At 67.6% G+C, this 43,544-nt stretch carries 35 protein-coding genes and 2 tRNA genes (1 of these 37 only partly in view); 15 read left to right on the forward strand and 22 right to left on the reverse strand.

Annotated features, from left to right (window positions below; genetic code table 11):
* The 7 genes in view from dpdK to dpdE are tightly spaced (at most 5 nt apart) and all read right to left on the reverse strand, a layout consistent with a single transcriptional unit that may run on beyond the window.
* Positions 1-450 carry the 5' portion of a phospholipase D-like domain-containing protein DpdK gene (gene dpdK / locus ACFRFC_RS09105; protein ID WP_382689812.1) on the reverse strand. 72 nt of this gene lie to the left of the window's left edge, so the window shows 450 of its 522 coding nt (coding positions 1-450); its start codon is at positions 448-450; the stop codon falls past the left edge of the window.
* Positions 447-4,955 carry a protein DpdJ gene (gene dpdJ, locus ACFRFC_RS09110; protein WP_382689814.1) on the reverse strand — a complete coding sequence of 1,503 codons (4,509 nt, stop codon included), beginning with the start codon at positions 4,953-4,955 and terminating at the stop codon, positions 447-449. The genes dpdK and dpdJ overlap by 4 nt, the downstream gene beginning before the upstream one ends.
* The gene (locus ACFRFC_RS09115) at positions 4,952-5,632 is read right to left on the reverse strand and encodes a hypothetical protein (protein WP_382689816.1); all 681 of its coding nucleotides are present in this window, start codon (positions 5,630-5,632) and stop codon (positions 4,952-4,954) included. Before ACFRFC_RS09115 ends, dpdJ begins: the two co-directional genes overlap by 4 nt.
* Positions 5,633-5,637: 5 nt before the next feature.
* Positions 5,638-8,709 (reverse strand): protein DpdH, encoded by a 3,072-nt coding sequence (dpdH, locus tag ACFRFC_RS09120; RefSeq protein ID WP_382689818.1) that lies wholly within the window; start codon positions 8,707-8,709, stop codon positions 5,638-5,640.
* A complete protein-coding gene (dpdG, locus tag ACFRFC_RS09125; RefSeq protein ID WP_382689820.1) occupies positions 8,702-9,613 on the reverse strand; it encodes a protein DpdG in 912 nt (303 codons plus the stop codon). Before dpdG ends, dpdH begins: the two co-directional genes overlap by 8 nt.
* Positions 9,613-12,216, reverse strand: a complete 2,604-nt coding sequence (gene dpdF, locus ACFRFC_RS09130) for a protein DpdF (protein WP_382689823.1) — start codon at positions 12,214-12,216, stop codon at positions 9,613-9,615. Before dpdF ends, dpdG begins: the two co-directional genes overlap by 1 nt.
* Complete coding sequence (gene dpdE / locus ACFRFC_RS09135; protein ID WP_382689825.1) at positions 12,209-15,490, reverse strand: protein DpdE; 3,282 nt, start codon at positions 15,488-15,490, stop codon at positions 12,209-12,211. The genes dpdF and dpdE overlap by 8 nt, the downstream gene beginning before the upstream one ends.
* Positions 15,491-15,874: 384 nt before the next feature.
* Here dpdE and ACFRFC_RS09140 point away from each other — a divergent pair, with 384 nt between their 5' ends.
* Complete coding sequence (locus tag ACFRFC_RS09140) at positions 15,875-16,549, forward strand: VUT family protein (protein ID WP_383112600.1); 675 nt, start codon at positions 15,875-15,877, stop codon at positions 16,547-16,549.
* 283 nt (positions 16,550-16,832) lie between these two features.
* Here the strand turns inward: ACFRFC_RS09140 and ACFRFC_RS09145 are convergent.
* From ACFRFC_RS09145 to galU, 8 genes are all read right to left on the reverse strand, one after another.
* Positions 16,833-18,085 (reverse strand): IS3 family transposase gene (locus ACFRFC_RS09145; protein ID WP_382689829.1). Its coding sequence is split into 2 segments (ribosomal slippage): positions 16,833-17,803 and positions 17,803-18,085, totalling 1,254 coding nucleotides; the frame shifts between segments, so codons are not numbered across the junction.
* Positions 18,086-18,547: 462 nt separating this feature from the next.
* A tRNA-Ala gene (locus ACFRFC_RS09150) sits at positions 18,548-18,621 on the reverse strand.
* 115 nt (positions 18,622-18,736) lie between these two features.
* A complete protein-coding gene (gene glpR / locus ACFRFC_RS09155; protein WP_382689831.1) occupies positions 18,737-20,035 on the reverse strand; it encodes a gephyrin-like molybdotransferase receptor GlpR in 1,299 nt (432 codons plus the stop codon).
* A 185-nt stretch (positions 20,036-20,220) separates the two neighbouring features.
* A complete protein-coding gene (locus ACFRFC_RS09160; RefSeq protein ID WP_382689871.1) occupies positions 20,221-20,967 on the reverse strand; it encodes a GNAT family N-acetyltransferase in 747 nt (248 codons plus the stop codon).
* Positions 20,964-21,539, reverse strand: a complete 576-nt coding sequence (locus ACFRFC_RS09165) for a molybdenum cofactor biosynthesis protein B (protein ID WP_382689873.1) — start codon at positions 21,537-21,539, stop codon at positions 20,964-20,966. The genes ACFRFC_RS09160 and ACFRFC_RS09165 overlap by 4 nt, the downstream gene beginning before the upstream one ends.
* The gene (moaC, locus tag ACFRFC_RS09170; RefSeq protein ID WP_382689833.1) at positions 21,524-22,003 is read right to left on the reverse strand and encodes a cyclic pyranopterin monophosphate synthase MoaC; all 480 of its coding nucleotides are present in this window, start codon (positions 22,001-22,003) and stop codon (positions 21,524-21,526) included. Before moaC ends, ACFRFC_RS09165 begins: the two co-directional genes overlap by 16 nt.
* 84 nt (positions 22,004-22,087) lie before the next feature.
* Positions 22,088-23,410 (reverse strand): gephyrin-like molybdotransferase Glp, encoded by a 1,323-nt coding sequence (gene glp, locus ACFRFC_RS09175; protein WP_382689834.1) that lies wholly within the window; start codon positions 23,408-23,410, stop codon positions 22,088-22,090.
* 4 nt (positions 23,411-23,414) lie between these two features.
* A complete protein-coding gene (gene galU, locus ACFRFC_RS09180) occupies positions 23,415-24,317 on the reverse strand; it encodes a UTP--glucose-1-phosphate uridylyltransferase GalU (protein WP_382689836.1) in 903 nt (300 codons plus the stop codon).
* A 93-nt stretch (positions 24,318-24,410) separates the two neighbouring features.
* Between galU and ACFRFC_RS09185 the strand changes: the two genes are divergently transcribed.
* Positions 24,411-25,031 (forward strand): 5-formyltetrahydrofolate cyclo-ligase, encoded by a 621-nt coding sequence (locus ACFRFC_RS09185; protein WP_382689838.1) that lies wholly within the window; start codon positions 24,411-24,413, stop codon positions 25,029-25,031.
* 90 nt (positions 25,032-25,121) lie between these two features.
* On the opposite strand, the gene ACFRFC_RS09190 is transcribed toward ACFRFC_RS09185, so the two are convergent.
* Positions 25,122-27,971, reverse strand: a complete 2,850-nt coding sequence (locus tag ACFRFC_RS09190) for a penicillin acylase family protein (RefSeq protein ID WP_382689840.1) — start codon at positions 27,969-27,971, stop codon at positions 25,122-25,124.
* A gap of 241 nt (positions 27,972-28,212) precedes the next feature.
* Between ACFRFC_RS09190 and ACFRFC_RS09195 the strand changes: the two genes are divergently transcribed.
* From ACFRFC_RS09195 to mscL, 6 genes are all read left to right on the forward strand, one after another.
* Positions 28,213-29,754 (forward strand): potassium/proton antiporter, encoded by a 1,542-nt coding sequence (locus tag ACFRFC_RS09195; protein ID WP_382689842.1) that lies wholly within the window; start codon positions 28,213-28,215, stop codon positions 29,752-29,754.
* 428 nt (positions 29,755-30,182) lie between these two features.
* Positions 30,183-31,472: an MFS transporter gene (locus tag ACFRFC_RS09200; RefSeq protein ID WP_382689844.1), complete on the forward strand. Its 1,290-nt coding sequence runs from the start codon at positions 30,183-30,185 to the stop codon at positions 31,470-31,472.
* A gap of 67 nt (positions 31,473-31,539) precedes the next feature.
* Positions 31,540-31,887, forward strand: a complete 348-nt coding sequence (locus ACFRFC_RS09205; RefSeq protein WP_382689846.1) for an FmdB family zinc ribbon protein — start codon at positions 31,540-31,542, stop codon at positions 31,885-31,887.
* Between the two features lie 213 nt (positions 31,888-32,100).
* Positions 32,101-32,961 (forward strand): S-methyl-5'-thioadenosine phosphorylase, encoded by an 861-nt coding sequence (locus ACFRFC_RS09210; RefSeq protein ID WP_382689848.1) that lies wholly within the window; start codon positions 32,101-32,103, stop codon positions 32,959-32,961.
* Positions 32,962-33,308: 347 nt separating this feature from the next.
* Positions 33,309-33,791, forward strand: a complete 483-nt coding sequence (locus ACFRFC_RS09215; RefSeq protein WP_382689850.1) for a hypothetical protein — start codon at positions 33,309-33,311, stop codon at positions 33,789-33,791.
* 147 nt (positions 33,792-33,938) lie between these two features.
* Positions 33,939-34,415: a large conductance mechanosensitive channel protein MscL gene (gene mscL, locus ACFRFC_RS09220; RefSeq protein ID WP_382689852.1), complete on the forward strand. Its 477-nt coding sequence runs from the start codon at positions 33,939-33,941 to the stop codon at positions 34,413-34,415.
* Between the two features lie 10 nt (positions 34,416-34,425).
* On the opposite strand, the gene ACFRFC_RS09225 is transcribed toward mscL, so the two are convergent.
* Complete coding sequence (locus tag ACFRFC_RS09225) at positions 34,426-34,602, reverse strand: hypothetical protein (RefSeq protein WP_382689854.1); 177 nt, start codon at positions 34,600-34,602, stop codon at positions 34,426-34,428.
* A gap of 115 nt (positions 34,603-34,717) precedes the next feature.
* Here ACFRFC_RS09225 and ACFRFC_RS09230 point away from each other — a divergent pair, with 115 nt between their 5' ends.
* From ACFRFC_RS09230 to ACFRFC_RS09245, 4 genes are all read left to right on the forward strand, one after another.
* Positions 34,718-35,986, forward strand: coding sequence for a low temperature requirement protein A (locus tag ACFRFC_RS09230; protein ID WP_382689856.1), 1,269 nt, complete (start codon positions 34,718-34,720; stop codon positions 35,984-35,986).
* Between the two features lie 72 nt (positions 35,987-36,058).
* Positions 36,059-37,099 (forward strand): P1 family peptidase, encoded by a 1,041-nt coding sequence (locus ACFRFC_RS09235; protein ID WP_382689858.1) that lies wholly within the window; start codon positions 36,059-36,061, stop codon positions 37,097-37,099.
* A 269-nt stretch (positions 37,100-37,368) separates the two neighbouring features.
* Positions 37,369-38,583: an Ig-like domain-containing protein gene (locus ACFRFC_RS09240; RefSeq protein WP_382693689.1), complete on the forward strand. Its 1,215-nt coding sequence runs from the start codon at positions 37,369-37,371 to the stop codon at positions 38,581-38,583.
* A 177-nt stretch (positions 38,584-38,760) separates the two neighbouring features.
* A complete protein-coding gene (locus ACFRFC_RS09245; protein WP_382693687.1) occupies positions 38,761-39,507 on the forward strand; it encodes a DUF6227 family protein in 747 nt (248 codons plus the stop codon).
* Between the two features lie 117 nt (positions 39,508-39,624).
* Here ACFRFC_RS09245 and ACFRFC_RS09250 read toward each other — a convergent pair whose 3' ends face one another.
* From ACFRFC_RS09250 to ACFRFC_RS09270, 5 genes are all read right to left on the reverse strand, one after another.
* Positions 39,625-39,891 carry a hypothetical protein gene (locus tag ACFRFC_RS09250; RefSeq protein WP_382693685.1) on the reverse strand — a complete coding sequence of 89 codons (267 nt, stop codon included), beginning with the start codon at positions 39,889-39,891 and terminating at the stop codon, positions 39,625-39,627.
* Positions 39,892-39,964: 73 nt separating this feature from the next.
* On the reverse strand, positions 39,965-40,954 hold the full coding sequence (locus ACFRFC_RS09255) for an endonuclease/exonuclease/phosphatase family protein (RefSeq protein WP_382693683.1): 990 nt from the start codon (positions 40,952-40,954) through the stop codon (positions 39,965-39,967).
* Positions 40,955-41,137: 183 nt separating this feature from the next.
* Positions 41,138-41,221: transfer RNA gene (locus ACFRFC_RS09260), tRNA-OTHER, on the reverse strand.
* On the reverse strand, positions 41,212-41,484 hold the full coding sequence (locus ACFRFC_RS09265) for a hypothetical protein (protein WP_382693681.1): 273 nt from the start codon (positions 41,482-41,484) through the stop codon (positions 41,212-41,214). The genes ACFRFC_RS09260 and ACFRFC_RS09265 overlap by 10 nt, the downstream gene beginning before the upstream one ends.
* Positions 41,485-41,649: 165 nt before the next feature.
* Entirely contained in the window at positions 41,650-42,186 is a 537-nt protein-coding gene (locus ACFRFC_RS09270) for a hypothetical protein (protein ID WP_382693679.1), read from the reverse strand.
* 148 nt (positions 42,187-42,334) lie between these two features.
* Here ACFRFC_RS09270 and ACFRFC_RS09275 point away from each other — a divergent pair, with 148 nt between their 5' ends.
* The 3 genes from ACFRFC_RS09275 to ACFRFC_RS09285 form a co-directional block, all read left to right on the forward strand.
* Positions 42,335-43,186, forward strand: coding sequence for a helix-turn-helix domain-containing protein (locus ACFRFC_RS09275; RefSeq protein WP_383112601.1), 852 nt, complete (start codon positions 42,335-42,337; stop codon positions 43,184-43,186).
* Positions 43,183-43,410 (forward strand): DUF397 domain-containing protein, encoded by a 228-nt coding sequence (locus ACFRFC_RS09280; RefSeq protein ID WP_382693676.1) that lies wholly within the window; start codon positions 43,183-43,185, stop codon positions 43,408-43,410. The genes ACFRFC_RS09275 and ACFRFC_RS09280 overlap by 4 nt, the downstream gene beginning before the upstream one ends.
* Positions 43,411-43,429: 19 nt before the next feature.
* On the forward strand, positions 43,430-43,544 hold a 115-nt coding region (locus ACFRFC_RS09285), incomplete at its 3' end, for a DUF397 domain-containing protein (protein ID WP_383112605.1).

Genomic DNA, 43,544 nt, shown 5'->3' on the forward strand with positions numbered 1-43,544 from the left:
AGTGATCATCTCGTCGTTCTGGGCCATGCCTCGGATCGTGAAGTTCATCGATCCGCTCAGCATCCAGTCATTCCCGCACAGCGTCTTCTCGTGGATATCCGGGTCGCGGACAGTGTGAAGCTTCCTGCCTGATGCAGCCTTCGTCAGGCGGCGCAGGAAGTCCTCGTTGTGGGGATCATCGCGGGTCACAACGTGTACCTGTGCGCCACCATGGGCGATGCGAGCCAAGGCGTCTGAGAGTCGGCAACCCGCCGGAGGAGTATCTCCAAAGAGTGCGTCGTAGGCACCGTGGCTGTTGTCGAGGACCTGGACGTCGGTGATCCATGCGGACACCAACCACAGGTGGTCGCTGGGTGCAATGAACTCTGCGATCAGCGCCGCGGACAGCATGGTGTCAACGCGAATTGCGGTGTGCTGCCCAATGCGGAGGGCTCGTTCCTGGGATTTCACTGGGCTGCCTCCCGCAATTCGACCCTGACTCGAATCTCGTTCTGGTGGCGGAGCACACCGCAGACTTCTCCGTAGACACGCAGCACATCCCGGTCGATCGGCGTGACCGGAACCTGCTTCAAGGCCTGAGCCATCAAGGTTGCGTCTCCCGCCGGACAGACCAGTTCGACAGCCGAGGTTGCGGTCAGTTGTTGTCGGTAAGCGGCACCCCAGGTGGGCTTGGTTATGGCGATCACCGGTACACGGTCATCGTGCGCGGCTTGGACCAACAGACGCTCAAGGACGGGGTCGTCAGCGTATGGCTGGTAGTGCTTCAAGTCTTGAGTGCGGGCCTGGTGGCCGCGAGGCCACAGAAGACTGAAGACCTGGTCTGCCGTCAGAGACCGCGCGCCTTCCAACTGAAGCTTTCCGGATCCCACAGCGTATGCGATTACGCGAGCGTCGACCTCGACCCGGAGGCGTTGCTCCAACTGCGTCCATGCGTCAACAAGGACGAGAGCGGTGACGTCAGTATCGGGCCCCGACCCCGGGCGTAGAAGCCGCGTGGACAGTGCTGCAACGGCTGCATGCCGTGGCGGGCCGTCGAGCCGTGCCCAGGCCTCGCGAAGGACGTCCAGAGCATCCTCGGCCTCTTTGGCGGAACTGCCAGCCCTGAGCGTCGCCATTGCCTGGGCGGCCGTTCCGCTGGGTTCGTCGATGACGTGCTGGAGGAACCGGGTCAGTGTGGCGTCGACATACTCGTATTCGCTCGGCGCGAGGCTGCTCGTCACAAGCCCCCAGAATTGCCGGGGGTCCTTCGAGTAGAAGTCGACCAGTTGCTCGACGATCCCCAATCCGCCCACGGACGTTTCGCTCAGCCACACCTCGGTGAGCGATCCCTCTCCCTCACCGGGAAGTGTGTCAACGATGAGATCGCCGTCCTGTGCGTTCGGGCACGCGCGTTGAGCAGCAGCAAGGATCGCGGCTGCCATCGTGTCGCGGTACGTGCGCTGGGCCAGTGGGCTCGTCTCGACCGAAATGTCCTCCGCCACGAGCAACTCTGCTGCCCTGTCCAGGGCTGTGATAACGGTGCTGTTGCCGACGAGCTTGATCAACTCTGACACGAGTCGATCACCGTCGACCTCCTGCTCAGTCACGTCGGAGTCGCGATAGAGCACTTGGAAGATCTTGGAGAGATCCTGAGTCCAGGCGCCGTTCTTCAGCAGCGCACGGACGTCAGCGTTCGTGTGGTTCCCGTCGAGTCCGGCCAGAGTGAACGCGGTCAGATAGATCTGGGCCAGGCGCTCCCTCTGGAAGGTGTCGGAGATCTCGGCCAAGTCCGGATCATCCTGAACCGTGTGCAAGAAAGCCAGAGAGCGCCACTGAGGCATAGCGAGGTACTCCCTGACAGCTGGATCGTCGAGGTTGAGCGGCTTGAGCGCGAAGCGGATGGCATCGACACCCAAAGCGAATCCGAGTGCGGCTGGTCGTCCCCGAAGTTCGTACCGAATAGTGCGGGCTTGACTGTTCTGGCGTTCCCGCCGGACGTTGCACTCCGCGCCGAACGTCATGCGGCGCACTCGTACAGGGTTGCCGGCGGCGTGGGTTGCAAAGTTGACCGTGTCAAGGCGACGTTGCCAGGGGGACGGCTTCGGCACGGTGCCTTCGCTGAGGGGTGCGTCGTCCTCCACCACAATCTGGGTGCCCCACTGCGGCTGGCCGTGGGACTGGTCCACGATGTCGGGATCGGGTTGGGAAAGCACCAGGCTCAAGGGGCGGACGACTTCGAGGTCGGCACCATCGTGTCCATGAGGCTGCCAGGTGCCTTCCAGCCTGCCCTCGGTGACGATTTCCCTCAGGTTGAGCACATTGCTGTCCTCGTCGGGGATGGCGAGCCACGTGCGGTGAGCGTCGTCCAGGTACCCGAAGCGCCGGCTGACCCGTCCCGGCACGGCTTCCGTCAATGCCTTACCGATGGGCATGTGTTCGACGGAACCATCCCCGTTGTCGAAGGGGAGTTCCAGATCGACCTCGGGAAGGTTCAGCGGCTCGAACAGCGTCCGAGTGATGAACTCGGGGAGCATGGCCTTCTCGCCCATGCCGGGGTCATTTACAAGAGGTTCCCAACGGGAGCGAAGCCGGCGAAGAGCCGTGGGCACGACAGCCAGGAGGAGGGAGCGAGGCTGTTCCCACAACACGGCCTGTGCCTCATCAACGCTGATCTTCAACGCCTTGACGAGGTGCCGTGCAAACTCATCCTGGACGCGCTCCTCGGTCAGCAACTGGTCCAGGATCTTGATCAGCCCGATGCGCTCTTTCTCGTAATCGGACAAGGTCTTTTCGTCATCGGGGGTTGTCAGGAGCTTCCGCACGTCGCCGCGCCCGACCTGGACACGCATCCTGCGCCCGGCCCAGTCAAGAAGAGCCTGTGCTCCCTGGATCTTGAGGACGTACCGGTTCTTGAGCGGCAGGGTCGTGGCAGCGACCTCTGGGGCAAAGAGCGTTTCGTAGCCCTGGTAGGCCAGGCGATCGCGACCGTAATCCGACAAGGTCACGATGGTCAGCGGTCGAGTGCCGCGCTCTCGGCCGGCGCGGCCTCGACGCTGAATGAATGAAGCGGCATTCCGCGGTGCCTTGTGCTGAAGGACGAGACCGACCCGCGGGTCGTTGAAGCCCACCTCCAACGACGCTGTAGCGATGGTGAGGTTCGCATTGCGGTTCACTCCGGCGTCCTGCGATGAGGTCCGCCCGATGATCAAGGGGTGCATGCGGAGATCTGGGTCGAGTTCATGACCGATCCGCTCGACGAGCTCCCAGTTCTGTCCCTCAAGGTAGCGAGGCCCAGGCTCCGCACGCGCACGCGACCGCAACCCGGCGAGCACGTCACCTCGGCGATTGTTGCGCCGCCCGCGGTGGTCTTGGTCGCCCTCGGCGTCGCGAAGGTATTTGTAGAAGCGGTTGGTGACGTCCAGGGCATCGGTGAATAGGAACCCGGTCGAGCCGTAGAGGAATGCATCGTCACTACTGTCGAGTACGCGACCCCAAAGCATTGCAGTCTGGATCGACGTGGACAGGAGACTGGCTCCCGAGACCGGGTCGCCCCGCAGCGCGAGCGCGTACTCGCGGCCCTCCCGCACCATGCTGGCATCTTCGGGTGCAATGGGGTCAACGTCGCTCTCGCGCAGGCCGACCAACTGTGCGAAGAACTGGTTCGCGTCGCGCAGTGTGGCGCTGAGGCCCACGAACGTTACGGGTTTGACTACTGCGTCCCTCCATCTGCGCAGGAGGTAGGCGACCTGCGCACCGTGGACTCCCGAGTACGTGTGTACCTCATCGAGGAGCATCAGGGACGGCACGCTTCCTCCGCGCCAGCCCAGGAGGCTGTCGAGATAGCCGTCGGCGCTGCACTTGTTCAGCATCTCCGTGGTAGTGAACAGCAGGTGCGGCGGGTTCCTCTTCAAGGACTCGCGGGTCAAGGCGAGTTGGCCATCCGGGATCTCGTCCCCGCAGCGGCGGCATTTGAGGCGTTCGATGCGTTCAGCGCGGTCCTTGTCGGACCAAATCAAATCGCCGTCTTCGCACGTCGGGCTAGGGCAGGGTAGGAAGGGGCACACGGCGCCGTCCCCTACACGTGCCCAACGGCCGGAGCCTCGTCCGGGCTGAAGTCGCCAGTCGTCTCCGTGATTCGGGGTGCCTCCGTAGAGTGCGCCGATACGCAGAGGCCTCTTCCCCTGGCTGACGAGCGCGCTCTGAACGCTGCGAGCATTGACGATGGCATCGCGCAACTGGTCCCGCAGCAGCTCAGTTCGCGGATACAGCGCCAGAGTGTGGATCCTGCTCTGAACCTTGTTGGTGGCGTGCTCCGCTATAGCTGCGAAGGCGGGCAGGTAGAAGGACAGCGTCTTGCCGCTACCGGTGCCGGCGCTGACGATGATTCCCTTGGAGCGGTTCTTGCTCTGGAGCGAGGCGAAGACAGCTTGCGTTGCCTCCAATTGGAAACGGGCGAGGTTCTTGCCGCCCAGTTGGCCCTGGGCAACACGGTCTTGGAGCTCGCCCCAACCGGGAAGGGTGCGCAACGCCTTGAGGGCCTGGGAGCCCGGAATGTCCCGATCAGGGTAACGGCGATAGCGAACGTGTAGGCGGTAGTCAGCAATGAGTCGCTTGCCTTGCCGCCACCATCCGTTGGGGATGTCGTCTGCCCAGTCTCCGCGTGGCCGGAAGAGTTGGCGCAGCCCGGCGGTCAAGCGCAGAGCTTCAGCAAAGCGAGTGCGGTAACGGATCGATCCGTCAGCAGGCCAGGGCACTTTGAAGAGCAGCGCGCGGCCCTGCATCCCGCGGAGTATCTCGAGAGCTGATAGGCCTGGCGGGTCGTCGCATTCGTCGAGGTACTGCTCGATGCAGTTGAGGACGTCTTCCTTTGAGAGCGCGCCTTCCGTCACGCCCCACATGAGGAGGGGCAACTCAAGACCTTCAAGTTGGTTCAGAAGTTCGTTGGCGAACTTCTGGCCTATTGAACTCTGGTTCACGAACCCTTCCTCTTCAGGGTGATGTGGGCGTCCATCCGGCATTGACGAAGGAGCGTGATCTCCTCGTCTGTGACATCGCTGAGCGTCAGGCCAGACTGCGCGCGAAGCCGATTCAGCAGGCCGACGAGTGCTTCCGGCGGATCTTGAGTAGCTTGAAGAAGTTCCGCCAGTCCGGCGTACGTGGTTGCGAATGTGGTGATGGCCTCTTTAAAAGCCTTGCCTCTGGAGATTCGCTCCAGTTCGAGTTGCCACTTAGAGGCCTGCTTCTCTGCTTCGACTTCGATGAGCATCGAGATTCGCGCTAGGGGCAGTTCCGAGAGGAGTTGCGTCGTCCAGGCAGACCAAGCCGCTTGATTCTCTTCCGCGAGGCGATCAGATACTTCCTGTGTCTTCTTCTTCGCGGTGCTGAACGCCGGGTTGGTGGGAAGTCCGCTGGCTCCCAAATTCCGTTCAAATCCAGCTCTGCCGTCATCGATGCCAGACAAGTCGATGTCGAGTCCGACGCTGCGAGACTGTAGAGCATGTGTGACGGCCAGTTGTGAGCGAAGTTGGTTGAGTTGAGAGCGGAGTTCCAGCAGCCACCTTGATACACGAGTCGCCTGCCGCTGCGAGTCCTCACCGTCCGCGATGCGTGAAGCGTGATCCTCAACCAGCTTTGCCTTCTCGTATACAGACATATGAGTCATGCTTGATCAGCCCCTCCGCTTGCCAGGGAACGCCATTCAGTAATGAGTTCCTGCACGTCCTCAGCTGCGCTCTTTGCAGTCGAGGAACTCGCCCGCATCTCAGCACCCTTCAGGGCCTCATCTAGCCACTCGTCAGCGACACAAAGCAGGTTCCGAATCACTTCGATGGAAGCCCCTCGGTCCTGGGCGGCCGTGCGGATACGTGCAATCCCCCGCGACGCCTCGGGGCGATCGTCGTCGAAGCACCTGCCCAGGTCATCCTCCAGAGCGGAGACCGTGGACCAGTCCGCAGCACCTGCCTGCTGAAGGAGAGCGTCGAGTTCACCTGCTCGTTGGGCGGACAGCGACAGACTGACCTCTCTTGCTCTATCAACGGCAGTTCTGATGCTGGCCAGAGTATGGTTCCCCGGGGTGCTGCGGGGTTGCCGCATTCTGATGTCGCCCAGCCAGTCCTTGAGCAACGTGACTTGCCCTTCGATCAGCGCGGACCATGATGCGAATGGTTTGACTGCGGGCTTCACCCACTCGGGGACGCTGCCCGCTGGCGCTTCCCACGTCCAGGTGGCTGTTGCCTTCTCCAGCAGAGGAAGTGCCCGGGCTGCATCGATCATGCCCACGGCTCCCCTGCTGCCCTGCGAAATGCCGATTCCGGTACGGATACGTTTCACCAGGGCGCTGCGCGCCGACAGGTGCTGGCTGAAGGCCGCGGTCCACCGGTCAGGCCTCGACATGACGCCGGTACCTTTCCAAGCGTCGCCGTCGTCTACCGCTGCCGCTAGGAGTTCCTCGATGCTCATCTCTGGCCAGCAGCGGCCAGCAAGAACTGCTCCCAGTACCGATGCCCGTAGGCCGAGGACAAGGTCGTCGTCCGTGACCTCCAAATTGCTTTGAACTCGGGATGCCAGCGCACCGGCGTGCCGCTCTGCGAGGGTCGCGAGCCTGCGGATGTCCTCACCGCGCACCTGGTCCAGCCCGTTCTGCACACGGATCAAGCTCTGGAAGAACCTGCTGTTCGTCGCACTCCGCTTGAACTGAATCGGCGCGCTATCAGCACCTGTGATGCCTGCAACCGCAGAGCCTTCAATGCTTACGACGGTGGCTTTGTTCGGCCAGCCCTTCTCCTTCACGTTGCTCTGCGCCTGCATGAGCGGTGCGTTCCAACGGTACCGCTCGGCTACTGCCGTGGCGATGACTGTGCGGATGGCTCGGGCGTGGTCCTGCTTGAGGTCGTCGCCGCGGGTCACCCACTCCTCGATGTTCTGAAGGCTCCGCTGAACGGACTGGGGATAGGTCTTGTCTTCCGTCTTGGCAGTGCCTGGCGTGGCGGTGTGCTGGGGGGAAGGTTCAGCCTCGCGTCGCGGCTGCTGCTGAGGGGCTTGGACTCCGGTAGCCATGGGGTTGAGGGCGAAGGCCTCCAACACCGTGGGATCGATTTCGATGCCCTGAGCACCCGCGTCGGCCCAGAACTCAAGGATCACCTGTCGCCGTGGGCCGGCCACCCGATCATTTTTGTCGATGAACGATCGCACGGCTGTATCGAGCGTGGGGTCGATGTCAGCCGTAGGGAAGCTTTCAGAGAGGGCCTCATCGGGAAACTCCCCGCGACGCAGTGAACCAGCGTGCTCGATGAGAACTGGCCGTACCACACTCCCCAGTACAGTTCGGGGAACGAACCTCCATGGTTCATCCTTCGAAGCGGTGGAGTGGACCATTCGAGTCAGAGCTGAGCGGTTGAAGGGGTAGAGCCCATATCCATCCGCTGATGCTCCGAACGCGTCGTGGCAACGGGGCTGCAGGGAGCATGTGTCACATGCGTTCGGGGGGTCGCCACCGCCTACCTGTTCCAGTTGATCCTTGCCGATGCGAGCTGCGTTGAGGTAGCGGCCAACGAATGCAGCGATGGCGTCTTCACCGGTGTCTTCTTCACTGAACGGAACATCGAGGTCATACGCGTAGCCCAGGTTTGCTTGTACACGGGTGAGCGCGGTCTCTGGCAAGTCACGGAAGTAACCAGTCGTGACCGCCATGAGGGTGCGGATGGGGGCAAGTCGTGTGGACCCCTCACGGTGGGCGGCTTCGACGACGGCGTCCAGCAGGTCCTTCTGCACACCCTGAATGAGGGCAAAGTCTTCGATGAGGAGAATGATCTCTTTGCCCTGTCGGTGGTACTCCTCACGGACAAGGGTCATGGCCTCTAGCAAGCGGCCCATACCTAGGTTGAAGCTGCGATTGATCGCAGTCTCCAGGTGCTCGTTCAGGAGGTCGATCGCGATCTCCTGGAGTTCGGCCTTGGAGCTGAGAACCTGCACCCACTTCTTGGCGAGCGCCGAAGCCTTGCTGACGTTCGTGATGTCTAGCGGGAGATCATCAACTGTGAACTTCGGAGGCCGATCTTTATCTCCCTTTGTACGGTCTCGCAGGAGGTAAGTGGCCAGTTGTGGAACGAACTTCTCGGGCTGAAGCATGAACTCACTGACGTGCGGATCGTCGAGGAGTGCCCCGAGTCCATGAGGGCCGTAGAGTTGTCGCGCTGGCCCCGAGACGCCGCTGCCGGTCTCGGCTACGAGGGTCTCGTTAAGGGAATGGATCAGTCGCCGGGCGAGCACTGCTGCGTCAATGTCAGCGGTGAATTTGTCGATCTCGGCCTTGAGTTGCTTCAGTTCGTCACTGTCCGCCTTGGCGATCAGGCTTTGGACCACTGCCTTCAGGCTTGTCCTGTGCTTCTCAAGGTAGATGACCTCGCGATCACGAGGCCTGTCGTCGACCAATTCGAGGTGCTCACGGACCCATCTGACGAGGTGAGACTTCCCTGACCCCGACTCGCCCACGATTGGCATGAGCAGGGCGCCGCTGCTGGACTGGTGATTCAGGAAGTCGTGAAGGACCTTCCGCTCGTCAACCGTCTGTCCCTCAAGCACGAGTTGCCGGCCGTCGAGCCGTGCGCGTTGGATGCGCAACGGTGCATGAGTGGCCCGAAAGACGGCAGGGGAAGGGGAGATCGCCTCCACGCTGATGGTGTTGGCGGCTGTTGTGGGATCCCAGCAGACCTTTCCGCGAAAGTCAGGCACTCGGGGCCTCCTGGATCGTGATGTCGCTTACGTAGCGCGGACTCGACGGCTGCTCTGGATCGGTCACCTGCAACACCAATGCGGCATCGGAATCGAGTTCTAGGCGCAGCCAGCCCTCGTCGTTACCGCGGAGCAATGCAAAGGAGAGGGCAGGGCTCGCCACGCGGTCACCGGGGTTGGGGAGGTGGAGTGTCAGGGAGTATTGGCCGCCGGCGAGCACCGGCAAACGCTCGCGCACGCTTCGGACGGCTGTCACGGCATTAGCCTGTTGGCCCGGCTCCCACAGGGACTGCATGACATGTCTGACTGCGGCGGTGCAGTCAGGGACCAGTCGACTGCCGGGTCCGCCGGATAGAAGTGGCCGTGCTGCGAGCCCTAGCGCGGAGGCCCAGTCGCAGAAGGGTCGCCATCGTTCGGCGTTTACGACTGCCGGTCCCGCCTCGGGCTTGAGCGGGGTTTCCTTCATGAGGTCCTGGGCCTGGTCCCAGTCCACGGCAGGGCGCATGGGATCTAGCGTGAGGAGCCAGGCCAGGGCACGCGTGAGGTCTCGGGATTCCCTCTGCTCATCGTTGTCCCCCAAACCACTGTTGCGCTCAGGTGCGAAGACCGCAGTGCGCAGCGCAGCCGCGAAGGCGTTCCAATCTCGGCCGTCGAGTTGCTCAGCGGGTCCCATGAGCGTCAGCTCACCGGTGGATTCGTCGACGTGGAGTAGCCCGAGTTCCTTCAGCGTCTTGACAGCCTTGTTGAACATCTCCGACGCGTCCTTGTCACCGGACGCGAGGGTCGGTGGACTCAGCAGAGCGCGTGCGCCGTCGAGTGTTACCGGCCCCTTCGAGTGGGCGAGTAGACGGACGACTGCCCACATGGGGTCGGGGCGCGAAGCGTCCACGTTGATCAGGGCCATCAGAACGACTCCAACGCGGTCTGTACGGAGAAACTTTGAGGATGAAGGGCGACGAAGGCCAGGCCAGGGCGAGTCGGATCAGGCGTGCTTCGCGGATGGATCAAGTAGGTCACGTCTGGTGAGTCCAGTCGCGACCTGAGCACCCGATCCATTGGTAACGGATCACCGTCCAGTACCCAGATGACGGGGCCTTCGTAGAAGCGGAGTAGATCGGCGTCGATGTCGTAGATGATCGGGCGCGGTGCCACATCCTCCTGAAGAGCTTCAGCTAGAGATGGAGTGACCCCTGGCCCGCCAATCACATTCATGCCACGCAGGGCCAGCATCTCCAGCAGTCGAGGCACCTTGACCTGGCGGTCGGTCTCGTTCCTCCACCACAAACTGAGGCAGGACGCGCTGCCTCGCATGCTTCGGAGTGGATCGTGGCTGGTTCGACTGGGGGCTGGAACCAGCGGATGAGGGTCTCCGGCCAGCTTGTAGAAGCCGTTCTCCTGGGGAAGCCCGGTTGTTCTGCAACTGGGGCAGCCGCGGCAATTCACGCCCGTCAGCAGTGGAGCACCGCCTTGCTGGACGCGGTAGTAGGTGCTGAGAACCTCGCCTGTGCATCGATCACCGCCTAGCAGGGTGCGGAGATCGGCTAGGGCGTGTCGCTGCGCGGTGATTGATCGCCGGCGCTCTGCTTCGAACCGAGTCCGGAAGTGCTCCTCGTCATTGGTCTGAGTGTCTTCGAGCGTGACGTCCACATGTGTGGAAGCCACCGCGTAGAAGAGGTCGAGGCGTTCCTGGAACGCTGCGCGTGGTTCGCCATCGTGTCGCTGTGGCGGTTCAGGAACGTGGAGACCGAGGAGCCCGGCGCGCAGCATGAGGTTCAAGGTGCGGATGTTCCAGTCACGGTTGGCCTCTGAGGTGTCGTGGACGTTGTCCGGGATGGAGTCAAGGTTGACAAGGTAGTGACGCTGACGTGCGTATGTTTTGTCCCTGAGCGTCCACATCCACCGCCATCTGGACCAGGCTTTGTCTGCACCAATGATTGCTTGCCGATTGATGCCCTCGGCGACGGGCTCATCCCGGGGGGCGGATGCTAGGTAGGCCACGGACGGACGCCCGTCCCGGCCTGTGCGCCCTACCTCCTGGTAGTAGCGGTCGACGGTTTCGGGCAGGCAGGCGTGCACCACACTGCGGACGTCGGGTAGGTCTACACCCAGGCCGAAGGCTGAGGTCCCTACGACGATGTCGTATCGGGTAGGGATAGGGCCCGAAGCGGAACGGCCGCTCCAGCCTTCCATCGCGCTCCGGCGTTCGTCAGGGCTCGAATAGCCAGCGACGTCAGCTACTCGTGCAAAGCCGGCTGCGCGTAGGCGGTCGAGCCACGCCTTGGCGTCTTTTCGTTCTGTCACGTACAGAGCTAGTGGTTTCGGAAGACGATCGATGGCGCGAAGGATCGCCTCGGTGCGCTGCTCCTCATCGGTGAAGGCTTCGATGTAGTAGCTGGGTTCGTGGCGCACCTGAGCGCCCCAAACGATCTCGGCTCGTTGGGGGGCTGCGAACAGTTTCTCGAGGGTGGCTACCTGCTGTTCGGTGAGTGTGGCGCTCATGCAGACCGTCACAGGTGCACGTCCGGGTGGTGCTGCGCTCAGCCAGGTCCGACGGTGGACGGACATGGTTTGGAAATCAGGTCGAAATCCTTCGCCCCATTGCTCGACGAGGTGGGCCTCATCGATGACGAAGTAATGAAGGTGGCCTGCCTCAGCGGCATCTTCCAGCGCAGACTTAAGTCCAGAAACGAGCGATTCAGGGTTCGTGAAGACTAGCCGCTGTTTACCGGTCCGGATATCTTCTCGCATTTGTTGCTTGAGGTTCTCGTCGAGGCCGCCGATGTAGGCGTAGCGGCCGGAGGGACTTCGCCGTCCGCGGCTGTTCAGCAACTCCTGGGCACGACGTTCCATGTCCAACGCGAGCACGACAGTCGGCACTACGACCAAGGCGACGCCGGTACGGTTACTTGCAAGTAGAGCCGGAGCCTGTACGAGGGCGGTCTTGCCATGGCCAGTGGGCAAACAAGCGATGACAGTACTGCCAGGCTCTGCGAGTGCCACGGCGCGCGCAGCTTGCCGCTGCCCGATCGACTTGTACTGGGCGTAACCGCTGCCGAGACTACGGACCCAAAAGGGGTCAGCTGGACACGGCTCCAACTCGAGGTGTGTTTGTAGGCTTTCCCCGAGGTGGATCTGCTCCAAGTCGTACGTGGCTGCTTCGTCAGCCTTCTGATCTTTCCTGCCAGGATGCCACGGCCGGGCTGTGACCAAGACGCGACGGCCGTCCGGGAGCGCATGGCAGTGCATCTGTTCCCAATGTTCTCGCGTGGGAAGCGGTGCGCCAGAGGGAACAGAGAAACCAAAGGCGTTTCCGCTGGCCTGAGCTTCCAGAAGGATCTGCCGTGTCAATGCTGCCGCGTCACGCCACGAGGCCGACTGTTCAGCCAGTCCGTCTAGGGCATCCTTGAGCCGTCGCAATGTGCCGCTGCATTCCGGCTCTTCCGGCGTCGGGATAATGAACGGCCAGGTGTCAAAGAGTTGCTGTGCTCCAATCCAACTGTCACGCACTTACCTGTGCCCCCTTTCGCTCAACACGGAGAACGCAGGTTGCAGACATGAGTCGTACGCTTGGCTGCGTGAGGCCGTCGATGAGCAAGCCGACGGTCTTCACGTCTGCCAGTTGGCTTTCGTCCTCACGCAGGAGGCGACCGGCAGCCCTGCGTGCCTCTGCCTGCACCCGAGTCACGGCGAGTCGCCGGCGACCTCGCGTCTGGGCCTCGGCGCAGAGTGCCTTCAGGTCAGTGACGCGGAAGAGTTCGTCGCGTGCGACCTTCTCGGCGGTCTCAGCAGCATGGCGGAACTCCGACCAGCCGCCGAAGGCGTCAATGAGAACACGAATCCGCTGGCCACTCAGGTTTTGGCACTCTTTGCCGTAGGACTCGTTCAGCCAGTTGAGCGTCGAGGCCAGCGTAAGCGCCTCGGTGCTTCCAGCCCGCACCCACACCCTCCGCGTGAACGGCGGAAGGAGGAGATCAGCCTGGCGCTGCAACGCCCTTTTCACCTCGTGGCGGTTGGGCATCGCCTCTGCCGCCGCAGAGACGTCGGCCTCAACCAGGAAGTCGAAGCCGAAGTAGGGCTCCGGGTCACCCGTGTGACTGCGGTCCTCGCGCTGGTAGGCAGTGGCCTGGCCACGTTCGTCGATACTGCTCAACGCGGCGAGCGCGTCGATGAAGGGGTTGCCTATGCGGAACAACCTTGTACCGGGATCACGCAGGGCCCTGGACCGGTTGAACGTCCCCTGGGCCAGAGCAGGATTCAGCGGCCCGGTCTGCGCCATATAGAGCCGAGGCGGCACCTGCGGTAGTGACCCTACGAGGTCGAAGACGCTCTTGCCTGCTGTGCGCTCGTAGTGGCGGATGTTGATACCGCCAGATCCTGCGCTCGTGTACCGGAAGACGCCGTGCTGGATCTGTTTCCACTCCAGTTCTAGCCCCCTGAGCATCTTGACCATGCCGTCTCGGCCATCGACATCGAGGTGGATGGCTTCGAGCATGTCCATCTTCTCGATCTGTTGGCGGGCTTCCCGGAGTTGGTCTTGAACTCGTTGCAGGGAGGACGCGAGCCCGGACGGGCCATCTCGTAGGGCGTCGCTCCAGACGGCGTCGCGGCCTTCTGCGATGGCATCCTGCAGTGTCGACACTGACTTCGAGAAGACGTCGTAGCCGTCACACAACAGGTTCAGCCACGCCGTACCAAGGGCTTCGTCCTCGGCGCTTGCGCTAACCACGTACTGGCTGGCTTCATCGAGTTGGCCGCCGGACTCGCCACTGGGATAGCGATCAACCCGTCCGATCCGCTGTTCGAGCTGGTTGGGGTCCCACGGCAGGCGCATGTGAACGACGGCATTCGCGATCTGAAGGTTCAGCCCGTCTTCGGCAGTGTGGTCGGCGACAAGGACGGAGGTTCCTGGCGCTGTACGCCACTTCGTCACTGCGTCCTCGGAAGCCGCCGCTCCGGATTGTGCGGTGTGCTCCACCACGCAGGCGTTACGCGACAACCGCCGCAGGCGCGCCGCAAGGTGGTGCGCCAGGAGGCCTGGGCCGCAGAAGACGACGATGCGTCCACCGCGATTCAGGGTTGGGACGAGGGCGTTGACCGTCGTCTTCAACGGCTGGTCGCCCTCTGCCTCGTCGAGATACCTCTCCAACTCGCGGAGTGCTTCCACCTCTGCAGGGATGAGAGTGGGCGCGGTGAGCATGATCTGCTCCTGGACACTGAGCCCGGCTCGTTTCGCTGCCTCGGCATCTCCCCGGACCCGCCAGCGCAGCGCGTCGACGAAGTCGTCGAAGGGCCCGCCCGTCCTTGACATGAGTACACCAAGGATGCGGGCGTACGCGGTGGTCTGATCTTCAAGCCCGGCATCGAGCAGGGAACTTGAGACGCCAATGCGCCACTCTGTAAGGGCGGTTTCGACCGCGTCAGAGGTGGACGGCAGGGTGATGACGTCCGAGAGCTTTCGCCCGCGGACAGCGTAGGGTTCGCCTTCTTCGGAATCGTCCTCCGGCTTCTCCACCTGGTCGCGCCGGTGCCGGATCACCCGGCGGTGGAGGCGGTACGTCTCGCTGATGTGGCCCCGCATCTCCTCCACACGTAGGGCGAGTTCATCGGGTTCTACGCCATTGCGGATGTCATCGTCCTCAGTGAGACATTCGACGACCCGATTTGCGAGTTGCTCAAATCGGGGGTCATTGGGCAGGATCCGCCGAATGTCGTCGAGCGTGGACCTCAGTAGAAAGGTGAAGGTGGCATCCAGGGCGTAGACACCGTCGGCCAACTCGGCCCGTAGGGCGTAGCGGTGCTCGAAAGCATCGCGGTCGTCCCAGCTGTAGAGGTCGCGGTCGAGCAGGTGCAGCAGGCCGAGGTGAGTGGTGTAGTGCGAAGTCACGGGGGTCGCGGACAGGAGCAGAAGCTTCGGTGCGGAGTGAGCCAGGGCGGCTAGTTCCCGGTAGGGCGAGAGGCCCTCGTCGGCGTTCTGCACCAGTGCATGGGCTTCGTCCACGACGACAAGTGCACTGTCGTGGTACGCGGACCACTTCTCCGGAGTCTCGTGGGACGTGATCACAATCCGGGCTGATGGAAAGTCGTCGACGAAGAACTTGTTGCGGAGCTCCTTGTCCCACTGGCGCCGCAGTGGCTCGGGGGCAACGACCGCTACTCGTGCCTGCGGATCGTCCAGGAGGGTCTGCCGGATGACGAACCCAGCCTCGATGGTCTTCCCGAGCCCTACTTCATCTGCGATGAGGTATCGCTGCACTGGATCAGTGAGCACCATCATTGCCGCGCGGATCTGGTGTGGAAAGACCTCGGCAGCCGAGGACAGCAGCGAGGCCATGTTGGCGCAAGCAGCCCTTTGGGCAACGAGGTCACGCAGGAAGGGAAGCCGAGCATCGCGGAAGAACCCCGACTCGCTACCACCGCTCGTAAGGACTTGGAGGGGGCTGTGAACGGGGCGGTCCCAGCGCACGCGGAGATCGCGCTCGCTCGCACGCTCGTTCCACTTCTTGTTGGGGACCTGGATGAAGTATTCCGGGAGATACTCCCCCCTGACCCGTCCAGCGAGCCAATCTCCGGTGCTCGGTTCGCACCAGTAGACCCGCGTTTCAGCTTCGAGCTTGGCCCGCCAGCAGCTCTTCGCCGATACACGCTGAGAGTGGACGACCTCCTCGGCTACTGATTCGAAGAAGTCGACGCGCAGCATCTCGCCGTCGATGGCGCCAACCCGGCCGATACCCGGAGCCCCCGTGAACTCGACGAGGTGTCCAACCGCGAAGCCCGAAGACATCCTTCTGCTCGCCCCCCACCTGCTGACTTAGCAACTGGCACGAGCTTAAGCGCATCCACTGACAACACAGTCGACAGAATAGTTCGCAAATTCGCATGTATTTTCGATACCGGATGGTAGGTACCCCCACAGCGCCCCCCTTCGATCTCCCCAAACCTGCCCAATCTCGGCAAAATGGATCTATCGGATTGGTTCGCTGAGTCGCGCGATACGGCTGAAACAGCCTCTTGCTCAGAGGCGGCACCGTCGCTTCGGAATTGAGCGGCAGCAGCGAACATCGAGCGACAGCCACGGGATGCCCATCGCTTGACCTGCGAGTGCACGCTCAAGGGGCACTCGATGGTGCGCCGGGACGTGGCCGACTCATGCTGCGCTGCTCGACATATGCCGCTGGCAGTGAACTCAATCCCGGCCAGAGTCTCCGGCGTCGGGGGCGGTGTCGATGTCAGTGGCCTGAGTTGTACTGTCTGGGCGTTCGCCTCGCCGTCCGTCCGCGGCGTGGTATCGGCGCAGCAACCACATCTCCGAAACAGAAAGAAGAACGTGAACGTCCCCGCCCCTGCCGGTATCGCGACCCTCGTCGCCTACGTCGCCACCATCCCGGCGGCCAACCTCGCCGTCACTCACTTCGGAGCCATCCCCGTTGGCTTCGACTACGCCGCCCCCGCCGGGGTCTACATGGTCGGTCTCGCCCTGGTCCTTCGTGACCTTGCGCGTGAATCTGCCGGCCGCGGCGCGGTGCTCGCGGCCATAGCCGTCGGCACCGTTCTGTCGTATTTCCTCGCTGACCCCGCACTCGCTGCCGCTTCGGCCGCCGCCTTCGCCGTCGCTGAGACCATGGACTTCGCCGTCTACGAGCCTCTCCGGAAGCGCGGGTTGGTCATCGCAATGCTCGCCTCGAACGCAGTTGGCCTGCTCGTGGACAGCCTCCTCTTCCTCAAGCTGGCCTTCGGATCGTTCGAGTACCTGCCCGGGCAGATCCTCGGCAAGTCATGGATGACCCTCGCCGCGCTCGCCGTTCTGGCCCTACGCCGACGTCGTAAGCACGTGACCGTGTGAGCTGCCCTTCTCCCCGTTACTAGCGCGAGCCAGGATGCGCTGCACCTGCGTCCTTCGCCTGGGATGAGACACCCGGCTTCCTGAAGCATTCGGATGCCGGTCGGGACTGCTGCAGGGTTGGGTGACATCTTGACCTGCCCCACCATTTGGGCTCCAGCCTCGGTGACTAACCTCGCGCTTTCATGAGGCATGCTGTCCGGCAGATGATCAGGCAAACAGAAAGCGCATCTGACCAGCGAGAATGAGGATTGCTGAGTGAACCGCCCCGGGTTCGGTGGAGATCTCAGTTGGTGGTCGTGACCTGGGGTTTCGTGGTTGTCAGGTAGTAGCTGGTCTCGTACTCGACAGGCGGGACGTGGCCTGTCTCACCGTGCAGTCGGCGGTGGCGGTACCAGTCGACCCACTCGGCGGCTGCCAGCTCGACCTGGGAGAGCCCCTTCCAGGGCCGCCGCGGCTTGACCAACCCGGTTTTGAACAGGCCGATCGTGCTCTCCATCAGGGCGTTGTCGTACGCGTCGCCGACGGAGCCGATCGATGGCGCGATGCCGGCCGTGTCCAGATGTTCAGCCGGCTTGAAACTGGTGTACTGACTGCCCGCGTCGCTGTGATGTATCAACTCGCCTCGAACATAGGGGCGTTCATCGCGGTCGCGCTGCCACAGCGCCATCTCCAGAGTGTCCAGGACGAGCTGGGTCTCCTTCGACGTCGCGGCGGACCAGCCGACGATGCGGCGGGAGAAGGTGTCCACGACGAAGGCGACGTAGACCACCCCGGCCCAGGTCGCCACGTGCGTGAAATCCGCGACCCGGCAGCGGTTCGGCGCCGTGGCGACGAAGTCGCGGTCCACCCGGTCCGGTGCCCTCTCGGCCTGCTGGTCCGGGACCGTGGTGATGGCCTTCTTGCCGCGGACGGCGCCGGCGATGCCCGGCTCGCGCATCAGCCGCTCGACGGTGCAGCGGGCCACCGCGTGACCCTGCCGGTTCAGCTCCCGCCAGATCTTCCTCGCCCCGCAGACACGGTAGTTGTCGGTGTGGACCTGCCGGATCAGCTCCTTGAGCTCCGTGTCCCGTACGGTACGGGCGGACGGGGCGTCCAGGCGCTTCTTGTGGGCGTAGTAGGCAGAAGGGGCGATCTTGCAGTCGTGCTCGGTGAGCGTCCTGCAGATCGGCTCGACGCCGCCGAAGCGGTCCCGGTGCTCGTCGATGAAGGCTACGAGCGTGTGTGTGGCCGGTCGAGCCCGGCCGCGAAGAAACCCGCCGCCGCCTTCAGGATCTCGTTCGCCCGCTTCAGCTCTGCGTTCTCCTTCTTCAACGCCTTGAGCTGGGCGGACTCCTCCGTCGTCGTCCCCGGCCGCGAACCCGCGTCGATCTCGTGCTGCTTCACCCAGTTCCGCAGCGTCTCGCGGGAACCGATGTCCAGCTTCTCAGCGACGGACTGCAGGGCGGCCGTCTCGGTCGGATGATCGCCGCGGACCTCAGCGAACATGCGCACCGCGCGACGGCGCAGCTCAAGCGGGTAGCGGGAAGGTCGTGCCATGACTCAACCCTTACATGAAATTGAGCCTCTACTTCACCCGGGGCGGTTCACCTGAGGAGCATCGAGTCCTTCCTCCGCACACGGCACCTCTGGAAGCCAGAGCGCTACACGATCGGCACCATCCCCGAGACACCTGACCCGTACAGGGCGACGACCAGACCGAACGAGAGCGACGTCACCACACCGCCGCCGGAATCTCCGAGAACGTAGACGGCGAATCGGGGCGAACGAAGCCACACAACCGCGCCGTGGGACCACCAGCACTCCGGTCCCGCGGCCGCTTCGGCATGTCCGCGTACCCATCGCACGCTCCACTCGACGCATCCACGGCACCGCCCGGGGCTTCCCGAAGCGGCATCCGTGCCGAACCAAGCCTCAAAACCAAGAAATCCCGTCCAGCTCTGTGAGCTGGACGGGATCTCGTGATCCGTTGACGAGCTGACTCTCGTGAACGGCTTGCGGTGGACCTGTGGGGATTTGAACCCCAGACCCCCTCGATGCGAACGAGGTGCGCTACCAGACTGCGCCACAGGCCCTTGCAACGAGTGAAACCTTAGCACCCCGATCGGCGTGCCCGGAAATCCGTTGCGGGGGTCCGGGCGGGGCCTGGCGGAGGCCCCGGGACGGGTCCGGCAGAGGCAGCCGGAAGGGTCACTCGTTGGCCGCGCGCGGCCGGTCGCCGTCCTCGTACTGGTCGAACAGGGGGGTGCGGCCGCGCTCGCGGGCCCGCCGGGCGGACGCGGCGCGGCGGCGGGCGTCGCCGCGGTCGTCGCCGTCCGTGCGGTCATCGGCCGGGTCATCGGCCGGGTCATCGGCCGGTGGGGCCGGTTCCTCGGGCTGCTCCTCGGTGGCGGGCCGCGACTCCTGCTCGCGGGCGACGGAGCTGGAGCGGGCCGAGCTCCACGCGTCCGGGGCGCCGAGGTCGACGTCCGGAGTCGCCCGTGGCGCGACCGGGGCGGTCACATAGGTGGGCAGCGGCACCGGGACCGGATCCCAGCTGCCGCCGTGCCCGGGCAGCCGCTGGCGCTCGCGCTGCTGGTCGACCCACTCGGCGTGGTCGGTCTGCTCCACCAGCGCCCGCCGGTCCGCGGCGAGCGCCGACAGACCCGGGTCCGTCTCGGGCTCGGGTCCTTCCTCCGGCTCGTCGCTGTCGGCGACGGCGGTGGAGGCCGCCCGGCGGGGCTGGCGGGTACGCTCCCGCAGCCGCTGCGCGGCGACCTCGGCGCGGCGCCGGTCCATCTGGTATGCGAACCGGCGGCGCTCCTGGGAGCGCAGATACGCGATGTATCCGCTGAGCAGTACGGCGGGCACACCGGGCGCCCAGAGGAACGCGAGCCCGCCGACGGCCGCGACGATCGCGCCGAGCGTGAAGGCGAGGAAGAGCACCATCGTGGTACGGCGTCGGCGCGCGAGCACCTTCGTACGCCGGGCGCGCGCGGCAGCCGCTTCCGAGCCGGGCGTGCGCCGTGCACGCGGGGCGCGCTTGACCGCCTGGGCCGACGCCTGACCACCCGACGCCGGGGCCTGTGCCTGTACCTGTACCGGTGCCTTCACCTGGGCCGGTGCCTGTTCCGGTACCTGGACCGATGCCTGGGGCTGCCGTGCCTGGGCAGCGGCCCGCGCGGGGGCGGGCCTGCGCGCCGCCCTGGGCGCCGGCTTCGGCGCGGGTGCCTGCGGGGGTGCCGGAGGCATGGCGAAGGCCCGGACGTCCACCGAGTTGGTGAGGACGTCCGGGACGGATCCGGGCTCCCCCTCGTCGGTGCGCGCCCGCAGGTCCTTGGCGTACCGGCGCTCCATCCCCGCCCGTCCGGACAGCAGCCGGATGGCGGTGCTGAAGCGTTCCGTCGGACGGGCCTCGTTCAGCTCGTCCTGCCTACGGAGCCACATAGGCACCAAGTAGGCGGCCCAGGCCCCGACAATGACTGCGTAGATGAGGCCGCTGCTGCTCACGCCTCACACGGTAGAGGGGTTTGCGTGGGGCCATCCGCCAATTGGGCCGGTGTGTCGCACGATCCGGCTGATATTTCGAACTTTTTTTGTGATCGATGCGATCAGCAGACCGCACAGGTCGTGAATTTAATGCCTCGGCGCGATCCCTGGCCGATCAATATCGAACATATATTCAATTTCCGGGGTTACGGTGGATTCCCCCGCGTGTTCTGGCGGTCGTCCGGGGTGTTCTGCCGGTCGTCGGGGGTGGTGTTCCGCCGGTCGTCGGAGGTGGTGTTCCGCCGGTCCCCTGGCTCGCTCTGCTGGTCTCGCGTGGCGCTCTGCTCATGGGCGTGCCGCCAGCGCGCGAGCAGCCCTTCCGGTACTTCCTCCGCGGTGAGCGCGAAGACGAGATGGTCGCGCCAGGCGCCGTCGATGTGGAGATAACGCGGCCGGATCCCCTCCTCCCGGAATCCGAGTTTCTCCACCACCCGGCGGCTCGGGGCGTTCTCGGGCCGAATGCAGACCTCGATGCGGTGCAGCCCGATCGTGCGGAAACAGTGGTCGGTGACCAGCGCCACGGACGTCGGCATCACGCCCCGTCCGGCCACCGCCTGGTCGACCCAGTAGCCGACGTGGCCTGAGCACATCGAGCCCCAGGTGATGCCCGCGACCGTCAACTGCCCCACCAGGCGCCCCTGGTACTCGATGACGAACGGCAGCATCCGCCCGGCGTTCGCCTCGGAGCGCAGATGGCGGACCATCTGGCGGTAGGTGGGCCGGTGCGCGAGCGGCCCACCCGGCGCGGGCGGCGGGATGGTCGCCTCCCAGGGGCGCAGCCAGTCGCGGTTACGCCGGTTCACCTCGCGCCAGGCCCGCTGGTCGCGCAGCTTTATCGGCCGGAGGACGATGTCGCCGTCGACCAGTTCCACCGGCCATGACGGGCTGTTCAGCGGGCACCCCCGGGGCGTCTGGAGCCGTCGCCGGCCGGCGGGCGGTCAGCGGCGGCCGTGGGGTGGTCCCCGCCGCGGATCTGGTCGACGGCGTGCTTCAGCAGTGGTGCCAGGACGGCCAGTCCGTCCTTCACCCCGCCGCTGGAGCCCGGCAGGTTCACGATCAGCGTGCCGCCCGCCACCCCGGCGAGCCCGCGCGAGAGCGCCGCCGTCGGCACCTTGTCGCGCCCGTACGCGCGGATCGCCTCCGCGATGCCCGGCACCTCGTGGTCGAGCACCGCGCGGGTGGCCTCCGGGGTGCGGTCGGTCGGCGAGATGCCCGTGCCGCCGGTGGTGACGATGACGTCGTACCCGGCCGCCACGCCCGCCCGCAGGGCCTCCCGCACGGGATCGCCGTCCGGCACCACCCGCGGGCCGTCGACGGTGAAGCCGAGGCCGGTCAGGGCCTCGGCGATCAGCGGGCCGCCCCGGTCCGCGTAGACCCCGGCGGCGGCCCGGCTGGAGGCGGTGACGACCAGCGCGGCGTACGGCGGGCCGCCTGCCGGGTCCCCGGCGCTCACGGCCGGCTCCAGTCGCCCGACGTGCCGCCCGTCTTCTCCTCCACCCGTACGTCCGTGATGACCGCTCCCTTGTCGACCGCCTTGACCATGTCGATCACGGTGAGCGCGGCGACGGAGACCGCGGTGAGGGCCTCCATCTCGACGCCCGTGCGGTCCGTGGTCTTCACCGTGGCGGTGATCTCCACGGCGTCGTCCGCGACCGACAGGTCCAGTTTCACACCTGAGAGCGCAAGGGGGTGGCACAGCGGGATCAGGTCGGGGGTGCGTTTGGCGCCCATGATGCCCGCGATCCGGGCGGTGGCGAGGGCGTCGCCCTTGGGCATGCCCTCGCCGCGCAGCAGCTCGACCACGCGGGGCGAGACGAGGACCCGCCCGCTCGCGCGGGCCGTGCGCGCCGTCACGTTCTTGTCCGAGACGTCGACCATGCGGGCGGCGCCCGCTTCGTCGATGTGCGTGAGTCGGTCCTGCGTGCTCATGGTGTGTCGCGCTCCCGGTCCGGGCCACCGCGCTGGGGCGCACGGGCCTGTTGTGCGCGACACGGTACCCCCACGGCGGGGCGGTCAGCCGAGCAGGACCACCTCGACCTCGGCGCCCGGCTCGACGCTCCCGGTGTCCTCGGGGACGACGATCAGCGCGTCCGCGTGGGCGAGGGCGGCGACCAGATGCGACCCGGCCCCGCCGACCGGCGTCACGGTCCCGTCCGCGTAGGTGGCCCGCAGGAACTGTCTGCGTCCCTTGGGCGAGGTCAGCGCCTTGCTCGCGGTGAGCGTCGCGCGCGTGCGCGGGCGGTGGACGTCCTGAAGGCCCATGAGGGCGCGGATCGCGGGCCGCACGAACAGTTCGAAGGAGACGTACGACGACACCGGGTTGCCGGGGAGCGCGAGCAGCGGGGTGTGGTCGGGGCCGATGGAGCCGAAGCCCTGGGGCTTGCCGGGCTGCATGGCGAGCTTGCGGAAGTCGATGCCGCTGCCCGCCTGGTCCTCGTCGCCGACGTGGGAGAGGGCCTCCTTGACGACGTCGTAGGCGCCGACGCTCACCCCGCCCGTGGTGACCATGAGGTCGGCGCGCACGAGCTGGTCCTCGATGGTGGTGCGCAGGGTCTCGGCGTCGTCGGCGACCGCGCCCACGCGGTAGGCGATGGCTCCGGCGTCGCGGGCGGCGGCGGTCAGGGCGAAGCTGTTGGAGTCGTAGATCTGGCCGCTGCCGAGTTTCTCGTCGGGCTGGACGAGTTCGCTGCCGGTGGACATGACCACCACGCGCGGGCGCGGGCGCACCCGTACCGTGCCGCGGCCGATCGCGGCGAGCAGCCCGATCTGGGGCGGGCCGAGCACGGTGCCGGCCTCCAGCGCGCGGTCGCCGGCCTTCACATCGCTGCCCTTCGCGCGCACGTGCGCGCGCTCCGCCGCCGGGCGGTGGACGTGCACCTGTCCCGTAGCGCCCTCGGGGGCGAGGCTGCGGGCGCGCATCGAGACGGCCGGGCCCTCGCCCAGGCCGCCGTCGGTCCACTCGACGGGGACGACGGTCTCGGCGCCGGGCGGCAGCGGGGCGCCGGTCATGATGCGGGCGGCCTGGCCGGGACCGACCCTGATCAGGTCGGCCTGGCCCGCCGCGACGTCCCCGACGACCTCCAGGACGGCCGGGTACTCCTCGCTCGCGCCCGCGACATCGGCGACCCTGACCGCGTACCCGTCCATCGAGCTGTTGTCGAAGGGCGGGAGCGACAACGGCACCGTGATGTCGTCGACCAGGACGCAGCCCTGGGCGTCGAGCAGCTGGAGTTCGATGGGTTCGAGCGGGCGGACGGTCGCGAGGATGTCCTCCAGGTGTTCGTCCACCGACCACAGGTGGTCCGGGCCGGCGGGGCGGGGCGCGGCGGTGCTCAAGTGGCTACATCTCCTCGGTGACGTAACTGCGGAGCCAGGTCCGGAAGTCCGGTCCCAGGTCTTCACGTTCGCACGCGAGTCTGACAATGGCACGCAGGTAGTCGCCCCGGTCGCCGGTGTCATAGCGGCGGCCGTCGAAGACGACGCCGTGCACCGGGCCGCCGATCTTCTCGTCCTGGGTGAGCTGCTGGAGGGCGTCGGTGAGCTGGATCTCGCCGCCGCGGCCGGGCTCGGTCCGGCGCAGTATGTCGAAGACGTGCGGGTCCAGGACATAGCGGCCGATGATGGCGTAGTTCGAGGGGGCGTCCGCCGCGCTGGGCTTCTCCACCAGGTCGTGGATCTTGACGACATCGCCCTCGGCGGTGGGGTCGACGGCCGCGCAGCCGTAGAGGTGGATCTGTTCGGGGGCGACCTCCATGAGGGCGACGACGCTGCCGCCGTGCCGCTCCTGGATGTCGATCATGCGCTTGAGGAGGGGGTCGCGCGGGTCGATGAGGTCGTCGCCGAGCAGGACGGCGAAGGGTTCGTTCCCGACGTGCGGCGCGGCGCACAGGACGGCGTGCCCGAGGCCCTTGGGGTCGCCCTGGCGCACGTAGTGCATGGTGGCGAGGTCGCTGGACTCCTGGACCTTGGCGAGGCGGGCGGCGTCGCCCTTCTTCCCGAGGGCCGACTCGAGTTCGTAGTTGCGGTCGAAGTGGTCCTCAAGGGGGCGCTTGTTGCGGCCCGTGACCATGAGGACGTCGTCGAGACCGGCGGAGACGGCCTCCTCGACCACGTACTGGATCGCCGGCTTGTCCACGACCGGCAGCATCTCCTTGGGAGTGGCCTTGGTGGCCGGCAGGAACCGGGTGCCCAGACCTGCTGCGGGAATGACAGCCTTGCTGATCCTGGGGTGCGACTGAGTCATGGCCGCAACCCTATCCGGTGCCTTTGTGAAGAATCTGGGGCTCCGGTTAATTTGCTCTCATACGAACGTAATTATTGCGATACAGGAGCAGGAGTGAATCACTTCGAACGTACGGCTGACAGTGACAAACAAAAGTTGCGCCGACAGCTCCTCACGGTAAGACGCGGGTTGCCGGAAGATGTCGTACGGGAGGCGGGGCGCGCGCTGGCCGGACACGCGCTCGGACTGCCCGAGCTGGCGCGGGCGCGCACGGTGGCCGCGTACGTCTCCGTGGGCGGCGAGCCCGGCACCATCGCCCTGCTGGACGCCCTGTGCGCGCGGGGCGCGCGGGTCCTGCTCCCCGCGCTGCTGCCGGACAACGACCTGGACTGGGGCGCCTACACGGGCGAGGGCTCCCTCACCCGGATCCGGCACGGCGGGAAGATGACGCTCTTCGAGCCCGCCGGCGACCGTCTCGGCCCGGACGCCGTCACCGACGCCGACGTGGTGCTGCTGCCCGGCCTCGCGGTCGACACGCGCGGGATGCGCCTGGGGCGCGGCGGAGGATCGTACGACCGTGTCCTCGCGCGGCTGGAGCGGGCGGGCGCCGATCCCGCGCGCGTGGTGCTGCTGTACGACACGGAGGTCCTGGAGCGGGTTCCGGCGCAGGAGCACGACCGCGCGGTGCATGCCGTGGTGACGCCGACGGGGGTGCGCCGCTTCACCAGTGGCTGAGAGACACGGGAAGGGCCCTGCACGCGCGCGTGTCGCGTGCGGGGCCCTTCCTGTGTTCGCGGGTCCGGGCGTCGGACCGTCAGGCGCGGGTCATGGGTTCAGGGTCAGCGTGTCGCTGGTGCTGTCCTCGACCGCCTGTTCGGTGAACGCCCAGTCCAGCAGCTCGCCGTCCGCCCACTCGTCGGTCTGGTCGGTGTAGTGGGCGCTGTAGGCGTGCCCGGAGGCACCCGTGAGGTTGATCCACTTCGACTTGTCGAGGTCGTCGAGGTTGACCACCATGCGCATCGACGGCACCCAGACGACGCCGTAGCCGCCCGCCGCGTTCCAGCCGGTCGCGTTGACCGTGCCCTCGCCGCCGCCGAGGTTCCAGGGGCCGCGGTTCAGGGCGTACTGGAGGAAGCTCGGGCCCTCGGTGCCCAGCGTCTGGTTCTCCAGGAACAGCCGGTGCAGCCGGCCCCAGCTCCAGGTGTCGATGTCCTTGCCGAGCTTGGAGGTCAGCTCCCAGCGCGCGTCGATCATGGCGCGCTCGAACAGCTCGTCACGGTTGTCGGCGGCGGGGCGGCCGTTGCCCGACTCGGGCGTGGTCCACCAGTCGCTGTCCGGCTCGTCCATGAGGTTGCGGACCACCTCGAACCAGCGGTCGCCGCCGTCGGGCTGCGCCTGGTCGGCGGCGCGCTCGCCGCACTCCAGCACCTTGGTGTCGTCGTCGACCGGCCCGGTGTTCTCGACCGGGTCGACCCACAGGCACTGGTCCTCGACCCGCAGCTCCTTGGGCAGCTTGTTGCCGAAGGCCAGCTTCAGGATGTTGCGCCAGACGGAGTTGAAGTAGGCCGCCGCCGCGGAATCGGCGTCCTGGGTGTAGTCCCAGCCCTCCAGCAGCTTCTGCGCCTCGCGCACGTCCTTGTCGTCGACGTCGAGCTTCAGCAGCTCCGGCACCAGCAGCCGGGCGATCTCGCTGCTGTTGTCGAGCTGCATCTGGCGCATGTCCTCGGTGGAGACCTTGCCGCCGTCCTTGATCTTCGACTCGATCAGGTCGGTGATCCGCTGGCTGCGGGTGCCGTAGCCCCAGTCCGTGGTGAGGGTGTACGGGTAGTCGTCCTCGTCCACCACGGCCTGGTTCGCGGTGACGATGTAGCCGCGCTCCGGGTCGTACTCGTTGGGCAGCTCGTCCTGCTCGATGTAGCCGGTCCACTGGTAGTCGGGGTCCCAGCCCGGCTGCGGGATCGAGCCGTCGGCGCCCTCCGCGCGGGTGGGGATCTTGCCCGGCAGCGTGTAGCCGATGTGGTTGTCGGTGTCCGCGTAGACCAGGTTCTGCGAGGGCACCTCGAACAGGGCCGCCGCCGCGCGGAAGTCCTCCCAGTCGGTCGCCTTGTTCATCTCGAAGACGGCGTCCATGGAGGTGCCGGGGTCGAGCGCGGTCCAGCGCAGGGCGACGCCGTAGCCGTCGGCACGGTCGGGGGCCGCGTTGTCGACGGTGGCCTCCTGGCCGACGTCGACGAGTTCGTCCGCGCGGTCGGACAGCAGGGGGCCGTTGTTGGTCTCGCGGACCACGATCGTCTTGGACTCGCCGCCGGCGACCTTGATGGTCTCCTCGCGCGTGGTGAACGGCTTGACCTTGCCGTCGTAGAGGTAGCCGTCGCCGGTGAGCTTCTCCAGGTAGAGGTCGGTGACGTCGACGCCGGAGTTGGTCATGCCCCAGGAGATGTCCTGGTTGTGGCCGATGACCACGCCGGGCATGCCCGCGAAGGTGTAGCCGCTGACGTCGTACTGGCAGGTCTCGGAGAGCTCGCGGCAGTGCAGGCCCATCTGGTACCAGACCGAGGGCAGCGACGCCGACAGGTGCGGGTCGTTGGCCAGCAGCGGCTTTCCGGTGATGGTGTGCTCGCCGCCGACGACCCACGAGTTGGAGCCGATGCCGTCGCCGTTCACCCCGACGGCCTCGGGGACGTTCTCAAGGAGGTCGTAGAGGCCGGAGAGCTGCGTCTGGAGGGCCGAGGCGTCGGTGGCGGTGGCGGATGCCGTCCCGGTGCCGTCCGAAGCCTCTGAGACGGCGTCAGCGGCCGTGCCCATACCGGTCGTGCCGTCCGTGCCGGTCGTGTCGCTCGTATCGCTCGTGCCGTCCGCCGTCGTCCCGTCGGTGCTCGTGTCGCCGCCGCCGTCGAACGTCTCGGTCAGCTCGTCGTACTGGCCGTCCTGGACGATCGCCTGATTGCGGTCGTAGGGGTACTCGGGATACAGGTCGGCGATCTGCTGCGGGCCCAGCCGGCTGGTCATCAGGGCGCGGTCGATCTCGTCCTGCATGTTGCCGCGCAGATCCCAGGCCATCGCCTTCAGCCAGGCCAGCGAGTCGACCGGGGTCCACTGCTGGGGCTCGTAGTCGTTGACGAAGCCGAGGGCCGCGTACTCCAGGGAGATGTCCGCGCCGCTCTTGCCCTCCAGGTACGCGTTGACCCCCTTGGCGTACGCGTCGAGGTACTTCTTGGTCTCGTCCGACAGCGTGGAGTCGTACTCCTCCTGCGCCACCCGGTCCCAGCCCAGGGTGCGCAGGAATTCGTCGTTCTCGACCTGGCTCTCGCCGAACATCTCCGACAGCCGCCCGGAGGTCATGTGGCGGCGCACGTCCATCTCGTAGAACCGGTCCTGCGCCTGCACGAAGCCCTGCGCCATGAACAGGTCCTCGTCGGAGGAGGCGTAGATCTGCGGGATGCCATAGGCGTCGCGCTTGACGTCCACCGGCCCCGACAGGCCCTCCAGCGTGATCGAGCCCGTCGTCTGCGGGAAGGAGGCCCGGACGGTGCTGATGGTCCAGTACGCCCCGTAGGCGAGACCGCCCACGATCGCCAGCACCAGGACCAGCACGAACAGCCGGCCCTTGCGTCCCTTCTTCCTGCCGGATTTGCCGGGCCTGCGACCCGTTGTGGCGGTGGTGTTGGGGGGCATCGCTGTCCTTGCTGTCCTTACGCGAGCGGCAGGCGGTCCTGGAGTGCTGGAGCAACCATAGGCGCAGGGCCTGAGGGCACTTGACGCGGACTGGTGTACCAGCGCGCACGGGCGTTCGATCTTGTACCGGGCGGGCGTCAAGAAAGCGTCAAGAGTTAGGTAAGGTAATGAAGTAGTTGGGCGCACGGCTCCGAGCCGTCGTGTCCGATGTACGTGATCTGCCCACGCGCGCGGCGCGCACGTGGGCCAGGGAAGGGAACGGCCGCTGACTGTCCACGACCTCAATGAACTCCTGCTCGTCTGCTCGCTCGTCCTGCTCGTCGCTGTGGCAGCGGTCCGGATCTCCTCGCGCAGCGGGCTCCCCAGCCTGCTCGTGTACCTGGGCATCGGCATCGCCATGGGACAGGACGGCATCGGCGACATCCGGTTCAACAATGCCGAACTGACCCAGGTCATCGGATACGCGGCCCTGGTCGTGATCCTGGCCGAGGGCGGTCTCGGCACGAAATGGAAGGAGGTCAGACCCGCCCTGCCCGCGGCCTCCGCGCTGGCGCTGGCCGGCGTGGCGGTGAGCGTCGGGGTCACGGCGACGGCCGCGCACTACCTGGTCGGGCTGGACTGGCGCCAGGCGCTCATCATCGGCGCGGTGGTGTCCTCGACGGACGCGGCGGCCGTGTTCTCCGTGCTGCGCAGAATTCCGCTGCCCGCGCGCGTGACGGGCACGCTGGAGGCCGAGTCGGGCTTCAACGACGCCCCGGTCGTCATCCTGGTCGTCGCCTTCTCCACTGCCGGCCCGATCGACCACTGGTACGTGCTGCTGGGGACCATAGCGATGGAGCTGGCCATCGGCGCCGCCGTCGGCCTGGCGGTCGGTTTCCTGGGCTCCTGGGGGCTGCGGCACATCGCGCTACCCGCCTCCGGTCTCTATCCGATCGCCGTCATGGCCATCGCGATCACCGCCTACGCGGCGGGCGCGCTGGCGCACGGCAGCGGCTTCCTCGCCGTCTATCTCGCCGCCATGGTGCTCGGCAACGCCCGGCTGCCGCACGCGCCCGCCACGCGCGGGTTCGCCGACGGGCTCGGCTGGATCGCGCAGATCGGCATGTTCGTCCTGCTCGGCCTGCTGGTCACCCCGCACGAACTGGGCGACGACATCCTGCCCGCGCTGCTGATCGGCCTGGTGCTGACCATGGTGGCGCGTCCGCTGAGCGTGGTGCTGTGCCTGGTGCCGTTCCGGGTGCCGTGGCAGGAGCAGGCGCTGATGTCCTGGGCCGGGCTGCGCGGCGCGGTGCCCATCATCCTGGCGACGATCCCCATGGTGAACGGCGTCGGGGACAGCCGCCGCATCTTCAACATCGTCTTCGTCCTGGTCGTCGTCTACACCCTCGTCCAGGGCCCCACCCTGCCCTGGCTCGCGCGCGTGCTGCGGCTGGGCGACGGGACCGAGGCCGCCGACCTGGGCATCGAATCGGCGCCGCTGGAGCGGTTGCGCGGGCATCTGCTGTCCGTTGCCATCCCCGACGGCTCGCGTATGCACGGCGTGGAGATCAACGAACTGCGGCTGCCGGCGGGCGCCGCCGTGACCCTTGTCGTCCGCGAAGGAAAATCGTTCGTTCCGCTGCCCACGACCGTCCTGCGACGCGGTGACGAACTGCTCGTCGTCACCACGGACCCGGTCCGCGACGCCGCCGAGGCCCGGCTGCGCGCGGTGGGCCACGGCGGCAAGCTGGCGGGCTGGCTCCGCGGCAACGGGGCGAACGGGGCGACCGCCGTGCGGCGCTGAACCGACGGGCCGGACGGGGGCGGACGTAGGGCCCGACGTAGGGGCCCGACGGGGGACCGGACGGGGGGCGGACAGACGGGCCGGGCCTGTCTCGGGCGGGCCCGTCTGTCCGGGACCGGCCCGGGACAGGCGGCCCCCGGGCCCGCCGCCCTGTTACAGGCATATTTCATGCGGTTCACACCCCTCCCAATCCCAGGTCGCCCGACACTATGGTGGGCACTTTCACAGAATCTTCGCGCGTAGACCCCTGTACGATGAAGGCCGACCTGATCGAACCGACTCTGCCTGACGCAGGGCTGGCGCGACCGTATGGCGGCCGGGACGCTCCTCGCAGTGAACGCCGGTATCCACCGCAGTTCCGCGCAAGAGGACAGCTCTCGGTGCCCCCGCGCGGGCGGCGCCACCAGGCGGCAGAAAGGCACGGGGCCGTGGTGTCCGCGGTCACCAGCGAGTCTTCGAAGGAATCGTCGGAGCATTCCCGCCCGGGGTACGGGCGTCTGTTGCGCACCCGGGGCGTCTGGACGTTCCTGCTGCCCGGCTTCGCGGCGCGTCAGCCGTTCGCGATGCTCACCATCTCCATCGTGCTGCTGGTGCAGCACACCACCGGCTCCTACGGCACGGCGGGCGCCGTCGCGGCCGTCACCGGCGTCTCCATGGCACTGTTCGCGCCCTACAGCGGGCGCCTGGCCGACCGCCACGGCCAGCGCGCGGTGCTGGTCCCCGGCGTCCTGGTGCACACCCTGTCGGGCCTCGCCCTGACGGCGCTCGCGCTCGGCGGCGCCCCCCTGTGGGCGCTGTTCGCGGCGGCCGTCCCGACGGGCGCGTCGGTGCCGCAGATCGGGCCCATGGTGCGGGCCCGCTGGGCCGCGAAACTCCAGGGCAGGCCCCTGATGAGCACCGCGGCGGCCTTCGAGTCGGTCACCGACGAGCTGACCTTCGTCGTCGGCCCGCTGCTGGCGACCGCCCTGTGCACCACCGTCGACCCGGCGGCCGGTCTGATCACCGAGGCGGCGCTGACGCTGGTCGGCGGTCTGCTGTTCGCCGCGCAGAGGAGCACTCAGCCCACGGTGTCCGCCGCCGGGCACGCGCGCGTGGAGCGGGTTTCCGCGCTGCGCGTCCCCGGGGTGCGGGTGCTGATCGTGGCGTTCCTGGGCATCGGGGCGGTCTTCGGCGGCATGCAGGTCTCGCTGGCCGCGTTCAGCGAGTCCCTCGGTGAACCGGGCCTGAACGGCGTCCTGTACGGCGTTTTCGCGGCCGGCAACATGATCTCCGGGATCGCCTGCGGAGCCATCGCCTGGAAGTCCGCCCCGCAGCACCGGCTCGTCGTCGGCTATGCCGCCCTCGCGCTGACCGCGTCCGGTCTGTGGGCGGCCCACTCGCCGCTGGCCCTGGCCGGGCTCGGCCTGCTGGTCGGCATGTCCATCGCGCCCGCCCTGATCACCGGCTACACCCTGGTCGACGGGCTGGTCCCGGCCGGGGCGCGCACGGAGGCGTTCACCTGGCTGACCGGCGCGGTGGCGCTCGGCCAGGCGGCGGCCGTCACGGTCGCCGGGCAACTGGAGGACCGCTTCTGGGACGGCGCCGGGTTCCTGGTGCCGATGGCCGGTACGGTGCTCGCCCTGGTGACGGTCGTGTCCCTGCGCTCGCGCCTTGCGGTGCGCCACACCCGTACCGTGGCGCGTGGCGTGGGTCACCGCGAGCCGGTGGCAGTGGACTGATCCCGAGGAATACGTCACTATGGACCGTCGTTAGCACTCATCGAGTGAGAGTGCCAGGAGGAAGACAGTGCCGACCTATCAGTATCAGTGCACCGAATGCGGCCAGGGCCTTGAGGCGGTGCAGAAGTTCACCGACGACGCCCTGACCGAGTGCCCGAACTGCGCCGGCCGCCTCAAGAAGGTGTTCTCCGCGGTCGGCATCGTCTTCAAGGGCTCGGGCTTCTACCGCAACGACAGCCGCGGCTCCTCGTCGAGCAGCGCCCCGGCGGCCGCGAAGTCGCCGGCCTCGTCGGACTCCTCGTCTTCGTCCTCGTCCTCGGACGCGAAGTCGTCGCCGTCGGAGTCGAAGTCGTCCTCCGCCGACTCCGCCAAGCCGTCGAGTTCCGGCACCTCCACCAGCAGCTCCGCGGCGTAACACCCGCTTCCCGAGACCCTGCCGTCGTCACGACGGCAGGGTCTTCGGCGTTCGCCGACGCTCTCCGACGATCGATGACGGCCCGATGACGGCTCGAAGTCGGCGTGACGGGCGCGCGACGGGCGCGCGAGGGCGGCTCGCCTGCGGACCTCATGACGACAGCTCGCGTGCGGACCTCCGCGTCCGGCCGGGGCGGCGGCTAGTGTGCTGGTCATGGCGAACCCAGCGCACGCAGAGAACGCAGCGAACGCGGAGATCGGTGTCATCGGCGGCTCCGGCTTCTACTCGTTCCTCGACGATGTGGACGAGGTACAGGTCGACACGCCGTACGGGCCGCCCAGCGACTCCCTCTTCCTCGGCGAGATCGCCGGCCGGCGGGTCGCCTTCCTGCCCCGCCACGGCCGCGGGCACCATCTGCCGCCGCACCGCATCAACTACCGCGCCAATCTGTGGGCCCTGCGCTCGGTCGGCGTCCGCCAGGTCCTCGGCCCGTGCGCCGTCGGCGGACTGCGCCCCGAGTACGGGCCGGGCACCCTGCTGATCCCCGATCAGCTGGTGGACCGTACGAGGGCGCGGGGCCAGACGTTCTACGACGGGCTGCCGCTGCCCGACGGGAGCGTGTCGAACGTGGTGCATGTGGCCTTCGCCGATCCGTACTGCCCGGTCGGCCGGGCCGCCGCGCTGAAGGCGGCACGCGGGCGGGACTGGGAGGCGGTGGACGGCGGCACGCTGGTCGTGGTCGAGGGCCCGCGCTTCTCCACCCGCGCCGAATCGCTGTGGCACCGGGCGCAGGGCTGGTCGGTGGTCGGCATGACCGGTCACCCGGAGGCCGCGCTCGCCCGCGAACTGGAGCTGTGCTACTCCTCCGTCGCCCTGGTCACCGACCTGGACGCGGGCGCCGAGACCGGCGAGGGCGTCTCGCACGACGAGGTGCTGCGGGTGTTCGCGGCGAACGTGGACCGGGTGCGGGACGTGCTGTTCGACACCGTGGCCGCGCTGCCCGCGACGGATGGCCGCGACTGCCTGTGCGCCAACGCGCTGGGCGGGGCGGATACGGGGATCGTGCTGCCGTAGGGGGATGTCGCCGGGCGGGGATGTCGCCGGGCAGGGGATGCCTCCGGGTGGGGCCGGGGGGGGCGGAACTTCCCGTTCGGGTGGCGGAGTTATCCACAACCGGGCAGTAGGACACGGGCTCCGGCGGGCATCGGCGAGACGCCTCATCGTGGTCGCACCAGCCGATTCCGTCGCAGGTGGTGATCGCCGTGTCCGTTCCTCCTCCCCACTCCCCTCGTCCTCCCCACTCCCCTCATCCTCCCGCCTCTGTTCACGTGGGCCCGTATCGTCCGCGCTCCGCGAATGCGCCGGGTCTTCCGGGGCCCGCGCCGGATCCGCCCGGCGGTGAGGTCCCTCCACCGTGCGAGGTGCCGCAGTTCGCTCCCGTGCGGGTGCGCGGCGGGCGGTACCGGTGGCAGCGGCCGGGACGGCGTCGTGGGCGGGCGCTGGCGGCCGGTCTCGTGGTCACCGCGGCGGCGCTGGTCGCGGCGGCAGGGCCCGGCGAGCCGGTGGACGGTGAGCGGGGCGGGCGGGCGCGGGGGCATCCGGTGCCCGAGCCCTCGCCCGAGCGGCCCGTCGAGAAGGTGACCGCGCCGGTGCGGATCGCCGACGGCGCCACGGTCCGGCTGCTGCGGCCGGGCGACCGGGTCGATGTCATCGCGGCGCCGGAGACGGCGACGGGCGGGGACGCGCGCGTGGTGGCGCGGGGCGCGCTGGTGGCCGAGTTGCCGGATCCCGTCGACGAGGCCGCCGGCAGCGGGGCGCTCGTGGTGCTGTCCGTGCCGAGGTCCACGGCGGCGCGACTGGTCGGCGCGGGCGTCACGGCACGGCTGGCGGTGACGCTGTGCTGAGCCTCAGTTCCGGAATGCGGCGCGAGGGCGTGTCAAGTCCCTCGTTCGAGGGAGGGGATTGGACAGAACGGCGGCGCCCTGCCGTAGGTTGCGGACCGATCTGTTCCTGTTCCCGTGCTCCATACGTGTGTGAAGGAAGGCTCCGAGGTGAGCGAAATGAAGGAACCAGGCGTCTGGGACGGCTTCAAGGCCTTCCTGACGCGTGGGAACGTCGTCGATCTGGCAGTAGCGGTGGTCATCGGCGCCGCCTTCACCAACATCGTCAACTCGGTGGTGAAGGGTGTCATCAACCCGCTGGTCGGGGCGATCGGCACGAAGAACCTCGACAGCTACAGCTCCTGTCTGAAGGGCCCGTGCGAGAAGGCCGCGGACGGCACGGTCAGCACCGGCGTGATGATCCTGTGGGGCTCGGTGCTCGGCGCCGCGCTCAGCTTTGTGATCACGGCCGCGGTGGTCTACTTCCTGATGGTCCTGCCGATGGCCAAGTACCTGGCCCGGGTGGAGGCCCGCCGGAAGGCGAAGGAGGGCACCCAGGAGGTCATCGAGGTCTCGGAGCTGGAGGTGCTCAAGGAGATCCGCGACGCGCTGGTCGCCCAGCGCGGGTCGGGGCACGACGAGCGGTAGCGCGGGCGGCTCAGAGGTGGTGGGGCGGCTTCTCGTCGAGGAAGCGCCCCAGGTCGTCGGCGCTCTCGGCGCCCGCCCGCTCGCCCCAGCCGCGGTCCGTGTCGTCCGACGACTGCGCGTCCAGCGGATCGTCGAAGATCAGCGCGGGTCGCGGGGCGCTCGGCTCGGGTGCGGAGGCGGTACTCATGCCTCCAGCGTACGGCCCCGGGGCGGGCGCCGGGCGAGGCCGTACGCCGGACCCCCACGCCCCTTGTGAACACGTTCACAAGAAATTCGCCCCGGTTTCTGCTGTTCTGGGAGTCATGACCTCCCGTTCGACTCCGTCGCCGGGCTCCTCCGGCCCTCCCGGCCCTTCCGGCCCCTCTGGCCCCTCCGGTCCGCCGGCGCCCCCCGGCCCGCTGCGCCGGCTCACCGCGCGGGGGCGCGACGAGACGCACCGCGCCTCGACTCCGCTCGAACTCTTCTTCGACCTCTGCTTTGTCGTCGCCGTCGCGCAGGCGGGCGTGCAACTGGTGGGGGCACTGGCCGAGGGGCATGTCGGCGAGGGGATCCTGAACTACTCGATGGTCTTCTTCGCCATCTGGTGGGCGTGGATGAACTTCACCTGGTTCGCCTCGGCGTACGACAACGACGATGTGCTCTACCGCGTGGTGACCCTGGTGCAGATCGCGGGTGTCCTGGTGCTCGCCGCCGGGGTCTCGCGCGCCTTCGACCAGCATGAGTTCCTGCTGGTCTGGCTGGGCTACGCGATCATGCGGGTGGCGATGGCGTCCCAGTGGCTGAGAGTCGCGAAGGACGCGCGCGGCCAGGAGAGAGCGTGCGCCCTGCGCTATGCGATCGGCATTCTGGTGTGCCAGGTCGGCTGGCTGGGGCTGGTGCTGCTGCCGCAGGCGGCGCGCTCCTGGGTGTTCCTCGTGATGGTGATCGCCGAGCTGGGTGTGCCGCTGCTCTCCGAGCGGGGCTTCGCCACCTCCTGGCATCCGCGTCACATCGCCGAGCGGTACGGGCTGTTCACCATCATCGTGCTCGGCGAGTCGATCGCGGCGGCGACCGTCGCGGTGAAGTCCGGCGTGGACCAGAACGAGGCCGTGGGTGATCTGCTGCCGCTCGCGGCGGGCGGACTGCTGATCGTGTTCGCCGCCTGGTGGATCTACTTCGCCGTCCCGATCCACGGGCATCTGCGGAGCAACCGGGAGTCGTTCCTGTGGGGCTACGGCCACTATCTGATCTTCGCGTCCGCGGCGGCGATCGGCGGGGGCCTGGAGGTGGCCGTCGAGCAGGCCGTCCATGAGGCGCCCATCTCGAAGCTGGCCGCGTCCGCGGCGGTGACGCTGCCGACGGCGCTGTATCTGCTCGCGGTCTGGGCGCTGCACGCCCGTCACTTCAAGGCGGGCATCACCCAGCAGCTGGTGCTGCCGACGGCGGCGCTGCTGGTGATCTGCTGCACGTTCCTGGGGCACTGGGCGGTACTGGCGGCCGGTTGTGTGGCGGCGCTGACGGTGGCGGCCGGGGAGACGCTGACGGCGCGAAGAGCCGGCCGGGGGCGCGCGGCGAGGGCGACGGCGGCCTGACGCCCCGGGCGGCGCGCGGCGCCCCGGGCGGCTGCGTGCCGGTCAGTTCCGGGCCGGGCGAGACTGGGCGGCATGACAGTTGACGCTCTGACGGATGTGACCGGCGTACGGGTGGGGCATGCGACGCGTGCCGGGGACGGCTGGCTCACCGGTACGACGGTCGTGCTCGCCCCACAGGGCGGGGCGGTGGCGGCGGTGGATGTGCGCGGCGGCGGCCCCGGCACCAAGGAGACCGACGCCCTCGACCCGCGCAATGTGGTGCAGAAGGTCGAGGCGATCGTGCTGACGGGCGGCAGCGCGTACGGGCTCGACGCGGCCTCGGGGGTGATGGCCTGGCTGGAGGAGCGGGGGCGCGGGGTGCGGGTCGGGGTGGACCCGGCGCATGTGGTCCCGGTGGTGCCCGCCGCGTGTGTCTTCGACCTGGGGCGCGGGGGCGACTTCCGGGCCCGGCCGGACGCTGCTACCGGACGTGCGGCCGTCGAGGCGGCGGCGGCGACCGGGCCGGGCACACCGGTGGCCGAGGGGTGCGTGGGAGCCGGTACGGGCGCGGCGGTCGGTCATATGAAGGGCGGGATCGGCACGGCGAGCACGGTCACGGACTCGGGGTTCACGGTGGCGGCGCTCGTGGTGGCCAACGCGGCGGGGGAGACGGTGGATCCGGGGACGGGGGTGTTGTACGGGGAGTTCTTCGGCGGACGGGTGACCTATCCGCCAGCGCGGGTGCACGAGGCGGCCCGGCAGCGGCTCGCCCGGGCGGCGGAGCGCAATGCCCTGCCGCCGCTCAACACCACCCTCGCGGTGGTGGCCACCGACGCGGAGCTGTCGAAGGCGCAGGCGCAGAAGCTGGCCGGTACGGCTCATGACGGCATCGCGCGAGCGGTACGGCCGGTGCACCTGCTGAACGACGGCGACACGGTGTTCGCCCTCGCGACGGGCGCCCGCCCCCTCCCCGAGGCCCAGCCGCTCGCCCTGAACGAGGTCCTGGCCGCGGGCGCGGACATGGTGACCCGGGCCATCGTCCGCGCCGTACGGGCGGCGCGGTCGGTGGAGGGGGCGAGCGGGATGTGGCCGTCGTACGGGGAGCTGTACGGGGAGTTGCGGGAGGGGCTGTAGGGGGAGCTAGCTGTAGGGCAGTTGCGGGGGTGAAGGGGGTGGGGGTGGGGAGGGGGAGGGGGTGGGGGGAGGGGGAGGGGGGAGGGGGAGGGGGAGGCCCCCCGGGGGGGGGAGGGAAGGCGGGGTGCTGTGGTCCGGGCGGGGGATTGTCCCGGTTCTGTCACGTGACGGCCTTCGTTTCGGATGGAGGGAACCCGAGGTGGGGGCGGTTCCCTCTTTGCTGGCGCATGGGAGTGGATCACGGACATCACTTGAACCTGGAGCAGCTCGTGACAACGTCGGACATAGCAGCGCGGCGCGGACTCGTGGCCGGTGCGGCCCTGGTGGTCGGCGGCCTGGTGCTGACCGCGTGCGGCGGAAGCGCCACCGCCAATGACGACAAGGGCGGAAGCGACGCGCCGAAGACGGCGGGGGCGACGATCGTCATCTCGGCGAAGAACGGTTCGACCGGGGCGTCGATCAACACGACCGGGGTCGAGGTCAGCGAGGGCAAGCTGACGGATGTGACCATGACCGACCAGGCGACGGGCCAGGAGGTGCCCGGGGAGGTGGCGGCCGACGGGGGCAGCTGGAAGCCCGAGGAGCAGCTGGAGCGGGGGACGAAGTACCGGATCTCCGCGAAGGCGCAGGGCTCGGACGGGCGGGCGACGGCGGCCGACTCGGTGTTCACGACGGTGACGACGGCGAACAGTTTCATCGGGACGTACACGCCGGACGACGGGACGACGGTCGGGGTGGGGATGCCGGTTTCGTTCACGTTCGACAAGGCGATCACCGACAAGAAGGCCGTGCAGTCGGGCATCACGGTGACGTCGAACAGCGGTCAGGAAGTGGTGGGGCACTGGTTCGGGGACCAGCGGCTCGACTTCCGGCCCGAGGAGTACTGGAAGGCCGGGTCCAAGGTCTCGATGGAGATCGACCTGGACGGGGTGGAGGGCGCCAACGGGGCGTTCGGTGTGCAGAAGAAGACCGTGGAGTTCACCATCGGGCGCGCGCAGGTGTCGACCGTCGACGTGAACACCCAGACCATGACCGTGGAGCGGGACGGCGAGGTGCTGAAATCGGTGCCGATCTCGGCGGGCAGCGCGGAGAACCCGACGTACAACGGGCAGATGGTGATCTCGGAGAAGTTCGAGCAGACCCGGATGAACGGCTCGACGGTCGGCTTCGGCGGGGAGTACGACATTCCGGATGTGCCGCACGCCATGCGGCTGACCACGTCGGGCACCTTCGTGCACGGCAACTACTGGTACCCGCAGAGCAATCCGCCGTTCGGCAGCCAGGGCACCAGCCATGGGTGTGTGGGGCTCGCGGATGTGCAGGGCGCGCAGGGCGACACGGACGGCAAGTGGTTCTACGACAACTCGATGCTCGGGGACGTGGTGATCGTGAAGAACTCGCCGGACGACACCGTGGCGCCGGACAACGGCCTCAACGGCTGGAACATGTCCTGGAGCCAGTGGCTCGCGGGAAGTGCGACCTGATCTGTCCAACTCCTTTCTGACCAGGCATTTTTGAGGGATCATCGGGTCGCGCGGGAACTTCTCGCGCGACCCGCCAGTTTTCCCTGTGTACGTTTTCTCGGTTCCCGGACATGATGTCCGATCGAGGGGCTACGGTATGCACCCACAAGGTGACACGCAGCAACGCCGGGAGAAACCTTGAGCGTTCCGTACGAGACGGCAGCGTACGAACCACCAGAGTCGCCGGAATCTCCGGAAGAGCATCTCGCGCGACTGCTCGGCCGCGCCCTCAATTCCTTCGACCTGCCCGACGCCACCATAAGGCGTCTGGACCGCGCGCTGGCGCATGACAGTTCGCTGCACTCCGCGCACCACAGCGCGGGCCTGCACCGGGAGACGTACCGCCACACCTGGCTGCTGGGCGACGGTTCGGCGCTCACGCTCTGGGAGCTGGTGCACGACACCAGACCGGGCGGCGGCCCGCAGCACGAGGTGTACGCCGACGAGGACGAGTTGCGCGCGGCGACGGGGCGGCTCCCGCTGCCCCCGGACACGCCGGACTTCGAACTGTCCGTGCAGGTACGGCTGTCGCCCGTCCCCGGGCCCCGCCACGCGTACGTGCCCGACGACTCGGCGGACCACGCCCGCCGCCTGCTGCGCCGGGCGGAGAACGCGGACGCCCCGGACGCGGAGACGGCCACGCTGCTCACCGCGGCGGTCGCGCACCAGATCACCCAGGCGTTCGGGCGCCCGTGCCGGGCCGGGCGGGCCGGGCTGTGCTTCTCGCTCTACGAGCACGCCTTCCTGCTGCGCGACGGCCGCGAGGTCTCCCTCTGGGAGGTCGAGCACACGGCCACGCCCGACGGGCGGCACATGTGCGAGGTGTACGTCAGTGAGGAGGCCGCGCGGGAGGCCATGGAGCGGCGGGCGGCTCAGGTGTCGTGAGGTCCCCGGTCCCCGGTCGCGGGTCCTGGTCCCGGGTCCGGGTCCTGGTCCTGGGTCCCGGGGGTGTGTGGGGGCGTACGCCCCGCTGGACGCCCGACGGACGCCCTGCGGACGCCCTCAGCGGGGCTCGTCCAGGCCGCGGACCAGGCCCGCGAAGGCGTCCTGTTCGGCGGGGGTCAGTTCGACCGACTCCAGCTGCGGGGCGGACTGGCGGTGGTCCGGGAGTGCGGCGAGGGTGTGCGCGCCCGCCCGGCCGGAGTGCCAGACGGCGTAGCCGGTGCGGCCGTGGCGCAGGAGTCGTACCACGCCCACGATCCATGCGACGGCGCACAGGACGAGGACGGTCGCGCCCGCCCACTGGAGGGGCGTGAAGGTCTCGAGCATGTGGCCCAGTAGACCGCACGGTCCGGGACTTTGGTCCCGGACCGTGATCTATCTCGCAGGTCAGATGAAAGACTCACAGGTTCCTCAAAGGGACGGATGGGTCTCGCCGCCCTGGCTGAGCCCCTGTTCCGGCGTGCGCGGGCTCTTGAGGGCGATCACGTCCACGGCGAAGTCCCTCGACCGCTTTCGCGCGGTCGAGGACGAGTTCCACCGCGTTGTGATCGGAAATCCCAGACATGTCCAGCACATTGACCTCACGCACGGCCGGTACCAGCTGCTGGCTGATGTACCAGCGGTCGATGCGGCTGGGGCCGCCCTGTCCCTTGGCGCCGGGGGCCCATCCGGCTGTGGCGCTCAAGGCAGAGCGCTGTCCGAGTACGTGGGCGGCATGGCGGGCCGGATCGACCAGTCCACAGCCCCGGAGCTTCTTATCCACGTAGATGCAGCTCACGCGGGTACCGTCAGGGCCCTCGTTGGTGCGGTGCTGGATGTGAGGCAGGTCCCGGATCGTTGGTGAGGTCCAGTCGACCGGGGGCACCTCTTCGCCGTCGGGCACCGGGTACTCGTTCATGTCGCCGGCGCCGATCCACCCGCCTCCCCGGCCTACGCCGACCAGCCTGGCCAGGTCGTCTGCCTCCCTCTCCCGCCCACCGGGCGAGGTGGGCGTGAGATGGCAGGACACCATGATGATCGGCACGTCCGGGACGCCGTCGAGCGTGGCGATCACGTTGGTCGGCGGGGTGCGCCAGTCCGTCAGCGCGTACTCCCGCGTGACGGTGAAAACGCCCGGCCGGACGAGAATCCCGGTGGGGTGCTGCGGTTCGCCGGCCTTGGTTCCCACTGGCCCGAGGAACCCGCGCATTCCGCCCAGCGCCTGTTCCGCGAGATGGAGGCGGGCGCGGCCGTCCGCTCGGGAGTGGGTCATCTCCTGGCGGAACACCGCGTCGGGGTGCCGGGCGGCGAGCAGCTCGTGGGCGGCCTGCCATCGCTGGGATGGCTTTCCGCCTTCGTCCTTGCCGCCGTCGACTTCGAGATTGAAGGTGATCAGCTTGATCGTCGTCAACGCGTCTCTTCCTGTTCAGCGATCGGTTCGGTGATCGACGTGAGGGGGCTGGGGGGCTCGTCTTCCACAGGGTGGGTGCTCCCTCCGCCCCGGTGGGGGCAGGAGGGCGGAGGGAGCCTTGGACCCGCTCCACGGGGAGTTTGGTGACCGGGGGGGGATCACTGCCTCACCCGTGGAGCGGCGCCCCCTTGCCCGGACTCGAACCGGGGTCTGACGCCTGGTGTGAGCACACACGCGCGTCAGCTCTGACCGGTGAGCTACAAGGGGTTGGAGGTGGGCGGGATGCCCGGGACCCACGGTTCCGGAAGCGGGGCCCCCTTGGTGAGGAGCCAGTCGAGGGCCCGAATCGCGTCGCCCAACTCCGTCACGTACTCGACCCACTCGTGCGAGTCGAAGGCGTCCACCCACTCGGGGTCGCCCAGCTCCACTGCCGCAGTGATGACCTTGGCGTACTTCTCTCGCACGAGCCGGGCCGCTTCCTGGTCCTGGGGCGACAACTCGCCGGCCCTGAGGTCCGGCTTCTCGCTCATCGGCCGTGTCCCATGACCGCGGACACCAAGAAGGCGACTACCGAGGCCCAGATCAGGAGCATGGTGATCGCGCCCCAGAGGGGGCCGTCAGAGGTGAGATTCCAGGTCCGCAGGGACCTTCGTGCCTGCTCCTCCTCTTCCTTGACGGCCGACGGCCACGGCCACTCACTCACGCCCGAAGCCCTCTCGCAGAGCGGGCACCAGTGCCGACGGGTTGGCGCGCCGGTCCATGTCGAGACGCCCCATCCGGGCCTTGATCAGGCGGTCCCGATCAGGGCGCCGGATGTTGTCAGGGTCCGCCGTCCACGGCTCCCCCGACTCCAGCGGGCGGAGCACATAGCCCGCGACCTCGCCCATCGCGTCCGTGGCCGTATCGAGCACGGTCTCCCCCACCAGCGGGCGATGGGGCCGGTCCTCCAAGATGCTCGGCGGGTTACGCCACTCGGCAGCCGACCTGAGCGCCCGGTTGAGCTTCCGTGTGTCCGTGACGGTGAGGCGGCCCACGAGGATGGGCGCCTCACCCTCACCCTCGCCAGTAGCCCAGTCGACCCGCGCGTAGGTGGGGGACACGTCGATCTGCGCGAGCAGGTCCATGAGCGCCTCATAGGCGTCCTGGGAGGGGTTGGCGGTGGACTCGTTGCGGAGCACGACCGTCGGGTGGTCGGACGCGGGCGCGGCTGCTTCCTTGCTGGTGTCAGACATGGGGGCCTCTGATTCCGTCTCGTGTCACTGTGTGTGCCCCACCATGGACCGACTGTGAGTACCCTGGAAGGGATTCGCGGCCCGACCTGGGGTTTGGGCTTGCTGGCATATGCCCGAGCGTCTGGCCAGGGAAAGAGGCGAAGAGAAGATGGTGACCAAAGACTTGGGCAAGAGCGAGGAGGGCGGCGGGGTGAGCACAGGTGACGCGCGACGCCGATTCGGCGAGGAGTTGCGGAGCCACAGAGAGCTGTACGAGACAGGTCCGCTGACGCAAACGGAGTTGGCTCGACGGGTGCGTACGTCCAAGTCGACGATCAGCCGGTTGGAGTCGACCGACTCGCCCATCCCACCTGAGCTGCCCGAGCTGTTTGACCAAATCTTCGCCACGAAGGGGCTGTTCAAGTCCCTGTACGAAGAGTGCGTTGCCGCCAGCTTCCCCGCGCTGTACCGGCGGCGGATGACTTTGGAGCGCCAAGCGGAAGCAATCTGGGAGTGGTCACCGACGATCGTCCCTGGCCTCTTCCAGACAGCGGCCTACGCTCGCGCTGTCCTGTTGAAAGGTGCACCACGGGCCTCCGCTGACGAGATCGAAGCTGATGTCACCAAGCGATTGGCGAGGCAAGACGTCCTACGCTCCGCAGTGCCCCCGGAAGTGCGGGTGGTGCTCTGTGAATCGGTCCTTATGCGCCGTGTGGCCAGTGCAGCGGTGATGCGGGAGCAGTTGGCGGCACTTGTGGACCACGGCAGCCACCCAACAACACAGGTGCACATCCTGCCGCTTACCGCCGAGCCTCACCTACTCATCGAGAACGCGGTCTCGGTTCTCACGCTGCCAAATCATGTGACCAAGGTCTGTGTTGAGGCTTACCGTACGGCGGGAATCATCGAGGAGCCCGAGCACGTCAGGGCAGCCGTACGCGCCTACGCTGATCTGTTGGGCGAAGCGATGCCAGCGCAGGAGAGCGCAAGCCTCATAACTGAGTATTTGGAGAAGCTGTGAACCCTAACGAGCACTTGGCCAGGGTTAGATGGGTCAGGTCGAGCTACAGCGGTCCCGAGGGTGGAAACTGCCTGGAGGTGGCACCTGACGCCGTTGCGGTCTTCGGCATCGTCCCTGTCCGGGACTCCAAGAATCCCCAAGGGCCCGCGCTGGCCTTCCCCGTTGAACAGTGGCGGAGCTTCGTAGCGCACCTCACACAGCACAGCAGAGCGCAAGCCTCATAACTGAGTACTTGGAGAAGCTATGAACCTTAACGAGCACTTGGCCCTGGCCAAATGGGTCAGGTCGAGCTACAGCAGCCCCGAGGGTGGAAACTGCCTGGAGGTGGCACCTGACGCCGTTGCGGTCTTCGGCACGT

It is taken from the genome of Streptomyces sp. NPDC056734 (assembly GCF_042790455.1).
Taxonomy (GTDB): Bacteria; Actinomycetota; Actinomycetes; order Streptomycetales; family Streptomycetaceae; genus Streptomyces.

What these genes read in the sequence shown, in the direction of transcription:
- ACFRFC_RS09115 (WP_382689816.1), bottom strand. Translation starts at nt 5,632, where the DNA reads ATGTCTGTATACGAGAAGGCAAAGCTGGTTGAGGATCACGCTTCACGC.
- dpdG (WP_382689820.1), bottom strand. Translation starts at nt 9,613, where the DNA reads ATGGCCCTGATCAACGTGGACGCTTCGCGCCCCGACCCCATGTGGGCA.
- dpdE (WP_382689825.1), bottom strand. Translation starts at nt 15,490, where the DNA reads ATGTCTTCGGGCTTCGCGGTTGGACACCTCGTCGAGTTCACGGGGGCT.
- ACFRFC_RS09140 (WP_383112600.1), top strand. Translation starts at nt 15,875, where the DNA reads ATGCCGCTGGCAGTGAACTCAATCCCGGCCAGAGTCTCCGGCGTCGGG.
- moaC (WP_382689833.1), bottom strand. Translation starts at nt 22,003, where the DNA reads ATGAGCACGCAGGACCGACTCACGCACATCGACGAAGCGGGCGCCGCC.
- galU (WP_382689836.1), bottom strand. Translation starts at nt 24,317, where the DNA reads ATGACTCAGTCGCACCCCAGGATCAGCAAGGCTGTCATTCCCGCAGCA.
- ACFRFC_RS09190 (WP_382689840.1), bottom strand. Translation starts at nt 27,971, where the DNA reads ATGCCCCCCAACACCACCGCCACAACGGGTCGCAGGCCCGGCAAATCC.
- ACFRFC_RS09210 (WP_382689848.1), top strand. Translation starts at nt 32,101, where the DNA reads ATGGCGAACCCAGCGCACGCAGAGAACGCAGCGAACGCGGAGATCGGT.
- ACFRFC_RS09225 (WP_382689854.1), bottom strand. Translation starts at nt 34,602, where the DNA reads ATGAGTACCGCCTCCGCACCCGAGCCGAGCGCCCCGCGACCCGCGCTG.
- ACFRFC_RS09230 (WP_382689856.1), top strand. Translation starts at nt 34,718, where the DNA reads ATGACCTCCCGTTCGACTCCGTCGCCGGGCTCCTCCGGCCCTCCCGGC.
- ACFRFC_RS09235 (WP_382689858.1), top strand. Translation starts at nt 36,059, where the DNA reads ATGACAGTTGACGCTCTGACGGATGTGACCGGCGTACGGGTGGGGCAT.
- ACFRFC_RS09250 (WP_382693685.1), bottom strand. Translation starts at nt 39,891, where the DNA reads ATGCTCGAGACCTTCACGCCCCTCCAGTGGGCGGGCGCGACCGTCCTC.
- ACFRFC_RS09265 (WP_382693681.1), bottom strand. Translation starts at nt 41,484, where the DNA reads ATGAGCGAGAAGCCGGACCTCAGGGCCGGCGAGTTGTCGCCCCAGGAC.
- ACFRFC_RS09270 (WP_382693679.1), bottom strand. Translation starts at nt 42,186, where the DNA reads ATGTCTGACACCAGCAAGGAAGCAGCCGCGCCCGCGTCCGACCACCCG.
- ACFRFC_RS09275 (WP_383112601.1), top strand. Translation starts at nt 42,335, where the DNA reads ATGGTGACCAAAGACTTGGGCAAGAGCGAGGAGGGCGGCGGGGTGAGC.